46 protein-coding genes and 1 tRNA gene (2 of these 47 cut by a window edge) are annotated in these 57,671 nt (G+C 73.1%); 27 read left to right on the top strand and 20 right to left on the bottom strand.

Annotated elements, in window-relative coordinates; all coding sequences use genetic code 11:
* The 3 genes in view from Aru02nite_RS14465 to Aru02nite_RS14475 are tightly spaced (each overlapping or abutting the next) and all read left to right on the top strand, a layout consistent with a single transcriptional unit that may run on beyond the window.
* Positions 1-3,412: the 3' portion of a glycosylhydrolase-like jelly roll fold domain-containing protein gene (locus Aru02nite_RS14465; protein WP_203658021.1), read on the top strand. The gene continues 503 nt to the left of window position 1, outside the view; 3,412 of the gene's 3,915 nt are visible here — the last part of the coding sequence; its start codon lies off the left edge, out of view; it ends in the stop codon at positions 3,410-3,412.
* A complete protein-coding gene (locus Aru02nite_RS14470; protein WP_203658022.1) occupies positions 3,405-4,772 on the top strand; it encodes an MFS transporter in 1,368 nt (455 codons plus the stop codon). The genes Aru02nite_RS14465 and Aru02nite_RS14470 overlap by 8 nt, the downstream gene beginning before the upstream one ends.
* Complete coding sequence (locus Aru02nite_RS14475) at positions 4,769-8,185, top strand: alpha-L-rhamnosidase (RefSeq protein WP_203658023.1); 3,417 nt, start codon at positions 4,769-4,771, stop codon at positions 8,183-8,185. The genes Aru02nite_RS14470 and Aru02nite_RS14475 overlap by 4 nt, the downstream gene beginning before the upstream one ends.
* Before the next feature lie 29 nt (positions 8,186-8,214).
* Here the strand turns inward: Aru02nite_RS14475 and Aru02nite_RS14480 are convergent, their stop codons facing one another.
* From Aru02nite_RS14480 to Aru02nite_RS14510, 7 genes are all read right to left on the bottom strand, one after another.
* Complete coding sequence (locus Aru02nite_RS14480; protein WP_203658024.1) at positions 8,215-8,682, bottom strand: GNAT family N-acetyltransferase; 468 nt, start codon at positions 8,680-8,682, stop codon at positions 8,215-8,217.
* 29 nt (positions 8,683-8,711) lie between these two features.
* Positions 8,712-11,750, bottom strand: coding sequence for a family 78 glycoside hydrolase catalytic domain (locus Aru02nite_RS14485; RefSeq protein WP_203658025.1), 3,039 nt, complete (start codon positions 11,748-11,750; stop codon positions 8,712-8,714).
* Positions 11,751-11,804: 54 nt separating this feature from the next.
* On the bottom strand, positions 11,805-13,058 hold the full coding sequence (locus tag Aru02nite_RS14490; protein WP_486303905.1) for an NsdA family TPR-like regulatory protein: 1,254 nt from the start codon (positions 13,056-13,058) through the stop codon (positions 11,805-11,807).
* Positions 12,944-13,972, bottom strand: coding sequence for a fatty acid desaturase family protein (locus Aru02nite_RS14495; protein WP_239076683.1), 1,029 nt, complete (start codon positions 13,970-13,972; stop codon positions 12,944-12,946). The genes Aru02nite_RS14490 and Aru02nite_RS14495 overlap by 115 nt, the downstream gene beginning before the upstream one ends.
* Positions 13,973-14,184: 212 nt before the next feature.
* Positions 14,185-15,984 (bottom strand): selenocysteine-specific translation elongation factor, encoded by a 1,800-nt coding sequence (gene selB, locus Aru02nite_RS14500; RefSeq protein WP_203658028.1) that lies wholly within the window; start codon positions 15,982-15,984, stop codon positions 14,185-14,187.
* Positions 15,975-17,276, bottom strand: coding sequence for an L-seryl-tRNA(Sec) selenium transferase (selA, locus tag Aru02nite_RS14505; protein ID WP_239076696.1), 1,302 nt, complete (start codon positions 17,274-17,276; stop codon positions 15,975-15,977). Before selA ends, selB begins: the two co-directional genes overlap by 10 nt.
* A 140-nt stretch (positions 17,277-17,416) precedes the next feature.
* A tRNA-Sec gene (locus tag Aru02nite_RS14510) sits at positions 17,417-17,511 on the bottom strand.
* Positions 17,512-17,600: 89 nt separating this feature from the next.
* On the opposite strand from Aru02nite_RS14510, the gene selD reads away from it, so the two are divergent.
* The 9 genes from selD (at position 17,601) to Aru02nite_RS14555 (ending at position 26,412) form a co-directional block, all read left to right on the top strand.
* Positions 17,601-18,599 carry a selenide, water dikinase SelD gene (gene selD / locus Aru02nite_RS14515; RefSeq protein WP_203658030.1) on the top strand — a complete coding sequence of 333 codons (999 nt, stop codon included), beginning with the start codon at positions 17,601-17,603 and terminating at the stop codon, positions 18,597-18,599.
* A gap of 114 nt (positions 18,600-18,713) precedes the next feature.
* Positions 18,714-19,025 (top strand): hypothetical protein, encoded by a 312-nt coding sequence (locus Aru02nite_RS14520; protein ID WP_203658031.1) that lies wholly within the window; start codon positions 18,714-18,716, stop codon positions 19,023-19,025.
* A 278-nt stretch (positions 19,026-19,303) separates the two neighbouring features.
* Entirely contained in the window at positions 19,304-20,107 is an 804-nt protein-coding gene (locus tag Aru02nite_RS14525) for an IclR family transcriptional regulator (protein WP_203658032.1), read from the top strand.
* Positions 20,108-20,129: 22 nt separating this feature from the next.
* Positions 20,130-21,758 carry an OPT/YSL family transporter gene (locus Aru02nite_RS14530; RefSeq protein ID WP_203658033.1) on the top strand — a complete coding sequence of 543 codons (1,629 nt, stop codon included), beginning with the start codon at positions 20,130-20,132 and terminating at the stop codon, positions 21,756-21,758.
* Positions 21,759-21,765: 7 nt separating this feature from the next.
* A complete protein-coding gene (locus Aru02nite_RS14535) occupies positions 21,766-22,845 on the top strand; it encodes a 2,5-dihydroxypyridine 5,6-dioxygenase NicX family protein (protein ID WP_203658034.1) in 1,080 nt (359 codons plus the stop codon).
* Positions 22,845-24,110 carry an alpha/beta fold hydrolase gene (locus Aru02nite_RS14540; RefSeq protein WP_203658035.1) on the top strand — a complete coding sequence of 422 codons (1,266 nt, stop codon included), beginning with the start codon at positions 22,845-22,847 and terminating at the stop codon, positions 24,108-24,110. Before Aru02nite_RS14535 ends, Aru02nite_RS14540 begins: the two co-directional genes overlap by 1 nt.
* Positions 24,107-24,811 carry an AroM family protein gene (locus Aru02nite_RS14545; RefSeq protein ID WP_203658036.1) on the top strand — a complete coding sequence of 235 codons (705 nt, stop codon included), beginning with the start codon at positions 24,107-24,109 and terminating at the stop codon, positions 24,809-24,811. Before Aru02nite_RS14540 ends, Aru02nite_RS14545 begins: the two co-directional genes overlap by 4 nt.
* Positions 24,808-25,452 carry an aspartate/glutamate racemase family protein gene (locus Aru02nite_RS14550; RefSeq protein WP_203658037.1) on the top strand — a complete coding sequence of 215 codons (645 nt, stop codon included), beginning with the start codon at positions 24,808-24,810 and terminating at the stop codon, positions 25,450-25,452. The genes Aru02nite_RS14545 and Aru02nite_RS14550 overlap by 4 nt, the downstream gene beginning before the upstream one ends.
* A 24-nt stretch (positions 25,453-25,476) precedes the next feature.
* Positions 25,477-26,412 carry a DUF1177 domain-containing protein gene (locus tag Aru02nite_RS14555; RefSeq protein WP_203658038.1) on the top strand — a complete coding sequence of 312 codons (936 nt, stop codon included), beginning with the start codon at positions 25,477-25,479 and terminating at the stop codon, positions 26,410-26,412.
* 152 nt (positions 26,413-26,564) lie between these two features.
* On the opposite strand, the gene pepE is transcribed toward Aru02nite_RS14555, so the two are convergent.
* Positions 26,565-27,293 (bottom strand): dipeptidase PepE, encoded by a 729-nt coding sequence (gene pepE / locus Aru02nite_RS14560; protein ID WP_203658039.1) that lies wholly within the window; start codon positions 27,291-27,293, stop codon positions 26,565-26,567.
* A 1,274-nt stretch (positions 27,294-28,567) separates the two neighbouring features.
* Between pepE and Aru02nite_RS14565 the strand changes: the two genes are divergently transcribed.
* The 11 genes from Aru02nite_RS14565 to Aru02nite_RS14615 all read left to right on the top strand — a co-directional run bounded on the left by Aru02nite_RS14565 (position 28,568) and on the right by Aru02nite_RS14615 (position 41,644).
* Positions 28,568-29,575, top strand: a complete 1,008-nt coding sequence (locus Aru02nite_RS14565) for a LacI family DNA-binding transcriptional regulator (RefSeq protein WP_239076684.1) — start codon at positions 28,568-28,570, stop codon at positions 29,573-29,575.
* Entirely contained in the window at positions 29,572-30,492 is a 921-nt protein-coding gene (locus tag Aru02nite_RS14570; RefSeq protein ID WP_239076685.1) for a carbohydrate ABC transporter permease, read from the top strand. Before Aru02nite_RS14565 ends, Aru02nite_RS14570 begins: the two co-directional genes overlap by 4 nt.
* The gene (locus Aru02nite_RS14575) at positions 30,489-31,331 is read left to right on the top strand and encodes a carbohydrate ABC transporter permease (protein ID WP_239076686.1); all 843 of its coding nucleotides are present in this window, start codon (positions 30,489-30,491) and stop codon (positions 31,329-31,331) included. The genes Aru02nite_RS14570 and Aru02nite_RS14575 overlap by 4 nt, the downstream gene beginning before the upstream one ends.
* A 33-nt stretch (positions 31,332-31,364) precedes the next feature.
* Complete coding sequence (locus Aru02nite_RS14580) at positions 31,365-32,648, top strand: ABC transporter substrate-binding protein (protein ID WP_203658040.1); 1,284 nt, start codon at positions 31,365-31,367, stop codon at positions 32,646-32,648.
* Positions 32,645-34,909 carry an ADP-ribosylglycohydrolase family protein gene (locus tag Aru02nite_RS14585; RefSeq protein WP_203658041.1) on the top strand — a complete coding sequence of 755 codons (2,265 nt, stop codon included), beginning with the start codon at positions 32,645-32,647 and terminating at the stop codon, positions 34,907-34,909. The genes Aru02nite_RS14580 and Aru02nite_RS14585 overlap by 4 nt, the downstream gene beginning before the upstream one ends.
* A complete protein-coding gene (locus Aru02nite_RS14590) occupies positions 34,909-36,060 on the top strand; it encodes an ADP-ribosylglycohydrolase family protein (RefSeq protein ID WP_203658042.1) in 1,152 nt (383 codons plus the stop codon). Before Aru02nite_RS14585 ends, Aru02nite_RS14590 begins: the two co-directional genes overlap by 1 nt.
* Positions 36,057-37,397, top strand: coding sequence for an ADP-ribosylglycohydrolase family protein (locus Aru02nite_RS14595; RefSeq protein WP_239076687.1), 1,341 nt, complete (start codon positions 36,057-36,059; stop codon positions 37,395-37,397). Before Aru02nite_RS14590 ends, Aru02nite_RS14595 begins: the two co-directional genes overlap by 4 nt.
* Positions 37,394-38,293 (top strand): ribokinase, encoded by a 900-nt coding sequence (locus Aru02nite_RS14600; protein ID WP_203658043.1) that lies wholly within the window; start codon positions 37,394-37,396, stop codon positions 38,291-38,293. The genes Aru02nite_RS14595 and Aru02nite_RS14600 overlap by 4 nt, the downstream gene beginning before the upstream one ends.
* Positions 38,290-39,489 (top strand): CaiB/BaiF CoA transferase family protein, encoded by a 1,200-nt coding sequence (locus Aru02nite_RS14605; RefSeq protein WP_203658044.1) that lies wholly within the window; start codon positions 38,290-38,292, stop codon positions 39,487-39,489. Before Aru02nite_RS14600 ends, Aru02nite_RS14605 begins: the two co-directional genes overlap by 4 nt.
* The gene (locus tag Aru02nite_RS14610; RefSeq protein WP_203658045.1) at positions 39,490-40,299 is read left to right on the top strand and encodes an HpcH/HpaI aldolase/citrate lyase family protein; all 810 of its coding nucleotides are present in this window, start codon (positions 39,490-39,492) and stop codon (positions 40,297-40,299) included.
* A gap of 88 nt (positions 40,300-40,387) precedes the next feature.
* On the top strand, positions 40,388-41,644 hold the full coding sequence (locus Aru02nite_RS14615) for a chorismate-binding protein (RefSeq protein ID WP_203658046.1): 1,257 nt from the start codon (positions 40,388-40,390) through the stop codon (positions 41,642-41,644).
* Here Aru02nite_RS14615 and Aru02nite_RS14620 read toward each other — a convergent pair.
* The 9 genes from Aru02nite_RS14620 to Aru02nite_RS14660 form a co-directional block, all read right to left on the bottom strand.
* Positions 41,619-42,806, bottom strand: a complete 1,188-nt coding sequence (locus Aru02nite_RS14620; RefSeq protein WP_203658047.1) for a hypothetical protein — start codon at positions 42,804-42,806, stop codon at positions 41,619-41,621. The two genes, Aru02nite_RS14615 and Aru02nite_RS14620, sit on opposite strands and share 26 nt — an antisense overlap.
* Before the next feature lie 264 nt (positions 42,807-43,070).
* Positions 43,071-43,832, bottom strand: coding sequence for a GAF and ANTAR domain-containing protein (locus Aru02nite_RS14625; RefSeq protein ID WP_239076688.1), 762 nt, complete (start codon positions 43,830-43,832; stop codon positions 43,071-43,073).
* 34 nt (positions 43,833-43,866) lie between these two features.
* Positions 43,867-44,553, bottom strand: a complete 687-nt coding sequence (locus tag Aru02nite_RS14630; RefSeq protein WP_203658048.1) for a GAF and ANTAR domain-containing protein — start codon at positions 44,551-44,553, stop codon at positions 43,867-43,869.
* Positions 44,554-44,931: 378 nt separating this feature from the next.
* On the bottom strand, positions 44,932-45,375 hold the full coding sequence (locus Aru02nite_RS14635; RefSeq protein ID WP_203658049.1) for a DUF5994 family protein: 444 nt from the start codon (positions 45,373-45,375) through the stop codon (positions 44,932-44,934).
* A gap of 146 nt (positions 45,376-45,521) precedes the next feature.
* Positions 45,522-46,286, bottom strand: a complete 765-nt coding sequence (locus tag Aru02nite_RS14640; protein ID WP_308446268.1) for an amino acid ABC transporter ATP-binding protein — start codon at positions 46,284-46,286, stop codon at positions 45,522-45,524.
* Between the two features lie 66 nt (positions 46,287-46,352).
* On the bottom strand, positions 46,353-47,183 hold the full coding sequence (locus Aru02nite_RS14645; RefSeq protein WP_239076689.1) for an amino acid ABC transporter permease: 831 nt from the start codon (positions 47,181-47,183) through the stop codon (positions 46,353-46,355).
* On the bottom strand, positions 47,180-48,004 hold the full coding sequence (locus tag Aru02nite_RS14650; RefSeq protein WP_239076690.1) for an ABC transporter substrate-binding protein: 825 nt from the start codon (positions 48,002-48,004) through the stop codon (positions 47,180-47,182). The genes Aru02nite_RS14645 and Aru02nite_RS14650 overlap by 4 nt, the downstream gene beginning before the upstream one ends.
* Positions 48,005-48,190: 186 nt before the next feature.
* Entirely contained in the window at positions 48,191-49,603 is a 1,413-nt protein-coding gene (locus tag Aru02nite_RS14655) for an amino acid permease (RefSeq protein ID WP_203658052.1), read from the bottom strand.
* Between the two features lie 138 nt (positions 49,604-49,741).
* The gene (locus Aru02nite_RS14660) at positions 49,742-51,202 is read right to left on the bottom strand and encodes an NAD-dependent succinate-semialdehyde dehydrogenase (protein ID WP_203658053.1); all 1,461 of its coding nucleotides are present in this window, start codon (positions 51,200-51,202) and stop codon (positions 49,742-49,744) included.
* Between the two features lie 95 nt (positions 51,203-51,297).
* Here Aru02nite_RS14660 and Aru02nite_RS14665 point away from each other — a divergent pair, with 95 nt between their 5' ends.
* The gene (locus Aru02nite_RS14665) at positions 51,298-52,533 is read left to right on the top strand and encodes an aspartate aminotransferase family protein (protein WP_203658054.1); all 1,236 of its coding nucleotides are present in this window, start codon (positions 51,298-51,300) and stop codon (positions 52,531-52,533) included.
* Between the two features lie 82 nt (positions 52,534-52,615).
* Positions 52,616-53,284: an alpha/beta fold hydrolase gene (locus tag Aru02nite_RS14670; RefSeq protein WP_203658055.1), complete on the top strand. Its 669-nt coding sequence runs from the start codon at positions 52,616-52,618 to the stop codon at positions 53,282-53,284.
* Here the strand turns inward: Aru02nite_RS14670 and Aru02nite_RS14675 are convergent.
* The 3 genes from Aru02nite_RS14675 to Aru02nite_RS14685 are packed head-to-tail and all read right to left on the bottom strand — an operon-like array spanning position 53,265 to position 56,145.
* On the bottom strand, positions 53,265-53,759 hold the full coding sequence (locus Aru02nite_RS14675) for a DUF3830 family protein (protein WP_203658056.1): 495 nt from the start codon (positions 53,757-53,759) through the stop codon (positions 53,265-53,267). The genes Aru02nite_RS14670 and Aru02nite_RS14675 overlap by 20 nt on opposite strands.
* Positions 53,756-55,189, bottom strand: a complete 1,434-nt coding sequence (locus tag Aru02nite_RS14680; protein WP_203658057.1) for an amidase — start codon at positions 55,187-55,189, stop codon at positions 53,756-53,758. Before Aru02nite_RS14680 ends, Aru02nite_RS14675 begins: the two co-directional genes overlap by 4 nt.
* An 11-nt stretch (positions 55,190-55,200) precedes the next feature.
* Positions 55,201-56,145 carry a D-2-hydroxyacid dehydrogenase gene (locus tag Aru02nite_RS14685; RefSeq protein ID WP_203658058.1) on the bottom strand — a complete coding sequence of 315 codons (945 nt, stop codon included), beginning with the start codon at positions 56,143-56,145 and terminating at the stop codon, positions 55,201-55,203.
* Between the two features lie 140 nt (positions 56,146-56,285).
* Here Aru02nite_RS14685 and Aru02nite_RS14690 point away from each other — a divergent pair, with 140 nt between their 5' ends.
* Together Aru02nite_RS14690 and Aru02nite_RS14695 are read left to right on the top strand one after the other, a co-directional pair.
* The gene (locus Aru02nite_RS14690; RefSeq protein WP_203658059.1) at positions 56,286-57,032 is read left to right on the top strand and encodes a maleate cis-trans isomerase family protein; all 747 of its coding nucleotides are present in this window, start codon (positions 56,286-56,288) and stop codon (positions 57,030-57,032) included.
* Positions 57,033-57,073: 41 nt separating this feature from the next.
* On the top strand, positions 57,074-57,671 hold the 5' portion of the coding sequence (locus Aru02nite_RS14695) for a maleate cis-trans isomerase family protein (protein ID WP_203658060.1). The gene runs 122 nt beyond the window's last position; only the first 598 of its 720 coding nucleotides appear in the window; it begins with the start codon at positions 57,074-57,076; its stop codon lies beyond the right edge, outside the window.

The following is a 57,671-nucleotide window of genomic DNA, read 5'->3' on the forward strand; positions in this document are numbered from 1 at the left end:
CGCAACGGAAGCTGACGGCACGCTGGTGCTGGCGTACACGGTGCGGCGGGGGTTCGACTACCACCACCCGGAGGCGTGCGCGGCGCTGCGCGACCGGGTGCACGGCGCGTTCGAGCGGAACGCGGGGGAGTGGCTGGGGTCGGTGCTGGTCGGCTCGTTCCAGGACGAGCTGCCGGCGATGCCGACGTGGAGCGCGCGGTTCGCCGACGAGTTCGCGCGGCGGCGCGGCTATCCGCTGACCGGCGTGGCGCTCGCCGCGCTGTGGTGCGACACCGGCGCCGGCGGCGAACGCGTCCGGTACGACTACCACCGTACCCGCGCCGAACTGGCCGAGGAGGCGTTCTTCCGCCCCCTGTACGAGTGGCACGAGCGGCACGGCATGCGCTGCGGGTACGACCAGCAGCATCCGGCCCGGGTCGGCGAACCGGTCGGCTCGACGGAGCTGTACGCGGACTATCCGGGCGCGGGCCGGTGGTACGCGGTGCCGGGGTGCGACCACATGGGCGACGCGAAGGTCCACAGTGGACTGTCGCACGCGTACGCCCGGTCGGGGGCGTGGTTGGAGGGGTTCCACTCCAGCGGCTGGGGCGGCACGCTGGAGGAGACGCTCGACTGGCTGCTGCCGTGGCTGCGCGCCGGCGTCACCCTGTACGACCCGCACGCCGTCTACTACGCCACCCGCGCCGGCTGGTGGGAGTGGGCGCCGCCGTCGACCTGCTGGCGCCAGCCGTACTGGCCGCAGTACCGGCGGTTCGCGGAGGTGGTGGCGCGGCTGTGCGGGGTGCTGTCGGCCGGCGTGCACGAGTGCGACGTCGCGGTGCTCTACCCGACCGTCTCGGTACAGGCCGGGCTGGCGCTGGACGGGACGCTCGCCGCGGCCGACGACGCGCAGCGGGAGTACCTGGCGCTCAACGGATCCATGTCGTGGCTGCGCGAGACGCCCGGGGTACTGGCCGCCGCCGGCGTCGACTACGACGTCATCGACGACACCGCCGTACGGACCGGTCGGGTCGCGGACGGCGCGCTGCGCGTCGCCGCCGAGGAGTACCGGACGGTGCTGGTGCCGGGATGCGCGTGGCTGTCGGACGACACGGCCGGTGCGCTCGCCGCGCTGTCCGCCGCCGGTGGCGTGGTGCGGTGCGTCGGTCGCGCGCCGACCGGCGCCCTGCCGACCGGCGGCGCCGGCTGGGAGGCGTTCGCCGCCGCGCTGGCGGACGGGACGATCCCGGTGGTCGACGCGGCCGACCTCGACCTGACGCCGCTGGTACAGACCCCCGAACCCGTTCTGGTACGCCGGTTCGGCGGTGACCGGGTCGTCCTGGTCACCGCGCACGACGCCGAAACCGGTACGGCACAACCGATGCACGGCGAGTGGGTGTTCTTCGACGCGCACACGTTCTTCGACTTCGACCGGTACTGGCGGGAGATGGCCGAGCGCGGCTACGACTTCCGGCCGCTGGTGCCGGGCCGGGTGACGACGCTGCGGGTGCCGCGCGACTGGGGCACGTACGCGGAGGTGTGGGATCCGACGACCGGTGCCCGGCACCGGGTGTCGGTGCGCGCCGACGGCACCGTGCACGTGCCGTTGCGGTACGGGCCGGCGGTGTTCGTGGTGTTCCGGGCCGAGCCGGGCGAGACGGACCCCGAACCGGACGACCCGGCCACGGTACTGGCGACGCTGCCCGACGACTGGTCCGCCCGGGTCGAGTGCACCCTGGACAACACGTGGGGCGACCTCGGTCCCGGTACGGCGCCGGTACCGGTGCAGACGTGGCGGTTCGAGCACCGTACCGGGGACGGGTGGGTGCCGGTGGTCGCCACCTTCGGCCGGTACGCCCAGGTCGCCGGACCGTGCGCAACCGCGGACGAGCTGCCGACGGCGGGGTGGCGCGACTGGGAGTACTCGCTGTCCCGCGGCGTCGCGCACGATCCGCTGCACCGGGAAACGTTGGGGCCCAAGGGATACGTACCTGAGGAGTTCGTGCACGTCGACGGCTCGGCGGGCGACTGGGTCGCGGTACGGACCGGGTTCCGGCTCGGCGCCGACGACCTCGCGGACCTGCACCTGGCGGCCGGCGCGCCGGGGCACCGCGAGATCCGGCTCAACGGCACCGTGCTGCCACCCGCCGGCGACGGCTACCTCACCGTGCAGCCGGTCTCCGCCCGATCCGGGTACAACACCCTGGAGGTACGGATCCGGTCCGATGTGGACGGCCCGGTGCGCTGCTGGTGGGCGCTGACCCGGCAGCCGGAGCGGTTGGTACGGCCGGAGTGGCTGACCGGCGCCGGTCCGCTGCGGGTCACCCACCGCTTCCGGCTGGACGGGCCGGCGACCGCGGGCGAGGTGCAGATCGGTACCGAGGGGGCGGCCACGATCCGGCTCAACGGAGCCGATCTGGGCCGGCAGGGCGGGTTCGACCCGTACGCGCAGAACCGTGCCGTCCGGGTCCTGCCGTACGACGTGACGGGGTTGGTGCGGCCCGGGGACAACGAGCTGACCGTGGAGTTCGCGGACACCGGGACGCCCGCCCTGTGGGTCGACGGCGCGGTGGTGACCGCGACCGGCACCGTACCGGTGGTGTCCGGTCCGAAGTGGACGGACGACACCGTACGGCTGCGCCGCGAACAGTGGCTCGACCCGCGCTGGGCCTGCCGTACGCCGCGGCCGCATCCGCTGCCGGGGGCCGCCTGGCTGGATCCCGCGGTCGACGACGGCAGCGTGCTGCCCGTCGTACCGCTGCCGGACGGGACGCCTCCCGGCGTGCAGTGGTTCCGGTACGATCTGCCGCCCGGCGCCACAGCCATGCGGGTACCGGTCGCCGGTGCCGCATCGGTGTGGTGGGACCGCGCCGAGCCACCCGCCACCGGCGACGGAGAAACCGTTGCTACGCAACCGGTTCCGGTACCGCCGGGCGCGCGTAGCTGCCTGCTCGCGGTGACCCCGGCCGACGGGCGACGCGGCGGCGCGGTGTTCACCGGGCCGGTGGAGTACGAGACGGGGACGGGGCGGATCGGGCTCGGTGACTGGTCCGAGCACGGGCTGTCCGGCTTCTCCGGCACCGTCCACTATGCACAGACGATCGACGCGCCGGCCGTACCCGGTCCGGTGTGGCTCGACCTCGGCGCCGTCCGCGGCACCGCCGAGGTACGGATCAACGGCAGGCCGGTGGGCGAGCTGCTCTGGTCGCCGTACCGGATCCGGGTCGACGGGTGCCTCCGGCCCGGACCGAACGACCTGCGGGTGACGGTCCGCAACACCCTCGCGCCGTACCTGGCGGACGCGTCGCCCACCCCCGGGGTCTTCGCCGGCCAGTGCCGATCGGGTCTGTACGGCCCGGTCCGGCTGCTCGGCGGCCCCGGCACCTCCCACGACGCCGGTGACGGCCGGACCCAAGGAGACGCGGATGACTGACCCGCACGTGGCTGCACCCGAGGAGGCCGACGACCGGGCGACCCGGCGCCGGCACTGGAAGTGGACCGCCGTGGCCGGCATGGCCAGCTACATCGACGCCGGCTCGATCGTCGCCGGTTCGGTCGGGCTCGCGCTGTGGAGCAAGAAGTTCGGGCTGACCGACAGTACGGTCGGGTTGCTGGGCGCGTTCAGTTCCAACGCGATCTCGGCCGGCGTGGGCGCGCTGATCGGTGGCTGGATCTGCGACCGGTTCGGCCGCAAGAAGATCTACACCTGGGACCTGCTGCTCTACGCGTTCGGCATCCTGTGGCTGATCTGTTCGGTGAACTCGTGGATGCTGTTCGTCGGCTACATCCTGTGCGGCCTGGCGGTCGGCGCGGACGTGCCGGCGTCGTGGACGCTGATCACGGAGCTGGCACCGGCGAAGAACCGGGGCCGGATGGGTGGACTCGCCCAGGTGCTCTGGAACCTCGGTCCGGTGGTGACGCTGCTGCTGTCACTTGCCTTGGCGCCCTTGGGAATGCTCGGCGTACGACTGGTCTTCGTGCACCTGCTCGTCGTGGCGCTGGTGACGTGGATACTCCGCAAGGGGGTGAGCGAATCCAGCCGCTGGAAGGAGGCCACCGCGACCGAGGCCCGGCGTACCGGGCAGGTGGCGGGCACGACGGCGGCACGGATCGCCGCGCTGTTCACCCGCCGGGGCGCGACCGCACTGCTGTTCTGCATCGGCATGTACGGCGTGTGGAACCTGTTCGCCGGTACCAACGGCTTCTACTTCCCGTACCTGCTGTCCACGTTCGGCGCGCAGAGCCAGGCGGCCAGCGTCGGGTTGCAGTGCGTCAGCTTCCTGCTCACCGTGGTCGGCACGCTCATCGTGTACATGCCGCTCAACGACCGGGTCAACCGCCGCGTCCTGCTCGGCATCAGCGTCGTGCTCCAGTTCCTCGGCATGGGACTGTTCGTGGTACTGCCACTGAACCTGCCGGTGGCGCTGGCGTACGTGATCCTGATCGGGTTCGGGTCGGGCTTCGGGCAGCAGCACTTCTTCCAGCTGTGGTCGGGTGAGCTGTTCCCGACGATCCTGCGGTCCACCGCGCAGGGCTTCACGTTCGCCGTGGTGCGCATCGGGCTCGGCATCTGGAGCTTCTTCGTCCCGCTCATCACCCACCACGCCGGATTCCGTTACCTGGCCCTGATCCTCGTACTGCTCCAGGCGGTCAGCGGCGTGATCGGCGTCGTGTTCGGCCCGCGTACGGCGGGCAAGACGCTGGAGGAGATCGAGGTGTCCCGCGGCTGGCGCAGCGCCGGCCAGTCCGGCCCGGTCACCGCGGAGCAGGTCGCCGAGGGGGGCCGCGCGTGAAGCGACGGACCGCGCTGACCGGGATCGCCGTCGGGTCGGCCGCGCTCGCGGCGGGGATCCCGGTTCCGGCCGCGGCGGCGCCGGGTGACGGCGCGCTGCGCGTGACCGGACTGCGTACCGACGGGCTGACCGACCCGCTCGGCATCGACGACACCGCGCCCCGGCTGTCCTGGTACCTGACCGACGGCGGCACCAGCGAGCGGCAGACCGGCTACCGGATCCGCGCCGCCCGTACGGAAGCGGGACTGTCCACACCGGACCTGTGGGACAGCGGGCGGGTAGCTTCGGCGGAGAATACCCAGATCCCTTACGGTGGGCCGGAACCCGGCTCGCGGGACGAGGTCTGGTGGCAGGTCCGGGCGTACGACGCGGCCGGGCGTGCGACGCCGTGGAGCGCGCCGGCCCGGTTCGAGATGGGGCTGCTCGACCCGGCGGACTGGTCCGCGCGCTGGATCACCCATCCCGACTGGCTGTCCGCGCCGAACACGGTGCCGCTGCCGCTGTTCGCCCGCCAGTTCACCGCCCGTGGCGTACGCCGGGCCCGGCTCTACGTCACCGGTGTCGGCATCTACCACGCGACGCTCAACGGCCACGACGTGACCGACGCCGTCCTGGAGCCGCCGAACACCGACTACGCCCAGCGCGTCGTGTACGCCTGCCACGACGTCACCGACCTGCTCGCCGACGGCGCCAACACCCTCGCGGTACGGCTCGGCAACGGCACGTTCAACGTGCCGGACACGCCGGACCGGTACCGGAAGTACGTGGGGGTGCAGGGGCCGCCGAAACTGTTGGTACAGCTGGAGATCGACGGCGAACGCATCGTCTCGGACGGCGCCTGGCGCACCACGCTCGGCCCGACCACGTTCACCACCTGGTACGGCGGGGAGGACTTCGACGCGCGCCGCGACCGGGTCGGCTGGGACCGGCCGGGTGCGGACCTGTCCGGCTGGACCGCCGCGGTGGTGACCGGCCCGCCGGCCGCCGGTACGACGCTGTCCGGCCGGATGTTCCCGCCGGTGACCCGCCAGTCCACAGTGGACACGGTGGCGATCACCCGCCCGAAGCCCGGCACGTACGTCTTCGACCTCGGCGCGAACGTGGTCGGCTGGGAGGAACTGCACGTCGCCGGCCCCGCCGGTACGACGGTGACGGTGCGGCCGGGCGAGCGGCTGAGCGCCGACGGCCTGGTCGACCAGGGCACGATGATCGCCGGCGGCGCGACCTCGCCGCCCATCATGGACCGCTACACGCTGGCCGGGCGCGGCACCGAGGTGTGGCATCCGCGCTTCTGCTACCACGGGATGCGCTACCTGGAGGTCACCGGACTGCCGTCCGAACCGGACCGGTCCACGGTCCGCGCGCACGTGCTGCACACCGCGAACGCGCCCGCCGGCGACCTCGCCACCTCCAGCGGGCTCGTCGACGGCGTGCACGACCTGGTCGTCGCGTCGGTGCGCGGCAACATGTTCAGCGTGCCGACCGACTGCCCCGACCGGGAGAAGCTCGGCTGGCTGGAGGAGACCCACCTCAACTTCACCACCCTCAGCCGGAACTTCGACATCGCGGCGTACTTCCGCCAGTTCCTGCGTACCGTCGCCGAGGCGCAGGAACCGAGCGGGCTGGTGCCGGACATCGCCCCGCAGTACGCGCACTTCAGCGGCGGCTCGCACGACGAGCCGAACTGGGGGTCGGCGATCGTGCACGCCGCGCTCGCCACCTACCGGGCGTACGGCGACGAGCGGGTGCTCGCCGACAACTGGACCGCGATGACGCGCTATCTGGCGTACCTGACGGGAAAGGCATCGGGGAACCTGCTCGACTACGGGCTCGGCGACTGGGGCGAACTCGGCCAGAACACGCCGATCGGCGTCGCGGCGAGCTACGGGTACCTGCGGACCGCGGCGGGCGTCGCCGAGGTGGCGCGGGTGCTCGGCCACGACCCGGCACCGTACGAGGCGCTCGCCGCGGACGTGCGCGCCGCGTTCAACGGCAGGTACGCGGACCCGGCGAACCACACGTACGCGAACGGGACGCAGGCCGCGGACGCGTTCGCGCTCGACGCCGGGGTCGTCCCGGCCGCTGAGCGGGACGCGGTGCTCGACCACCTGGTCGCCGGGATCCGGCGCTACGGCAACCATCTGACCGTCGGCGAGATCGCTCTGCCTGCCGTCTTCCGGGTACTCGCCGCGGGCGGCCGGGACGACGTGGTGTGGGACGTGCTCGCCGCCACCGGCGACCCGAGCTACGGCTACCAGCTCGTCAAGGGCGCCACCACGCTCACCGAGTACTGGGACGGACCCACCGCGTACGGGTCGCAGAACCACTGGATGATCGGCGCCATCGAGGACTGGTTCACCAGCCGGCTCGTCGGGCTCACCGCCGCGCCCGGCGCGGTCGGCTTCCGCGAGCTGCGGGTGGCACCGGTACCGGTCGGCGACCTGTGGCAGGTCCGCGGCAGCTACCGCACCCCGTACGGCGAGGCGGCCGTGTCGTGGCGGTGGACCGGGCACACCCTGACCCTGTCCGTACGGGTGCCGGTCGGGGTCACCGCGACCGTCGTGCCGCCGCCCGGTACCACCGCGGTGCGCGCCCCGGACGGCGCGCAGCGCGTCGACGGCGGGTACCGGATCGGTTCGGGGGACTGGGATTTCACGGCGACGACCCGGACCGCCGCGCCCCGACCCCGGGACGTCCAGGTACTCGTCAACGCCCCGCGCGCCACGGTCCCGGTACTCGGCGACGAGCCGATCAGCGCCACGTTCGAGGTGCACAACCTCGGCGACCGTACGGTGTCGGTCACGCCGCGCGTCGCCGCGAGCGCCGGCTTCACCGCGCGGGCGTCCGCGTCCCGGCTGACGATCGGTCCACATCGGACGGTGCCGGTGACCGTGTCGCTGACCCGTACCGGTGACAGGGCCGACGGCACCGTGTCGCTCGCCGCGGCCGGTACCACCGGGACGGCGACGCTCGTCGGCACGGAGAACTGGGCGCGGGTTGCGACGATGGAGTCGTCCAGCGACCACAACGGATCGGCCGCGTTCTTCACCAACGACGGCAACACCGACTCCGCGTACTGGCACAACGGGGTCGGCGGGTGGAACGACGGGACGAGCAAGCAGTTCCCGGACACGCTGACCGCGCGGTGGACGCATCCGGTGACGCTGAGCCGGGCCGTCATGTACACCCTGGACAGCGACCGGTATCCGGCGTCGGCGACCGGGCTGCGCGACTACGACGTGCAGGTCGCCGACGGGGCCGGCTGGCGGACCGTGGCGTCGGTGCGCGGCAACACGGCCGGGCGGGTCGAGTCCCGGTTCGATCCGGTGTCGACGACCGCGCTGCGGCTGTCCATCACCGACACCAACGACCACGGGTACAGCCGGGTCGTCGAACTGGAGGCGTACGGCTGACCGACCGACCCCGGCGCGCGCCGCCGGGGTCAGTCCAATCGCAGCACGTATTCCCCGGTCACCTCGCCGCGGCCGTTCGCGAAGCCGGAGTCCTCGCCGACGACGCGGAAACCGTTGCGCTCCAACACCCGCAGCGAGCCCGGGTTGCCCTTGGCGACCCGGGCCGCGATCGGCCGGGTCGACACCTCCGCCAGCAGCAGCCCCAGCGCGGCGGTCGCCACGCCCTTGCCCCACCAGGCGCGGTCCACCCAGTACGTCACCTCGGTGTCGCCGTCCATCTCGAACGTGGCGATGCTGCCGACGACGGTGTCGTCCACCGTGATCGTGCGCTGGAACACGGTCGGGTTCGCCGTGTTCCGCGCCCAGTGCGCGTCGAACGCGGCCCGGTCGTCCGGATCGGCCGCGGTGAACGCGGCCATCCGCACGGCCTCCGGGTCACGCTGGAAGGCGAAGAAGTGGTCGAGGTCGGTCGGCCGGGTCTGCCGCAAGGTCACCATCCGGCCATCGTCACACCGGGGTACGACAATCAGCCGCCGAACGCGTACCGCCCCGACCCGGTCGTGACCACCGTCGTACCGTCCGGGCCGGGTGCGACGGCGAGTACGCCGGGCTCGTCGGACGCGGGGGCGGCGGTACCGGCCGGCAGGTGCACGTCCGCGGTGGTGTTCGGCGGCACCGTCACGTCCAGCCGGAACGGCCCGAGCGACCACGCCACCTCGACCGTGCCGTACCCGGTGTCCAGGGTGGTGGTGGCGCTCGTGACCCCGCCGCCCGGCCGGGGCCGCACGGTGATCCGCCGGTACCCGGGCTCCGCGGGGGCGAGGCCGCCGAGCGTGCGGTACAGGAAGTCCCCGACCGCGCCGTACGCGTAGTGGTTGAAGGAGGTCATGCCGGGATCGGCGAAGCCGCGCGCGTCGCTCCACGAGTCCCAGCGCTCCCAGATCGTCGTCGCGTCCCCGCGCACGATCGGGTACAGCCACGACGGATACTCCTCCTGCCGGAGCAACGCGTACGCCAGATCGGGCCGGCCGCCGTCGGCGAGCGCGTCGAGCAGCCAGGGAGTACCGAGGAATCCGGTGGTGAGGTGGGTGTTGCGGGCCAGCACCTCGGCGGCGAGCCGGGCGACCGCCAGCGGCGCCTCGTCGGCGGTGAGCAGGCCGGCGGTCAGCGCGAGCACGTACCCGGTCTGGGTGCCGCCGGCGACTCGCCCGCCGCCGCCGAGATGCCGGCGCCGGAAGCGGTCCCGGGCCCGGTCGGCGATCGCGTCGAACGCACCGGCACCGTCCACATCGGACACCACGCGCGCCAGCCCGGCCGCGACCCGCGCCGTGTACGCGAGGTACGCGTCGTTCACCACGTCCTTGTCGGTCGGCGTCACCGCGAGCCAGTCGGCGAAGCCGCCGGACGGGTGCCGCGGCGCGTCGTCCCGGTCCAGGTACGCCAGCCACCGGCGCATCGCGGGCAGGCACTCGCGGACCACCCGGTCGTCGCCGTACGCCCGCCACAGCCGGTCCGGCACGATCACGATCGCGTCGCCCCAGCCGGGACTCGCCGCCTGGTCCGGGTCGAGCTGCCCGGTCAGTACGTCCGGCGCCACGTGCGCCACCGCGCCGTCCGCGCGCTGCGCGTCACGTACGTCGGTCAGCCAGGCGCGCAGGAACGCCGACACGTCGTGGTTGAACGCCGCGGTCGCCGCGAACACCTGCGCGTCGCCGGTCCAGCCCAGCCGCTCGTCCCGCTGCGGGCAGTCCGTCGGTACCGACAGGAAGTTGCCGCGCTGGCCCCGGACTATGTTGTCCTGCAAGCGGTTCAGCGTCCCGTCCGAGCAGCGGAACGTGCCCGTCGCCGGCATGTCCGCGTACACCACTAGTGCCGTCACGTCGGCGGCGTCCAGCTCGCCCGGCACGCCCGTGACCTCCGCGTACCGGAAGCCGTGCGTGGTGAACTCCGGCTCCACCGTCTCGCCCGCCTCGTCACCCCGCAGCACGTACTCGTCGGTCGCGCGGGCGGTGCGCAGCGCCTCCGTGTACAGCTCGCCGGTGTGGTCGAGCATCTCCGCGTGCCGCAGCACGATCCGGGTACCGGCCGGGCCACGGGCGCGCAGCCGCACCCAGCCCACCAGGTTCTCGCCGAAGTCCACGATCCAGCGGGCGCCGCCGCGCCGCTCCACCCGCCGTGCCGGCACCTCGCGCTGTACCCGGATCGGCGGTTTGGTGGCCGCCTCGACCGTGCCGCGCGGCCCCGACACCTCCACCGCCGCCGGCCAGTCCGCGCCGAAACCGGGTTTGTCCCACCCGACGGGCTCGGCCCGCGCGTCGATCACCGTGCCGTTCTGCAGATCCGCGTACCGCACCGCGCCCGTCCCCGTACGCCAGGCGGTGTCGGTGCCGATCACCTCGTGCCGGCCGTCGTCGGTCCACACGTGCAGCTCCGCCCGGAACGACCGCGTCCGTCCATAGTGGAACGAGCGGCAGAACCCCACGTTCCCGGCGTACCAGCCGTCGGCGACGACCGCGCCGAGCGCGTTGCCGCCGGACCGCAGCTGCGCGGTCACGTCGTACGTGCGGTAGCCGAGGCGGGTCGCGTAGTCCGTCCAGCCCGGCGCGAGATGCTCGTCGCCGACCTGGGATCCGTTCAGCCGCACCGAGTACACGCCGCCAGCCGTCGCGTACAGCCGGGCGCGGCGGACCCGGCCGGACACCGTGAACTCGCGGCGCAGGTACGGACTCGGCCGGTGGGTCAACGGATCCCGGCCCCACGGCGGTGCGCCGTGCGCACCCAGCGACACCGCGAGCGCGTCCCCGACCCGCCAGGTGTCGTCCGTGCCGACCGTGAGCGGGGCGAGCCCGTCGAGCGCGATGTCCAGCCGCCCCACCAGGTTCCCGGAGCCGGACCGGACCGCGATCGTGTTGCGCCCGGGCCGCAGCGCGGACAGCGCCGACCCGACCGCCGGTACGTCGAGGTCGTTGACCGACACGGTGACCGCCGGGACCGTCCCGTCCGTCGCGGTGCCGTCGCCCGGATCCGGTGGCGCGGCGGTGAAGACCGCGTCGGCGGTGAGCACCCGCCGGCCCGCCGGCAGCTCGAACTCCGTCGTGAACACCGCCGGACCCGGCTCCACCGCGCCGATCCGGTGCAGCGACCGCAACGGCGCCACCGTGTCGAGGTCGGGCGGCGCCGGCTCGTCCCGTTCGACCGCGGAGGTCACCCAGCACGACGCGGCGCCGAAACCGCCCAGCAGACCGGTTTCCCAGCCGCCCGGCTCCGACCACGCCGTCCACTCGCCGTCCGCGCCCCGCACCCGCACCCGCGCCCGGTACGGGGTGGACGGCCGCAACGCCGGCCCCGCGTACGGGATGCCGGTGCTCCGGTCCGACTCCACCGTGCCCGAGTCCCACAGCACGTCGCCGCCCGCCGGGTCCGCCCCCGCCCCGACCACCACCTGGTACGCCGACTGCGCGAGCCCGCGACCGTCCCCGTCCAGCCGCCACGACAGCAGCGGGGCCGGTTCGTCGACCCCGATCGGCTCGACCCGACGATCGACCCGCAACCCGGTCACCCGCACGACCGACCACCCACTTTCCTTTCGTGGCAACGTATGGACCGGTCGGGAACGCTGTCAAGATCGTTCAACCACGTGAACCGGATACCGGCGGGCGAGCGCCACGACCCGGTCGCCCAACGACGACGGCGCGCCCGCGACCGCCAGCCGCGCGGCGTGCCGCAGCACCCGTCCGGTACGCGCGGATCCGGTCGTCGTGCTGCCCAGCAACCGGTCGGCGACCCGGCCGGCGTCCACCCAGTCGCGCAGCGCGAGGCGCGCGACGAGCAACTGCGCCCCCACCACCATCCGGTACTGCGGCGCCCCGTCGGCGTCCAGCCGGGTGGCGCGGTCGAGCGGCGCCGCCGCGGCCGCCACGTCACCGAGATCCAGGTACGCCGCGCCCTCGTGGCCGGCGATCTCCGCCTCGTCGATCCACCACGCCCACGCCGGATCCGCGGCGGCGCCGCCGTCGAGCAGCAACCCGCGTGCCCGGTCGAACTCCGCCCGCGCGGCCCCCGCCTGCCCCGTCGCCGCGTACGCCCGCGCGGACCGTACCCGGAACATCGCCTCGACCCGGGGTGTCAGGTGGCCGCGGCGCAGCGTCGCGTCGACGAGAGTCCGGGTGTGGGTCGCGCGGCCGAGTTGCGTCTCGTGCAGCGTCGTCACCAGCAGCGTGAGCAGTTCGGTGTCCCGGTCGCCGGCTGCCCTGGCCAGTCGCAGCGCCGTACGGTTGAGTCGCGTCGCCTCGGCGTGCCGTTCGGCGTCGACGTGGATCCAACCGGCGACCTGTGCCAGTTCCGCTGCCGCGCAACGGATCCCGCGCACCGTGTCCGCCGCGCGGCGGCTCCGGGCGACGCTGCCCCGGGCGACGCGGTGCCGGACGAGATGGTCCCGGGCGAGCGCGACCGTGCGGGCGGCGAGGTCGGCGACCTGCTCGCCACCGGTACGGCCGTCCAACGCGACGAGGCGGCGCGCGCTCTCCCGCAGCCAGCCCTCCGGATCGTCGCCGGGCGGACCGACGGGCAGCACCGCGGGTACGGGTGGTGACGCGTCGTGTCCACGGTCGGTCATGGCACCTCCGGCGGCTCCGCGTGCGGCATCGACCCTATGCGGCGCCGCCCGGGCCGAGCCGGGGAGGTTCGGCCGCGCCTTTGCTCTGCCTACCAATACGCATCGATGCGTATACGTAAGCAGAGCAGAGGCGCGCGGAACCGCTACCCCCGCCCGTCGGTGCGCAGCGGGGTGCCGACGTCGTGCAGCGCGTGCAAAGCGCGGGCGTACGAGCGGGGCAGCGACTCCTCCTCGTACGGCACGCCCAGCTCGGCGCAGTACGCGCGGACGATCGGTTGGGCGCGGCGCAGCGCCGGCCGGGGCATGGAGGGGAAGAGGTGGTGTTCGATCTGGTAGTTGAGGCCGCCGAGCAGCCAGTCGGTGAGCACCCCGCCGCGTACGTTGCGGGAGGTGAGCACCTGGCGGCGCAGGAAGTCCAGCTTCTGGTCGGGCCCGAGTACGGGCATTCCCTTGTGGTTGGGCGCGAACGACAGTCCCATGTAGACACCGAACAGGCCCTGCTGCACGGCGAGGAAGACGAGCGCCTTGCCGGGCGGGAGTACGACGAACAGGGCGGTGAGGTAGCCGACGACGTGCAGGGCGAGCAGAAGTCCCTCGCGCGCCGGTCGCGGCACCTGCCGGCCGAACGCCGAGCGGAACCCGGACACGTGCAGGTTCAGCGCCTCCAGCGTCAGCAGCGGCAGGAACAGCACGCCCTGCCACCGGGTCACGAACCGCTGGAATCCACTCGTGGTACGCGCCTGGTCGTGCGTCCACCGCACCACTCCGGGCGCCACGTCCGGATCGTGGTCGAGCTGGTTGGGATGGGCGTGGTGCCGGTTGTGCTTGTCGACCCACCAGCCCTGGCCGAGCCCGATGAGCAGGTTGCCGAGGACGAGACCCATCCGCTCGGCGGTACGCCGGGACGCGGTGACCTGCCGGTGCCCCACCTCGTGCCCGGCGAACGCGACCTGGGTGAACGCGATCGCCATCAGCACGGCGATCCCGAGCTGCCACCACGAGTCGCCGACGACCGCGAAGCCGACCCAGACCAGCGCGTACAGGGCGAGGGTGGAGCCGAGCGCGATCGCCTGATACCCGGGGCGTCGGCGCAGCAGCCCGGCCGCCGCGATCCGGCGCGACAGTTCGGCATAGTCACTTCCCGCCCGTACGGCGGTCACCGGTGTGCTCACCGGTCCAGCCTGCCCGCGGTACCCGGTGCGCACAGTGCCGCCCGCACCCGGCTCCGCCCTGGGGCCAGCCCCACCCCATCGGCCGCCCATCAACCAGCCGGCCCACCCTGACCGCCGCGGTCGTCCGGCCTGCCGGCCCGCCCGTCAGTCGACGCCGCACCGTTCGGTCGGTGCCCCAGGCGTCGACGTCGCAAGGTCGGCTGGCGCACCCGTCAGTCCGGTTCCGCCGTGTCGGTCGGTCCGGCGTCAGCCGTGCCCGCGCCGTCGACCTCGCGGCGGGAGTCGGCCAGCCGCCGGGTACGGCCGGTGCGGTCGAGGTGTTCCAGCAGCGGCACCGCCACCCGACGCGTGGTGTGCAGCGCCCGCCGCGCCTCGCTCAGCGTGAACGGTTGCGGCAGCGCCGCCAGCAGCGGTACGGCGGCGGCGTCGGCGCCGGGCCGCAGCACGATGCCGGGCGCGACCTCCAGCAGCGTACCGGCGCGGACGGCGGCGGCGAGCTCGCGCCGGCCGAGGCCGAGTTGGCTCAACCGGGCCGACTCCGGTGCCGCGTACGGGTCGGCGGCGAGGTCGGCGTGCACCGCGGCGACCGCGCGTGCCACCGGTACGGGCAGTGCGGGCGCGACGTCCGCCCGCCGCACCCGACCGTCCCGTACGGTCAGCGGGTCGGTCGCGGCCGCCGCGACGAGGGCCGGGTCCGGCAGGTCGAGGGCGTGCGCCGCAGCGGCCAGCGGCAGGCCGGTCGACAGCGGTTCGGCGGCCCGGTGCGCGTCGACGGCCGCCACCAACCGGGAACGTACCCCGGCCCACCAGGTCGGGTCGGCGAGCCAGTCGCCGGCCACCGGAGTACCGGCGGGGGGTACGCCCATGGCCCGCAGCGTACCGGCGCGGACGAGGCCGCGGCGGCGCAGTTCGCTTGTGGCGTCTGGGATTCCGGTCAGACCGGCGAGTTCGGCCGCGCGGGTGGTGGTGGCGCCGCGCCGGCCGAGCGGCGGCGGCAGTACGTCGAGGACGAGCGCGCCGGCGAGGATCCGGTGCGCGCCCGGATCGCGCAGCAGCAGCCGGTCGCCGACCCGCAGCGGCAGGGCCCGGTCGGTCGTGACGCGCGCGGTGTCGGGGCCGAGCCGGCGCACCGTCGCCGGGACCGCGGCCGCGCCCACGTGTACGGTCACCGCGCGCGGCAGCCGGTCCGCGACCCGCCGCAGCCGTACGTCGGTGACGGTGCCGGACAGCCACACGTCCGGCGTCAGCAGCGCGTGCCCTCGGCCGAGGTCACCGGGCGCGACACCGCGCAGGTTGAGCGCCACCCGCGCGACGCCCGACACCGCGTCCGCTTGCGTACCAAGGGATTCGAGGTTGCGGACGCGGACCCGGGCGGTGCCGGGGGAGACGGCCAGCTCGTCGCCGGTGCGCACCGTACCGCCCGGCAGGGTGCCGGTGACCACCGTGCCCGCGCCCCGCACCGTGAACGCCCGGTCCACCCACAGCCGTACGTCCGCGGCCGGGTCCGGGTCGGGCAGCCGGGCGCACAGCGCGTCGACCGCGTCGGTCAGCTCGGCGATGCCCGCGCCGGTCGCGCCGCTCACCGCGACGGTCGGGATCCCCGCCAGCGACGTACCGGCGAGCCGCTCGGCGGCCTGCGCGGCGGCCGGCGCCGGATCGGCCCGGTCGCACCGGTTCACCACGAGCAGACCGTCCGCGACCTCCAAAGCCGCCAGCGCGTCCAGGTGCTCGGTCGACTGCGGCATCCAGCCCTCGTCCGCTGCCACCACGAACAGCACCGCCGGCACCGGCCCGACCCCCGCCAGCATGTTCGGTACGAACCGCGCATGTCCCGGTACGTCGACGAACGCGGCGACCCGGCCGGACGGCAGCGTCGTCCACGCGTACCCGAGGTCGATGGTGAGGCCGCGGCGCCGCTCCTCGGCCCAGCGGTCCGGCTCCATCCCGGTCAACCGCCGGATCAGCGTCGACTTGCCGTGGTCGACGTGCCCGGCGGTGGCGATCACCCGCACGGTCGTCCCGCCGCCGCGCGGACCGCACCGTACAGCCGGTGGTCGTCGGCCTCGTCGACCGCCGCCACGTCGACGAGGCAGTACCCGTCGGCGACGCGGGCGAGTACCGCCGGGCGGCCGAGGCGCAGCGGTACGGCCAGCCCCGCCGGCAGGCGTACCGCGGCACTCGGCAGCGTGACACCGGGCGCGCCGCCACCGCCGACCGCCGCGTCACTCGGTACCGCGGTGGCCTCGACGCCCGCCGCGCGCAGCCGCGCCGCCAGCCGGTCCGCGCGGCGCCGGCGGTCCGCCGGATCCGCCGCCAACGCCGCCGGTACCGGGGGCAGCGGCCCGCGCAGCGTCGCCTCCAGCGCCGCCAGCGTCAGCTTGTCCACCCGCAGCGCGCGGTACAGCGGGTGCCGGCGCAGCGTGCCGGCCACGTCGGCGCGGCCGAGTACGAGGCCCGCCTGGGGGCCGCCGAGCAGCTTGTCGCCGGACGCCGTCACCAGCGCGGCACCGGCGGCCAGCGCCGAGGTCACGTCCGGCTCGTCCGGGAGTACCGGATGGGGTGTCAGCAGGCCGGAGCCCACGTCCACCACCACCGGTACGCCCAGGCCCGCCAGCTCGCGCACCGACGCCGCGGCCGTGAAGCCGGTGACGGTGAAGTTCGACGGGTGGACCTTCAACACGAAGCCGGTGTCCGGCCCGACCGCCGCCGCATAGTCGGCCGCCACCGTACGGTTCGTGGTGCCGACCTCCCGCAGCCGCGCCCCCGTACTCGCCAGCAGGTCCGGCAGCCGGAACCCGTCGCCGATCTCCACGAGTTCGCCGCGACCGATCACGATCTCCCGGCCCGCGGCCAGCGCCGTCGCCGCGAGTACCAGGGCGGCGGCGTTGTTGTTGACGACCAGCGCCGCCTCCGCCGCCGGTACCCGGTCCAGCAGGGCGGCGAGCGTGCCCGCGCCGCGCTGGCCGCGCCGCCCCGTCGCGAGGTCCAGCTCCACGTCACCGGTACCGGCCGCCGCCGCCACCGACCGGCGCGCCGCCTCCGACAGCGGCGCCCGGCCCAGGTTGGTGTGCAGCAGCACGCCCGTCGCGTTCAGCACCGGCGTACCGGTGTCGGCCCGGTCCGGCAGCCGCGCCAGCACCTCGCCGACGACCGCCTCCGCCGCGACCCGCCCCGCCCGGCAGTCCTGCTGCACCGCCGTCACCACGGACTTCACCAGGCCCCGGCCCAGCCGGTCGGCCGCCGCCGCCACCCGCGCCTCGGCCAACACCGTGTCGGTACGCGGCACCCGACGCCGAACATCCACCACGGCACCGACTCTAGAGCCCACCCCGGGCCCGCGTACGCCGCCTCGTCGATGTGCCGGCGCGGGCGTGCGGTCGCGGCACGGTGCCGCCGGCACGGTTGCGGAAGCACGGCGGTGGAGGTGTGGTGACGGAGGCGCGGTGGCGGAGGCGGACGGGAATCGAACCCGCCAGCCCGAGATGCTCGGGCTCAACGGTGTTGAAGACCGCGCCGGTCACCAGGCCGGATACGCCTCCCTCGCACCGCCCGCATCGTAACCGCGGCGGTGACCGCCGCGCCGGTACGCCGCGGTGGTGTCGCCGCGGTGGCCGCCTAGTCTGGTGAGGTGGCTGGCTACCGGTTGACGCAGTACGCGCACGGCGGTGGATGCGCCTGCAAGATCCCGCCGGGGGAACTGGAGTCGATGGTGGCGGGTCTGGCCGCGGCCGGCCCCGCGCCGGGCGCGCCCGGTGAGCTGCTCGTCGGGCTCGGCGACGGGGACGACGCGGCGGTCGTCCGGCTCGACGCGGCCACCGGCATCGTCGCCACCACCGACTTCTTCACCCCGGTCGTCGACGACGCGTACGACTGGGGCCGCATCGCCGCCACCAACGCCCTGTCCGACGTGTACGCGATGGGTGGCCGGCCGCTGGTCGCGGTGAACCTGCTCGGCTGGCCGCGGGACGTGCTGCCCACCGAACTCGCGACCGAGGTGCTGCGCGGCGGTATGGACGTGGCCCGCGCCGCCGCCTGCCATCTCGCCGGCGGGCACAGCGTCGACGACCCGGAGCCGAAGTACGGGCTGGCGGTGACCGGGCTGGTCGACCCGGACCGGGTGATCCGCAACGACGCCGGCCGCGCCGGGCTGCCGCTGTCGCTGACCAAGCCGCTCGGCATCGGCGTCCTGAACGCGCGGCACAAGCAGACCGGCGAGGTGTTCGAGCCGGCCGTCGCCGCCATGACCGCACTGAACGCGGACGCCGCCACCGCCGCCGTCGCCGCCGGCGTCCGCTGCGGTACCGACGTGACGGGGTTCGGGCTGCTGGGCCACCTGCGCAAGCTGGCCCGCGCGTCGGGCGTCACCGCCGTCGTCGACAGTGCCGCCGTGCCGTACCTGTCGGGCGCGCGGGACGCGCTGCGCTCCGGGTACGTCTCCGGCGGTACCCGGCGGAACCTGGCGTGGGTGGAGCCGGACACCGACTTCGGCGCCGTACCGGAGGAGGAGCGGTTGCTGCTGGCGGACGCGCAGACGTCCGGTGGTCTGCTGCTGGCCGGCGAGATTCCCGGCGCCCCGGTCGTCGGCGAGCTGGTCCCGCGCGGCGAGTACGCCGTCGTGGTGCGCTGACGACGGCATCCGACGCGCGCGGAGACGGACGCGACGCCGTCGGCCGGTTGCCGTGGTACGCCAGCATGTCGGTGTCGATCCCCGACCGGAAGGACCACGATGTCGCGTACTCCGATGCGTGTGCTGGCGCTCGTGGCGGCGGTGCCCCTGCTCGCCGGGCTGGCCGCGTGCACCAAGTCGACCGTGACCTGCGCGGGCGGTACCTGCCATGTCACGGCGACGCTGGACTCGGGCAGCAGGGCCACGGTGGACGTGTTCGGCAGCCACCAGCTGTCGGTCGGTGACCTGTCCGCCAGCGAGGTGACGGTGGGGCTGGAGGGGCACCGCAGCACGATGAAGGCGGGCCAGTCGGACGCGCTGGGCGCGTACACGGTGCACGTCGACTCGATCTCCGGCGACACGGTGAAGCTGACCGTGACCGGCTGATCCGGCCACCGCCCGGGTGGGGGCGGTGCGGGGAAGGGCCCGTGCGGCGAGGTGCCGCGCGGGCCCTTCCGTATCTTCTGGCGCGGGACGTTCCGTTCGCGAGCCTTCGGACGCGCTGGGCGGGTCCGCGGTCACCGTCGTGTTTCCGCTGGTGGTCGCGCGAAATTCAGGTGGCCCGGGCCTTGACCGTGGCGGAAGTGCAGCGCAATACTCGCGGCATCGTCTCAGATAATCCAACACTGTTTCAATTATTGAAACGCTATCGAGGACGGTGCCTGATGCCCGATTCCACCGAGACCGTCGCCGGCGTACACCCCGACGCCGACCGCGGTCCTGCCCGCACGGCCGACCGCGCGCTGCGGGTACTGCTGGCGTTCCGTCAGCGGCCGGAGTGGGGTGTCAGCGACCTGGCCCGCACCCTCGGGCTGGACAAGGCGAACATCCACCGGCTGCTCACCACGCTCGCCGGCCGCGGCTTCGTCCTGGCCGACCCCGACACCCGGCGGTACCGGCTGGGTCCGGCGATCGCCGTGCTCGCCCGTGCCGCCGAACGCGGTGGCGCGCTGGAGGCCGCGGCCCGGCCGTTCCTCAGCGAACTCGCCCACGACCTGGACGAGAGCGCGATACTCAACGTCCCGCACGGCGCCGCGTACCGGTGCACGCTCGCGGTCGACGCCGCCGGCCCGATCCGGTACTCCGCGACGGTGGGGGAGACCATCCCCGCCCACGGTGGTGCCGCCGGTCACGCGATCTTCGCGTTCTACCCGGTCGACCAGGTCCGTGACCTGTTGGCCGGTGCCCTGCCGAAGTTCAACGCCCACACCGTCGTCGACCTCGACGACCTGCTCGCCCGGTACGAGAGGGTCCGCGCCGACGGCGTCGCGATCTCGCACGGCGAGTTCGACCCGAACGTCACGTCCGTCGCGGCGCCGTGCTTCGCCGCCGGCCAGGTGGTCGGCTCGGTCGTCGTGATCGGCCCGCAGGACCGGATGTCCGGCAAGGTCGACACCGCCGTCGACCGGGTACGCGCCGTCGCCGAGCGGCTCAGCCGCGTACTCGACGGCGTACCGACGACCACGTGAGGGCCGCTTCCCAAGGAGAACCATGGCTGTCCAGACTCCCCTCAAGGGTGCCGACCTCAAGGGACCGGATTCGCACCCCCGAGCCTTCGAACCGGTGGTACTGATCCTCACGGTCGTACTGTCGGTGGTGGGCGCGTTCATCGGCCTGCACCTGGTGACGACGCTCGGCATCACCGCCAACACCGCGGTCATCGGCGCGCTCGTCGCGATGCTCGTCGGCCGCATCCCGCTGAACAAGCTGCGCGAGATGCGGTCCATCCACCGGCAGAACCTCGTCCAGTCGGCGGTGTCCGGCGCGACGTTCGCCGCGGCGAACTCGCTGCTCGTACCGATCGCCGTGCCGTTCGTACTCGGGCGGCCGGACCTGGTGTGGCCGATGCTGGTCGGCGCCGGGATCGGCCTGGTGGTGGACACCTGGGTGCTGTTCCGGGTGTTCGACTCGAAGCTGTTCCCGGCGAAGGCGGCGTGGCCGCCCGGCCAGGCCGCGGCCGAGACGATGATCGCCGGCGACGAGGGCGGCCGGAAGGCCGTCGTACTCGGGCTCGGCGGGGTGGTCGGTTTCGTCGGGTCGTTCCTGAAGGTCGGTGGGGCGGCGCTGCCGTTCTCGGCCGCGGGCGTGGCACTGATCGGAAACATCTGGGCGCTCGGCATGTTCGGCGTCGGTCTCGGCGCGCGGCAGTACGGGCAGGAGTGGTTCGGGGTCGACCTCAACGCCATGTACATCCCGCACGGGTTCATGGTCGGTGCCGGGATCGTGGCGCTGATCCAGGCCGTGTTCCTGTTGGTACGCCGGGAGAAGAAGACCGACACCGAGGTGCCGGAGACCGAGCGGCCGACGGTGAACGAGCGGGGGCTGCGGCGCGCGCTCGGCGAGGGGTACGTGCTGTTCACGCTGGGCGCGCTCGTGGTGGCGCTGATCGGCGGCGTACTCGGTCACCTGTCGCCGCTGGAGATGGTCGGCTGGTGCCTGCTGGCCGGGTTCGCCGCGCTGGTGCACGAGCTGATCGTCGGCCTGGCCGCGATGCACTCGGGCTGGTTCCCGGCGTTCGCGGTGACGCTCATCTTCCTCGTACTGGGCCTGGTGATCGGCATCCCGACCATCCCGCTCGCCCTGTTCATCGCGTACGTGGCGGCCACCGGGCCGGCGTTCGCCGACATGGGGTACGACCTGAAGGCCGGCTGGATCGTCCGCCGCGGCGGCACCCCGTACCGGTTGGTGGAGCGGGCCGGGCGCAAGCAGCAGTACATCGCGCAGCTGGTCGGTTTCGGCGTCGCGCTGGTCGTCGTCGCCCTCACCTGGCAGTCGTACTTCCACGGCAACGAGATCCCGCCGGTGTCCAAGGTGTACGCGGACACCGTCGCGCACGGGCTCACCGACACCCACATGCTGACCAACATCCTGCTGTGGGCGATCCCCGGTGCCGCGATCCAGCTGATCGGCGGGCCGAAGCGGCAGATGGGCGTCCTGCTCGCCACCGGGCTGCTGATCCTCACGCCGTACGCGTGCTGGTTCGTGTTCGGTGCGCTGCTGCTGCGGATCGTGTGGACGAAGCTGCGCCCGGACCGCGCCGAGAACGACCTCAACCTCATCGGCTCCGGCCTGATCGCCGGCAGCTCGCTCACCGATGTCAGTCGCGTCGTGAAGGGATGACACGTTCGTGGAGGTAACCAGCCGCATCGAGGCCCGCCCCGAGTACCTGTCGTACGAGGCGGCGCTCGGGGCACGCAAGCTCGTCGAGGAGATCATGCTCGTCAAGCCGGGCGAGGACGTGGTCATCACCGGCGACACCGCCTCGGACGCCCGGGTGATGGAGCTGACCGCGCAGGCCGTCGCCGCGGCCGGCGGCAACCCCACCGTCGTCCGGTACGACACGCGCCCGACGGTGGCGATGGAGCCGCCCGGTCCGGTCGCCGGCGCGGTCGCCCGGTCGCAGGTGTGGATCGAGTACACGCAGTCGTACATCATGCATTCGGAGGCGTTCCGGACGGCGATGGCCGCCGGCACCCGGTACGCGAACCTGACGGGCATGGACGTGCAGATGCTCGTCGACACCGTCGGCAAGGTCGACTTCGCCGGTACCACCGAACTGGGCAAGGCCCTGGTCGCGCTGCTGGAGGCGGCCGACGAGGTGCACATCACGACGCCCGCCGGTACCGACATCCGGGGCCGCAACGGCGACCGGCCGATCAACCTGCGCGGCAAGCCGGCCGAGAAGCCGGGCGAGACGGTGATGCTGGCGGGGCAGATCTCCTGGAACCCCCTGGAGGAGACGCAGCACGGCGTCCTCGTCTTCGACGGCGCCGCGTGGCCACCGAACGAGCTGGGCCTGCTCCGTTCGCCGATCCGGATGACCGTGGAAAGCGGTGTGGTGACGGCGATCGAGGGCGACGGCCCGGACGCGGCGACGTTCCGCCGGTGGATGGCCGCGCAGGCGGACCTGCCGACCGGCGAGAACATGTACCGGATCGCGCACTGGTCGCTCGGCTTCAACCCGGGCGTCACGAAGCCGACCGGCCGCATCGTCGAGGACGAGCGGGTGTTCGGCTGCGTCGAGCTGGGCATCGGTACGAAGGGCGGCTGGATCGGGGGCGCCCCGTGGGTCGCGCCCGCGCACACCGACGGCTCGCTGCTCAACCCCACCATCGAACTCGACGGCGAGCCCATCGAGGTCGAGGGCCGGTACGTGCACCCGACGCTCGTCGAGATCTGCCACCGGCTCGGGATCGCGGGGTACTGATGATCACCGGGACGTACCGCCAGCACGGGATGGTGTTCACCGACCACGTGGTCGAGGTGCCGCTGGACCACGCGCGCCCGGACGGCCCGACGATCGAGGTGTTCGCCCGAGAGGTCGTCGCGGCCGACAAGCGGACCCGCGACCTGCCCTGCCTCCTGTACCTCCAGGGCGGGCCGGGCGGCAAGGCGATCCGGCCGGCGACCCGCAGCGGGTTCGTGGGCCGGGCGCTGGACGAGTACCGGGTGGTGTTGCTGGACCAGCGCGGCACGGGCCGGTCCACGCCGGCGAACCGGCAGACGCTGCCGGCCGACGCGACCGCGCAGGCCGAGTACCTGGCGCACTTCCGGGCGGACGCGATCGTCGCCGACGCCGAGGCGGTCCGCGCGGAGATCGCCGGCGGCGCACCGTGGGACACGCTCGGGCAGAGCTACGGCGGCTTCATCACCCTGACCTACCTGTCCCAGGCCCCCGAGGGAGTACGCCGGGCGTTCGTCACCGGCGGCCTGCCGTCGCTGACCGCGACCGCGGCGGACGTGTACCGGGTGACGTTCGATGCGATGGTGGAGAAGTCCGCGGCGTACTTCGCGCGGCATCCCGGCGACCGCGCGCTGTGCGCCCGGATCGTCGAGCACCTGCACCGGCACGACGTACGGATGCCGACCGGGGAACGGCTGTCGCCGCGGCGGTTCCAGGGCGTCGGGGTGGGACTGGGTCAACGGTCCGGGTTTGACACGCTGCACTGGCTGCTGGAGGAGGCGTTCGTCGGCGGCCAGCTGTCCGACACGTTCGTCGCCGGCGTGCACGACACCGTCAGCCTCGCCACCCGCCCGCTGTACGCGGTGTTCCAGGAACTCATCTACAACCAGGGCGGCGCGTCGGGTTGGGCCGCCGAGGCCGAGTACGCGCGCCGCCCCGAGTTCGCGGTGGACGCGGCCGACTTCGTGTTCACCGGCGAGACGTACCACCCGTTCCACTTCGCCGAGGACCCGGCGCTGGTGCCGCTCGCCGGGGCCACCGACCTGCTGGCCGCGCGTACCGACTGGCCCGCGCTGTACGACCGGGAACGCTTGTCCCGCAACGAGGTCCCGGTGTACGCCGCCGTCTACCACGACGACATGTACGTGCCGCGGGAGTACTCGCTGGAGACGGCGCGGGCGGTGGCGAACGTACGGCCGTGGGTGACCAACGAGTACGAGCACGACGGGCTGCGGGAGAGCACCGCCGTACTGGACCGCCTGCTGGCACTGGCGAAGGAGGACGCGTGACCGCAGAACCGAGCCGCCCGGCCGGGCGACGCCTGGGCGTCGTGACGATCGGCCAGTCGCCGCGGGTGGACATGGTCCCGGAGATGCTGCCGTTGCTGGGCCTGCCGGCCGACGCGGTGGTCGAACGGGGCGCGCTGGACGGCCTGTCCGCCGCCGGCATCGCCGCGCTCGCCCCGCGGACCCGCGGCGGCCACGTCCTGACCACCCGGCTCGCCGACGGGTCCTCGGTCGTCCTCGACCACGACGCCGCGGCGGACCGGGTACAGGGCGCGATCCTCGACGTGGAGTCCACAGTGGACGCCACGCTGGTGGTGTGCACCGGCGAGTTCCCGCCGCTGGAGCACGCGAAGCCGCTGCTGTTCGCCGAACGGCTGCTGCTCGGCGGTACGGCGGCGCTCTGCGAGCACGAGCCGGTCGGCATCGTCTGCCCGCTGCCCGCACAGGTACGGATGAGCCACGACAAGTGGCGTCCGGTGGTCGGCCCGGTCGTCGTCTCCGCCGCCACCCCGTACGCCGAGGGGGCGGAGGAATCCGTTGCGGCGGCGGCGAAGCAGCTCGCCTCGGTCGGCGCCCGCCGGATCGTCCTGGACTGCATGGGCTACACCGCGGCGATGCGGCGCGCGGCGGCCGACGCGTGCGGCGTACCGGTGCTGCTGGCCCGCGGTGTCGTCGCCCGCCTCGCCGGGGAGCTGGTCGCATGAGCGCCGCACACCTCGGCATCGTCCGGGTACTCACCAGCGACGACCGCGAGTTCGTCGGTACGCACGGCCGCGTGATCGCCGCCCGGTACGGGATCGCCACCGAGTCGCGGTGCATTCCCGGGCAGCCGCACGGGATCCACGACGCCGACACCGAGGCGCTCGCCGTACCGAAGATCGTCGAGCTGGCGCGGGACCTGGCCGCCGACGGCGCCGGCTGCGTACTGATCAGCTGCGCCGCCGACCCCGCGCTCGCGGAGACGCGCGCCGCGGTGGACGTACCGGTGGTCGGTGCCGGGTCGGCGGCGGCCGCGGTCGCCAGCGGGCTCGGCGGCCGGATCGGCGTGCTGGGCCTCAACGACGCGGCCCCGCGCCCGATCGCCGACCTGCTCGGCGACCGGCTCGTCGCGTCCGTGCGGCCGGACGGCGTACGCCGCACCACCGACCTGCTCGAACCGGGCGCGGACGAGCGTGCGCTGGCGGCCTGCCGGCGCATGGTCGACGCGGGCGCCGAGGTGATCCTCTTCGCCTGCACCGGACTGACGACCATCGGCCTCGCCGACCGGGTCCGCGCCGAGATCGGCGTACCGGCGGTCGACGCGGTGCTCGCCGCCGGCCTCCTCGCCTCGTACGCGCTGCACTGAACCAACCGGAAGGAAAGCGGAACTGTGAGCTGGCGTCACGTCATCGAGTCCTACGACCTGCTCGACGACCCGTCGGTCGACGGCGAGGCGGTCGCCGCGTACCTGCGGGCGCAGGGCGCGGACAAGCCCGAGGTGGAGACCGTCACGGGCGACAAGGGCAGCACGGACTTCGTGCGGCTGACCATCCCCGGCCGGCGCGGGCGCAGCTCGGGCGGCGACGCGCCGACGCTGTCGATCGTCGGCCGGCTCGGCGGGCTGGGCGCCCGGCCCGAGCAGATCGGTTTCGTCTCCGACGGCGACGGCGCGCTGACCGCGGTCGCGGCCGCCGCCAAGCTCGCCCAGATGCACCAGCGCGGCGACGTACTCGACGGCGACGTCGTGATCGCCACGCACATCTGCCCGGACGCGCCGACCCGGCCGCACGACCCGGTGCCGTTCATGGACTCCCCGGTCGACCTGGACGCGATGAACGTGCACGAGGTCGACGAGTCCGCCGACGCCGTACTGTCCGTGGACACCACCAAGGGCAACCGGATCGTGAACGTCAACGGCTTCGCCATCTCGCCCACCGTCAAGCAGGGCTGGATCCTGCGGACGAGCGAGGACCTGCTCGCCGTGCAGCAGCGCGTCACCGGCAGCCTCCCGACCGTACTGCCGCTCGCCACCCAGGACATCACCCCGTACGGCAACGGCGTGCACCACGTGAACTCGATCCTCCAGCCGGCCGTCGCCACCGCCGCGCCGGTCGTCGGCGTCGCTGTCACCACCGAGGTACCGGTGGCCGGGTCGGCGACCGGCGCGACCAGCCTCACCAGCGTCGAGCAGACCGTACGGTTCTGCATCGAGGTGGCCAAGGACTTCGGCCGCGGCGCCGTCAGCTTCTACGACGAGGGCGACTTCGCGCGCCTGGTCGAACGGTACGGCCCGATGACGGTGCTGCAGACGCAGGGCCGCCACTGACCCCGGTCGTGGTCCGGCGGCCCTGACACGCCGGACCACGGCTCGGCCGCGTGGCAGGCCCGTGCCCCCCACCCTCCGGGGCACGGACCCGCCGTACGAGGAAGGGCCCGTGCCTCCACCCTCCGGGGCGCGGGCCCTTCGTACGTCGAAGGTCAGGCCGGCACGTCGAAGCGCGGCGTACCGGACAGCAAAAACGTGACGTCGTCGCCCGGCACGAACTCGCGGGGTTCCGCGCCGCGGGCGAACAGCCGGGCGCCGGACAGCCCGCCGAGTCGCGCCGACCCGTCGGACACCCGCAGCCAGGCGCCCTCCCGGATGCCCAGCACCGGCACGTCGTTCTGCTCCAGGAACTCCTCGATCCGCTGCTGCCGCGTCTCACCCATGTGCGTACTCGACGGGTCGGGGTCGAGGTAGTGCGGGTTGATCTGGAACGGCACCAGGTCGAGGGCGGTGAACGAGTCGGGCTCCGCGATCGGCATGTCGTTGGTGGTACGCAGGGTCGGGCAGGCCATGTTCGTGCCCGCGCTGGATCCCATGTACCGCAACGCACCGGCCCGTACGCGATCGTGCACGGCGTCCCGGATCCCGGTGTCCCGCAACGTCTTCAGCAGCCGGAACGAGTTTCCGCCGCCGACGAAGACGGCCTCGGCGGCGCGCACCGCGGCGACTGGGTCGGCGGCCGTGTGCACCCCGGTGACGGTGATCCCGGCCGGGCGCAAGGCATCCGCCACGGTCGCCGTGTACGCGTCGTGGTCGCGCAGCGCGTACGGCACGAAAAGCAGATTGGAACGCCCGCCGAGGAAGTCGGTGACCTCGTCGAGCGCGTGCTCCAGGAATCCCCGCCCGTGCGTACGCGAGTTGGACAGCAGCAACAGGTTCATGCCCTCATTCATACCGGTCGGCGGGCCGGTCCGCGCCACCGACCGCCATTCGCGCGAGCCACGCCACCCGGCGTCGGCATCCGCCCCGCGACGCGTACTGTCGGCCGCCCGCCGCGACGCCGACCATCGGCCCGCCCGCCGCGTGCCGACCATCGGCCCGATCGCCGCGAGCGTGTGCCGCTCCGGGGCGCCGATCGCCTGCGTGTCGAGGGTCGGATCCGTTCGTAGCGCGGCGATCCGCTCGCGTTCCGGTTTGAGCGTGCCGATCGGCGTCGGCTTCCACCGGTATCGGCCCGTTGCCCAGCCCCGCCGAACGCCAGCCGGTCGCTCGCCCCGACCGGTCGTACGCCCAGTGTCAGTGTGGTCGTCGCCTCCGCCCAGCCTGGCACCACAACGCTCGCGGGCGTCAGGTCGGTCGTACTGTGTCGAACGCCGTCGGCATCGACGCCGGGAACGCGCCACGCTCCGCACCGGCCGCCGTCGAGGGCGCTGGACCGTCCGTACCGCGGGCGGACGCGGACGGTCCAGCGGCGATCGGCCATCGCGACATCCCTTGTCCCGTAAGAGAACCAGCGGCCGGTTGGGCGATGCTGGACGGTCGGGCGGCGACGATGCGCGACGGCATCCCACGTTCGCCCGACGCGGCGGCATGTCGCTCCCCGGCCACTGCCGCCGTCGTACGCCAGGCGCCGTTCGGCCGGTGGACGTCCCGCCCGTCGGCGTGGTCCCGTGCACCATCCGGCCGACTGCACGTCCGGCTGGCGCGGTCCGGAGGGAGACCGTGCTGGCGCAACGCCGGGTGCCGTGGGCCGGCAGACCGCACACGGTCCGGGGCACCGCCGTGGTCGCGCGATCGTGCTGTACGGCCCGTACGTGTGCATGGGCGCGGTCGGTGTCATCGACGGATTCATGAGGATCCGGCGGTGCAACAGCGCCGGCCTGTCGGCCACGGGCAAGCTGCTCGGGCACGCGTACCGCGGCGCACCGCGAGGTGTGGAGCCCGGCGGCAGGCGTACGCGTGGGATCGCCGGCGTGCATGGGGCGGCGCGGTGACCGGTCGCGGGTGCGTACGCGGTGGGTGACGGTGTGTGTGGAGGTCGAGGAATCGGCGGAAGTGCTTGCGCCGCAGGCGAATCCGGTCCGATCCGGGCGGGGGGTTGACAGCGGCGCGGGGTGGGGGGTTACATGTGCGCACCGCGTAAACGTTTTCAGGCCGGTAACGTCGCGGCAATCTGAAAACGTTTACACAACGACGTGCGCGGAGAGGAGGACCGGTGGGCGAGGACGGGCCGACGATCGTCACGATCGCGGAGCGCGCGGGCGTGTCGATCGCGTCGGTGTCGCGCGTGCTGAACGGGCAGTCCGCGCGGCCGGAGACCACCGAGCGGGTGCTCGCCGCCGCCGACGCCCTCGGGTACGTGCCGAACGCGGTGGCCCGGTCGCTGAAGTCCCGGCGTACCAACCACATCGCGTTCGCGATGGCGGACATCGGCAACCCGGTCTACCTGGCGATGGTGCGCGAGATCCAGCAGGTGCTGCGCGCCGCCGGCTACCGGTTGGTGCTGCACTCGACGGACGCCGACGTCGACGACGAGCTGGAGGTACTCCGCGGCCTCGGCCAGCGGTACGTGGACGGTCTGATCCTCTGCCCGCTGCGCGTGACGTCCGGGCACCTGGCCGAGCTGACGCGGGCACCGGTGCCGGTCGTGGTGATCGGTTCGGTGCCGGACGGGCAGCCGGTCGACAGCGTCCGCGCAGACTCGCGTACCGGGGTGTCGCTCGCCGTGCGCCACCTGTACGAGCAGGGCCGGCGCCGGATCGGTTTCGTCAACGGCCCGGTGGACACGGTGCCCGGCGCGGCGCGCGACGCCGGCTTCCGGGCGGCGCTCGCCGAGGTCGGCCTGGCGTACGAGGAGTCGCGGGTGGAGATCGGCGACTTCTACGTGGAGGGCGGGGCGCGGGCCGCGGATCGGTTGCTGGCGCGGGCCGACGTGGACGCGCTGCTGTGCGCGAACGACCTGATGGCCGTCGGTGCGCTGCGTACGTTGCGGGAGCACGGCCGGGACGTACCGGCGGACGTCGCCGTGGTCGGCATGGACGACACGGACCTGGCGACGACCACCTGGCCGCCGCTGACCAGCGTCGGTCTCGGCTCCGCGGAACGCGGTCGGCGCGCCGCCGAGCTGCTCATCGACCGGATCACCGGCGCGACCGCGCGGGCGGGCAGCCCGCGGCAGATCCTCGTCCGGCCCCGCCTGGCCGTACGGGGGTCGAGCCGGTGACCGCCGCGACCGCCACCCTCGCCGCCAACGCGAAACCGGTGCGCCGCAAGGGTTTCGAGCCCGCCGTACTCGGTCTGGTCGCGCCGGCGCTGCTGCCCGTCCTCGTACTGTCCGTCGCGCCGTTGCTGTACGGCATCTATCTCGGTTTCACGGACGCGCGGGCCGGGCGCAACATGCCGGTGCACGTGACGGGCTTCGCGAACTACGTCGAGCTGTTCGGCGACGCGGACTTCTGGGGTTCGTTCCGGATCGGGCTGGTGTGGGCGGTCGGCGTGACCGTGCTCCAGTTCGCCGCGGCGCTCGGGCTCGCCCTGCTGCTCAACCAGAAGCTGCGCGGCCGGTGGCTGGCCCGCACCCTCACCCTCGTACCGTGGGCGATGCCGCCGGTGGTCGTCGGCCTGATGTGGCGCCTGGTGTACCACCCGCAGGCCGGGATCCTGAACAGTACGTTGAAGGACCTGCACCTCATATCGTCCAATGTGGACTGGCTGAACAGCTTCACGCTGGCCTTGCCCGCGGTCATCGCGGTCGGCGTGTGGGCCGGGATGCCGCAGACCACGATCACGCTGCTGGCCGGGCTCCAGGCCGTGCCGGGCGAGCTGACCGAGGCCGCCACGGTCGACGGAGCCTCGACGTGGCAACGGTTCCGTGCGGTCACCTGGCCGGCGCTGCGACCCGTGGTCACCGCGATCACCGCGCTCGACTTCATCTGGAACATCAACCAGTTCGGCCTGGTGTACGTGCTGACGCAGGGCGGGCCCGGCGGGCAGACCCGGCTCCCCATGCTCTTCGCGTACGAGGAGGCGTTCCGCTACGGCTTCTTCGGGTACGCGGCGTCGCTGGGTGTGGCGATCGTGCTCGTCGTCCTGGTGGTCCTGGCGTTCTACCTGCGGCGCATGCTGAAGGAGGCGGTGTGAGTACCGCTCGGCGCGGCGGGGTGGGCACGCCGCTGAAGTACCTGGCGCTGCTGGGTTACCTGGTGTTCCTGGCGTTTCCGTTGGCGTGGCTGGCATCCACGGCGCTGAAGACGCCGCGGGAGATGGCCTCGCTGGACCCGACGTGGATCCCGCGGCACCCGACGCTGGCCAACTTCGCGGAGGCGTTCCGGGAGCAGAACCTGACGCAGAGCGCCGGCAACAGCCTGCTCGTCGCCCTGACCGCCGCCGTACTCACGGTCCTGCTGGCGCTGCCCGCGGCGTACGCGCTGGTGCGGTTCCGATCGGTGCTGAACAAGCTTGCCCTCGCCTGGGTACTGGTGAGCCAGGTCTTCCCGTTCATCCTGGTGATCATCCCGCTGTTCATGATCCTCAAGCAGCTCGACCTGGTGAACACCCGCGGCGGGCTGATCCTGGTGTACCTGACGTTCAACCTGCCGTTCGCGCTCTGGATGCTCCAGGGGTACGTGCGGGGTGTGCCGAAGGAGTTGGAGGAGGCCGCCTCGGTGGACGGGGCCGGGCGGCTGCGAGTCCTGCGTACCGTGGTGGCACCGCTGCTGGCACCGGGTGTGGTGGCCACGTTCCTGTTCGCGTTCATCTCGTCGTGGAACGAGTTCATGTTCGCGCTGGTGCTGTTGAAGGATCCGGATCTGGCCACGCTGCCGCTGACTCTGGTGCGGTTCACCGGCGCGGACGGTGTCGCCCGGCTCGGCCCGCTCGCCGCGGCCGCGCTGCTGGCCACGATCCCGAGCCTCGCCCTGTTCGCCGTGATCCAGCGCCGGCTGACCGCCGGGCTGCTGGCCGGCGCCGTCAAGGGCTGACCCCCTTTCCGTTCGTAGAGAAGGAAGTCCGTGATGCAGCGTCGTACCCTGCTGGCCGTGGTGCCGGCCGCGCTCGTCGCCGCCGGTACCGCCGGCTGTTCCTCCGGCTCGTCCGACGGCCCGGTGACCTTGCGGTTCCTCAGCCTGGCCTGGCAGAAGGAATCCATCGCGGCCAACAAGAAGCTGGTCGCCGAGTGGAACAAGAAGAACCCCAAGATCCAGGTCAAGTACGTGCAGGGGTCGTGGGACAACGTGCACGACCAGCTCGTCACCGCGTTCGAGGGTGGTGACGCGCCGGACGTGATCCACGACGAGTCGCCGGACATCGCCGGTTTCGCCGCGCAGAACTACCTCCAGGACCTCACCGACCTGCTGCCGTCCGCGCTGAAGAACGACATCTCCGCGCAGTCCTGGGACACCGTCAAGTTCGCCGGCGGCGGCATCTACGGTGTGCCGTTCCTCCAGGAGTCGCAGATCTTCGTGGCGAACCGGAAACTGTTGCAGCAGGCCAAGGTCCGGATCCCGACCGTCGACGCGCCCTGGACGTGGGACGAGTACGCCGAGGTGTGCAGGAAGCTCACGGTCAAGGGCAAGCAGTACGGGGTGGCCTGGCCGTTGAGCGCCCCCGTCAACAAGGTGCTCAACCTGTCCCTCAACTTCGACGGCACCTTCTTCGGTACGTCCGGCGGCAAGACCACGGTGCACGTGGGCGACAACGAGAAGCAGGTACTGCGCCGGATCCACGACCAGCTCTGGGTGGACCACTCCGCCGACCCGGCCACGGTCGGCATGAAGGGCGCCGATCCACTGCCCGCGTTCTTCGCCGGCAAGTACGCGATGGTGCCGGCCGGGGTGTACTTCCGGCAGCAGGTCGTGCAGGGCGCGCCGAAGGGCTTCGACTGGGTGACGATCCCGCCGCTCAAGGGCACCTCGCAGCACCAGGGCGCCACCTCGCAGACGCTGTCGATCCCGGCCGACGGCAAGAACCAGAAGCAGGCCATGCAGTTCATCTCGTTCCTGCTGAACGGGCCCAACCAGGCGACACTGGCGCTCGGCGACTGGCTCGTACCGACGAGCAAGGAGGCGGCGAAGGACCCGCGGCTGACCACCACCAAGGACGACTGGAACGTCGCGACCGCCTCGCAGCAGAACCTCGTCGTCGCGCCGTACCTGAAGGTGGACGGCTTCGACGAGTGGAAGACGAAGGTCGCCACCCCCGCGATGCAGCAGTACTTCAACAACAAGATCTCGCTGGACGCGCTGGCCACCAAGCTCGTCAAGGATGGCAACGAGGTCCTGAAGCGGTACCAGAAGTGACGGACCTGGGTGGGCGGGCGCGGGGGTGCCTGCTGGGGCTCGCGGCCGGGGACGCCCTCGGCCGCCCGGCGGAGAACCTGACGCCGCAGGCGATCGCGGCGCGCTGGGGCGTGCTGCGGGAGCTGGAGCCGCTGCCGGACGGCCGGCCCGCCGGGACCGACGACACCGAGTACAGCGTGTTCGTGTCGCTCCTGCTGGAGCGGCACGGCGCCGCGCTCACCCCGGCCGACGTGTACGCGGCCTGGCGGGCCGACGTGGCGGGCGTGACCGGACCGTTGAAGGGCGCCGGCTTCTCCGAACTCGGTACGGTGCAGGCGATCCGGCGCGGTCTCGTCCCGCCGGCCACCGGCCAGCACCACCACGGCTGGTCGGACGGGCTGGCGATGCGGGCCGCGCCGTACGGGGTGTTCGCCGCCGGCGACCCCGCCGAGGCCGCCCGCCTGTCCGAAGTGGACGGTACGGTCGCGCACTCGGGCGAGGGGATCCTCGGCGGCCGCGCGGTCGCCGCCGGGGTGGCCGCCGCGATGACCGGCGCCCGGCCGACATCCGTCGTCGAGTCCGCGCTCTCCGTCGTACCGGCGGACTCGTGGACGGCGCGGGCGCTGCGGCGTGCGATCGCCGCGGTGGCAACGGATCCCGGCGACCGTCTCGCCGACGTCCTGTACGACGCGGTCGTGCCCCGGCACTACCCGTGGGCCGACCTCGCGCCCGAGGCAGTGGCACTGGCGTACGCGGCGTACCTGGTGGCGGACGGGGATGTGGAAGGCTCCGTCGTCACCGCCGCGAACCTCGGCCGCGACGCGGACACCACCGCGGCCATCGCCGGCGCGCTCGCCGGGGCCGGCGCGGGGGAGTCCGCCGTACCGGCGCGGTGGGCCGAGGCGATCGGCCCCCTGCGCGGCAGTTGCCTGCCGTCCGTGGCGGGCCTCGATGTCCGCGACGTGGCCGACCGCCTCGTCGCCGCCCGTACCCGCTCGATTCCCGCCACCGCCGCACCGGCGCCGGCATCGGCCGCGGCGTCGCCGGCGTCCGGGGCCGGACCGACCCCGACGGTGGCCGTCTGCGCGGATCCCGTCGGTGGCACCGGCCCTGGCGACTCCGGCCCCGGCACGGATACGTCGGCACGGGGGGCCGGTTCCGGTGGTACGGCGGCGTTCGCGCGTTCCGTCGCACCGTCCACATCGGACCACATTGGCGCGGACGGGCGGAGAAGGGACGATGGACCCGTTGGTACGACGGCGTCACGAGCCGTGGCACCGTCCACATCGGACCGGGTGCGCGGGGCGTTCGTGGGGTTGGCGATCGGGGACGCCACGGGGTGGCCGGCTTCGCGGCACCGGTTCGGGTTGCTGGCGCCGTGGACGCGGCGGCTGGCGCGCGAGCTGGACGCGTACGCGGAGGAGCACGCCGTGACGACGTTGCCGGTGCCGTTCGCGCTGAACCAGCCGACGGGTCCGCTGGCGGTGGGGCCGTCGGACGACGCCGAGTGGCTGGCGTACGCGGCGGACACGGTCGGCGTGGACCGGGCGGCGGCGTACCGGAAGCTGGTGGGGCGAACGGATCTGCGGGCGCGCATCTCGGTGCGGACCGCGCTGGACAACCTGGCCGCGGGGCTGGCGCCGCCGGTCAGCGGGCACGACAACCCGCACCACTTCGACGATGCCGCGGCGGTCCGGGCGGTCGCGTTCGGCGCCCGGTACGCCGGGGATCCGGTCGCGGCGGCGACGGCGGCGCAGGCCGATGCCGAGGTGACGAACGCGCTCGACGGGGTGGCCGGGGCGCGGGCGATGGCGGCCGGCGTGGCGGTCGCGCTCACCGGCGACCTGGCCGGACTGCCCGGTGCCGTACTCGCCGAACTGCCGGCGGGGACGGCGATCCGGCGTACCGCGGAGCGTGCGCTGTCCATCGTGGACGGACGTGATCCGTTCGAGGCGGCGGCGGACCTGGCCGAGGCCGTCGCCGACCACGTGTACAGCTACGGCGTGGCCGCCGCGGACACGGTGCCGCTCGCGCTGGCGTTGACCGTCGCGGCCGGCGGTCGATTCGCCGCCGCGCTGGGCGCCGCCGCGACGGTGCCGTCGTACGCGGAGTCGGTGCCGGCGTTGACCGGCGCGCTGTGCGGGGCGTACGCGGGATTCGCGGCGCTGCCGGCGGGTTGGCGGGAGCGTTGCCGCACCCTGGCCGGCTGCTGCCTTCCGGAGTACGCCGGGACGGACCTGGTGGCGGTCGCCGACCGTCTCAGTACCCAAGGAGGAACCTGATGCTCACCGTACTGGCCGACCGGGCCGTCGGCTGCCTGACCGGGGCGGCCGTCGGCGACGCGCTGGGCGGTGCCACCGAGGGGTGGACACCGGCCGCGATCCGGGAACGGTACGGGGACTGGGTGACCGGCATCGTCGGCCCGTTCAACACCGACTGGCGCAACGCCCGCCCGATCGCCCCGTACCACAAGGGCGACGGCCACGTCACCGACGACACCCTGATGACGCACGCGCTGGTCCGGGTGTACCAGCGGGTCCGCGGCCATCTCGACGCGTACGCGGTGGCGGAGCACCTGGTGGCCGAGATGGTCTCCGACCGGCACTGGATCCCCGAACTGGAGCGCGACGACCTGTTGCTGTCGCGGGTGTTCCTGGCCGAGAAGTGGCTGGTGCTCCGGCTCCGGTACGGGCACGTCGACCCGCGCGAGGCGGGCGTCGGCAACATCGTGAACTGCGGTGCCGCCATGTACTCGGCGCCGATCGGCGTGGTGAACGCGGGCGACCCGGACCGGGCGTACGCGGAGGCGATCGACGTCGCGGGCGCGCACCAGTCGTCGTACGGCCGGGAGGCGGCCGGGGTGTTCGCCGCCGCGGTGGCGGAGGCGATGCGGCCGGGCGCGGACCCGGAATCGGTGGTGGCGACGGCGATCCGCGTCGCGCACGACGGTACGCGGGCGGCGATCGAGGCGGTGTGCGCGACGGCGCGTGACGTTCCACAGTGGACGGACGCGGCGGAACCGTTGCGCCGCACCATGTCCGCGTACGACACGGTCGGGGAGGACTACCGGGACCAGGGGCTCGGGGCGCGCCGGCCGAGCCGGCTGCACGCCATCGAGGAACTGCCGATGGCGCTGGCGATGCTGCTGATCGCGCGCGGCGACGTGCGCGACACCGTACTCGGTGGCGTGAACTACGGCCGGGACGCCGACTCGATCGCCAGTATGGGCGGCGCGTTGGCGGGCGCGCTGGGCGGATCCGCGGCGGTACCGCAGGAGTGGGTGAAGGACGTGTCGGCGGCGAGCCGGCTCGACCTGGCGGCGCCGGGGCTGGCGCTGGCCGAGGTCGCCGCGGAGGTGCACGCGCGCGATCTGGCTGCGCGGCGCGACCACGAGGCGGCGTTCGCCGCGCTGTCCGCGGAGGCGGGCGCGTGATCCGGCTGACCTGGGTGCAGCCGGAGGACCTGGTCGGGCACGAGCTGCGGCAGGCGACGGAGGACGGCCGCGATCCGGCCGCGGTCGCGCAGCTCGCCGACCGGTGGTACGCGGCGGGCGGGCATCCGGCGCCACCGCAGGCGGGCGCCTCGCCGGAGCCCGCCGACCCGGCCCTGCGTACGCTCGCGGAACGGTCGTTGGACGAGCTGGCGGCGCTGCCCCGGCCGAGCGACGCCGAGCCGTACGGCTGGGACGAGATCGTGGCGGCGTGCCCGGACTGGCCGGTGGCGACACCGGCGCCGGTGGACGTGGAGCGGCTGCGCGGCGCGTGGCTGGGGCGGGCTGCGGGATGCCTGCTGGGCAAGCCGGTCGAGAAGATCCCGCGCGCCGGGATCCGCGAGATCGCCGAGGCGACGGGGAACTGGCCGCTGCGTACCTGGTTCACCGCGCGCGGGCTGCCGGCCGAGGTCGCCGCCCGCTGGCCGTGGAACCGGCGCAGCGCGCCGACCAGCCTGGCCGAGAACATCGACGGGATGCCCGAGGACGACGACCTCAACTACCCGATGCTCGCCCTGCTGCTGCTCGAACGACACGGCCCCGGCTTCGGTACGGACGACGTGGCGCGGCTGTGGCTGGACGAGCTGCCCGCGGGCCGTACGTTCACCGCCGAGCGCGTCGCGTACCGGAATCTGTTGGGTGGGCTGGAACCGCCGCGGACCGCGACGTACCGGAACCCGTTCCGGGAGTGGATCGGCGCGCAGATCCGCGCCGACCTCTACGGCTGGGTCAGTCCCGGCGATCCCGCCCGCGCCGCGCGCCTGGCGTACGCGGACGCGCGGCTGACGCACGTCGGCAACGGCGTGTACGGCGCGATGTTCGTGGCGGCGGCGTGCGCGGCGGCGGTGACGGGCGCGGGAGTACCGGCGGCGCTGGCAGCGGGGTTGTCGGTGGTGCCGCCGCGATCCCGGCTGGCCGTCGCGGTCCGGCACGGCATCGAGCTGGCCGACCGCGGACCCGACTGGGAGACCGTACTCGACGGGCTGCACGCGTCGTACGGTGCGCTGCACTGGGTGCACGCGGTGAACAACGCCGCGCTGGTGGCCGCGGCGCTGACGTACGGCGGGGGCGACTTCGGCCGGTCGGTGACCGCGGCGGTGGCCGGCGGCTGGGACACCGACTCGGACGCGGCCACGGTCGGCTCGATCGTCGGCGCGACCGCCCCCGTACCTCCACAGTGGACGGACCCGCTGCGGAACCGGATCGCCAGCAGCGTCACCGGATTCGACGGGATCGGCTTCGGCACGTTGGCCGCGCGTACCGCGGAGGTGAGCGGGTGAGCGCCGGTGTGGTGGTGCTGGGCAGCGCGAACATGGACCTGGTGGCGACCGCCGAGCGGCTGCCGGGGCGCGGCGAGACGGTCGCCGGCGGCACGTTCCGCCTCGTACCCGGGGGCAAGGGCGCGAACCAGGCGGTCGCTGCGGCGCGGGCCGGTGGCGCCGTACGGTTCGCCGGTGCGGTCGGCGACGACGACCTCGGCCGGCGGGTGCTCGCCGCGCTCGCCGCGGCCGGCGTGGACACCGCGGCGGTGACGCGCGCGGCCGGACCGACCGGTACCGCGCACATCACCGTGGATGCGGCCGGCGACAACACGATCGTCGTCGTACCGGGGGCGAACGGCACGCTGACGGCGCTGGCACCCGCGCACGCCGCGGCGATCGACGGCGCGGACACCCTGCTGCTCCAGCTCGAACTCCCGCTGTCGTTGGTGTGCGAGGCAGCCGCGTACGCCCGCGCCCGCGGGGTCCGGGTGGTCCTCACGCCGGCGCCGGCCCGCCCGCTGCCGGACGGTCTCCTCGCCGACGTCGACCTGCTCGTACCGAACGAGCACGAGGCGACGATCCTCGCCGGCACCCCCGATCCCGACGCCGCGGTACGCCGGCTCGCGGAGCGGTGCGACGTGGTCCTGACCCTCGGCGCGCGCGGTGCCGTGCACGCCGCCGCCGGCGCGGAACCCGTTGCGGTACCGGCTTTTCCGGTCACCGCGGTGGACACCACGGCGGCCGGCGACACCTTCGTCGGCGTACTTGCCGCCGCGCTCGCCGACGGTACGGCGATGGCCGGTGCGTTGCGCCGGGCGACGGCCGCGGCGGCGCTGTCGGTGCAGCGGCCCGGCGCGTCCGACTCGGCGCCCACCGCGGCCGAGATCGACTCGTTCCTCGGCGGTGCGGGATGAGCGCGGAGGGCGGCGGGCCGCTGGCCGGGCTGCGGGTGGTGGACGCGTCGACGCTGTTCGCCGGGCCGCTGACCGCGATGCACCTGGGCGACATGGGCGCCGACGTGGTCAAGGTCGAGCACCCGCGGCGACCGGACCCCGCACGCGGGCACGGACCGGCGCGCGACGGCCACAACCTCTGGTACAAGACGCTCGGGCGGAACAAGCGCGCGGTGACCGCGGACCTGTCGTCGGACGGCGGGCGGGACGTGTTCCGGCGGCTGGCGGCCACCGCCGACGTGGTGGTGGAGAACTTCCGGCCCGACACCCTCGAACGCTGGGGCCTCGGCTACGACGTGCTCGCCGCCGACAACCCCGGTCTCGTCCTCGCCCGGATCACCGGCTTCGGCCAGCTCGGCCCGTACCGGCGGCGCCCGGGGTTCGGCACACTGGCGGAGGCGATGAGTGGCTTCGCGGCGATGACCGGCGCGCCGGACGGTCCGCCGACCCTGCCGCCGTTCGGCCTCGCGGACGGCATCACCTCGCTGGCCGCTGCGTACGCGGTGACGACGGCACTGCTCGCCCGGCACACCACCGGCCGCGGCCAGGTGGTCGACCTGGCCATCGTGGAGCCGATGCTCGCCATGCTCGGCCCGCAGATCACGCAGTGGGACCAGCTCGGCACCGTACAGCCGCGGACGGGGAACCGGTCGGCGAACAACGCGCCGCGCAACACGTACCGGTGCGCGGACGGGCGGTGGGTGGCGGTGTCGACCAGTTCGCAGAACATCGCCGAACGCGTGATGCGCCTGGTGGGCCGGCCCGACGTGGTCGACGAGCCGTGGTTCGCCACCGGCGCCGGCCGGGTACGCCACGCCGACGAGCTGGACGGCGCGGTCGCCGGGTGGATCGCGGCGCGGAGCCGGGACGAGGTGGTTGCCGCGTTCGAGGCCGCACAGGCGGCGGTGGCGCCGATCTACGACGCGTCCGACATCGCCACCGACCCGCAGTACGCGGCGCTCGGCACGGTCGTCACCGTCGACGACGCCGACCTCGGCCCGGTCGCCATGCAGAACATCCTGTTCCGGCTGTCCGACACGCCCGGCGCGGTGCGGTTCCCCGGCCGCGCGCCGGGCGCCGACACCGACACCGTCCTCGCCGAACTCGGGTACGCCGTCGACGAGGTCGCCGCGCTCCGCGCCGAGGGGGCGGTCTAGGTGCTGACCTTCCTGTACGTGCCGGCGGACCGGCCGGACCGCGTCGGCAAGGCGCTCGCCGGGGACGCCGACGTGGTTCTCGTCGACCTGGAGGACGCCGTCGCCCCCGACCGCAAGCGGTACGCCCGGGAGGAGGCCGCGCGGCTGCTCGCCGACGTCACCGACCGCCCCGTGCAGGTACGCGTGAACGACGTGCGGACCGGCGCCGGGCTCGCCGACCTCGCCATGGTCGCCGGCCTGCCCACCGCCGTCGGCGTACGGCTGCCGAAGGTCGAGGACGCGGGCACCGTCCGGGCCGTCGCCGACCAGGTACCGGGGCGGGCGCTGCACCCGCTGCTGGAGTCCGCGCTCGGCGTCGAGCGGGCGTACGCGATCGCGACGGCGCACGCGGCGGTCGCCTCGCTCGGGCTGGGCGAGGCGGACCTGCGCGCGGACCTCGGCCTGCCGGCGGACGCCGACGCGGGCCTCGCGTACCCGAGGTCGCGGGTGGCGGTGGCGGCGCGGGCGGCGGGCCTGCCCGCGCCGGCCCAGTCGGTGTACCCGCACGTGCGCGATCTCGACGGGCTGGCCGCCTCGTGCCGGGACGGGCGGAATGCGGGATTCCTTGGGCGGGCGGCGATCCACCCCGCGCAGCTGCCGGTCATCGCCGCCGCGTACGCTCCGACGGACGCCGAGCTGGCCGCCGCCCGCGACCTGCTCGCCCGCGAGTCGGCGGGTGCGGCGGCGCTGCCCGACGGGCGGTTCGTCGACGAGGCGATCCTGCGGACGGCGCGCCGCACCGTCGCCCTCGCCGACCGCCGCCGACCCTGACCCCGCGGCCGGACACGGCACCGGGTCTCGCTTCCCGGAGTACGCCATCGCCCACGTCGTACCGCTCGGACCGGCACCGGACCGCCCGGTGCTGCGCCGGCTGCTGGCCGAACACGAGCACGTCGTGGTCCTGCGCGGAGCCTGGCGCGCCGGCCGTACCGTCGTCGCGCTCCGGCCCGTCCGGTACGCCCCGGCCGGCGCCGACCCGTTCCGGCTGCTGCGCGACACCCCCGCGGCCGATCCGGGAGCGGGCGTGTGCGGCGGCTGGTTCGGCACCCTCCGGTACGACCTGGGCGAGCGCCGGCACCGCGCGCCGGTCGGCTGCCGTACCGGCGACCTGGCGTACGTCGACCGGGTGTTGCGGCAGCGCCACGACGGCGAGTGGGAGCTGGCCGGGCTGACCCCGCTGGGCCGCGCCGAGACCGACCGGTACCGGGAGCTGGTGCGCACGGCGGTGGACGGCGCCGCGCCGGGCTGGTCGCTCGGCCCGCTGTCGTTCCGGCCCCGGGCCGACCACCTCGCCGCGGTACGCCGCTGCGTCGAGCTGATCTCCGCCGGTGAACTGTTCCAGGCGAACGTCGCGATCCGGCTGTCCGGCCGCTTCACCGGCGACGCGGCCGAGGCGTACCTGGCGGTGGACGGGCGGCTGACGCCGGCGCGCGGTGCGTTGGTCCGGCTCGGCGGCCCCACGGTGCTGTCCGCCTCACCCGAGCTGTACCTGGACCGCGACGGCGACACGGTGTCCAGCGCGCCGATCAAGGGCACGGCCCCGCGTACGGGTGGGGCGGCGGCGCTGCGCCGGTCGGTGAAGGACCGCGCCGAGAACGTCATGATCGTCGACCTGGTACGCAACGACCTGGGCCGGGTCGCCGAGCGCGGCAGCGTCGTCGTACCGGATCTGCTGGAGGTGGCGGGCTGGGCCGGTACCCGGCACCTCGTTTCCCGGGTCACCGCAACGGTTCCGGCCGCCGTGGACACCGGGACCGTACTGGCGGAGACGTTCCCGCCGGGCTCGGTCACCGGCTGCCCGAAGCTCGCCGCGCTCGACACGATCGACGAGCTGGAACCCGTCTCGCGCGGCGTATACACCGGTGCCGTCGGGTACCTGGCGCCCGGACGCCGGTCGGAGTGGAACGTGGCGATCCGTACCGCGGAGATCGCGGGGGAGCGGCTGGAGGTCGGCGTCGGCGGCGGGATCACGGTCGGGTCCGATCCCGCCGCCGAGTGGGCCGAGTGCTGGACGAAGGCCGCCCCGCTGCTGCACGCGCTGCGCGCCGGCCCGCTCCCGGTGGAGCACGAGGGCCGGCGGGCGGCACGGGTCACGGCCCGTACGTCGCCTGCGTGACGGCGAAGACCGGCCGGTTGTTGAGCGTCTCGCGCAGCGTCCACAGCAGGTCCGGGTTGGTCGCGTCCTCCCAGTAGCTGAGGCTCTCGCCACCGGAGATCCAGGCGAACGTCAGCGGACCCGACGACGGCGTCCAGTAGTACAGCTGCTTCTGACCGGACGAGTTGAACCACCATCGTCCGTTGTGCGACGCCACGCCGTTCAGGTTGTACCAGGGGAGTTGCAGCGCCTCGGTCGCCGTGGTGCTCGCCGCGAACGTCGTCGTGCCGGACGCGAACGGGAAGCGCACCGCGCGCGGCGCCCGGTTCGGGTAGCCGGTGCAGCCCGACGAGCACGTGTACTCGGTCATCACGACCGACGGGATCGCCCGGTCCAGCGAGATCGTCGACCACACCAGGCTCGTACCGGAGGTCGTGTTGGACGTGATCGTGCCGACCTGCGGCAGCACGTAGGCGTAGTTGTGCGCGTAGTACGTGGTGCCGTCGGACTGGCGGCCGATCTGGTCCGCCGTACCGCCGGTGTTGGTCTTGAGGATCTTGCGCATGTCGAAGACGCGCATGCCGTGCCCGGTGTCCGCGACGTACAGGTAGTCGCCGTACCAGGAGATCCCGCCGGCGTGGATCGGGATGTCGGTGAAGTCCGGCGCCGACGCGCTGCCCGTCGGCTCCACCAACAGCACCTTCCGGTACGTGTTCGGCCAGGTGGCGTCCCAGTCGATCATCGTGATCCGGCTGCGGGACTGCGCACCGTCGCACCCGGCCTTCGTGTACCAGCTGACCACGACGAGCTGGTGCCCGTCGTAGTCGCCGCCGACGGCGTCCCGGGTGGTGGTGATGCCCTGCGGGTAGTTGGTGCAGTCGCCGACGTCGCCCGAGTCGTACGTGAAGCCGTCGCTGTAGCCGGCGACGCCCGGGTTGCTGATCGACTGCCGGGTGTGGTTGGCGTTGTCCATCACCTGGCTCACGCTGGCCGTCCCGAGCTTCGAGACCAGCGCGCTGTCGAGCGTGTCGTACTGGTGGTAGTTGGCGGACAGCGTGTACTGCCCGGCCGGCAGCGTCGTGGGGCCGCTGGCGGCGTTGGCGGTGGAGGGGGTACTGAGGGAGGTCGCGCCGAGGACGAGGACACCGGCCGCGGCGAGGAGGACCCGGCTGCGCACTGACATGAGAGGCTCCTGTCGAATGCGGATGGTTGGCGTCACGATACGCCCGATGTCGACAATGTGCAGCCATGTCAGTCTGTTTGAAGCTTTGTGGCACACCTCCGGCACCCGCCACAGCCCGCCGTACGCACGGCGCACGGCGACCGGAACCTGGTGCGGCACAAGGAAAGTACGGCCTGCGGTGGGTGCCGGCGCGTGGCCGTGGCGGGCCCGCCCGAGCGGTCGGGAGCCCGCAGCTCCAACTCACCCGGACCGGGGGGTACGAACTCAGCCGGGTCGGGAGTGCGGGTCGGACGCGCCCGCGTCGTGCGCCAGCGCGCCGAGCGTGGCCAGGTCCGCCTCGTTGCGTACGACGTGGCCGGCCACGTCGCTGAGCCGCTCCCGCCGCGACCGCGCGTACTCCCGCAACACCCGGAACGCCGCGTCCATGTCGAGCGTGAAGCGCTCGGCGAGTACGCCCTTCGCCTGCTCGATCACCACCCGGGTGGTCAGCGCGGTCTGCAACTGCTCGGCCAGCACCCGCCGGCGGCGCAGCGTCCGCTCCTGGAGCAGCCCGATCGTGGCGACGTCGGCGAGCGCCCGCCCCATCCGGCGGTCCTGCTCGCTGAGCAGCCCCGGCCGTACCCGGAACAGGTTCGCCACCCCGATCACCTCGGTACGCAGCCGCATCGGCAGCGCGTGCACGGCGTGCAGGTCCAGCTCTCTCGCCAACCGGCCCACCGCCGGCCAACGACCGTCCATCTTCGCCACGTCCGGCGTGTACACCGGCTCACCGCGGCGGAAGCACAGCACGCTCGGACCGCTGTCCGTCTGTACCTGCAACAGATCCATCAGCCCGGCCTCCTCGCTGGAGGAGGCGAGCACCCGCAGCTGCCCGTACTGGTCGGCGAGCATCAGTGCGGCCGCATCCACGTCGAGCAGCTCCACACACCGGGCGGCCAACCGGTGGAGGAAGTCGATGACGTCGAAGTCGTCGACCAATGTGTCGGCGAACTCCACCAACGCCTCGGCTAGACGATCGTCACGCATGTCCCTCACACTTCCGGCGTCGTACTCGGACACCTCATACCGCGGGATCGTCATCGAAGCGGACGCTCCGGCCGATCACGTCGCGGGCGACATCTTCGACCGTACGACCCGTCGCGTACGCGCGGGCCCGGAGCCGGACGAACGCTTCCTCCGCACTCACGTCGAGCTGCGCCACGATCATCCCGGTCGCCTGGTGCACCTCGGCACGGTACGGGAGAATCCCGCCACCCGCGAGGAGCCGGTCCGCGTCGCCGTCCAACAGAAGCACCATCGCCGCGTCGCACACGAGCAGAGCGCGGAGCGTCTCCTCCTCGGTCAGCGATCCTGGCCGGGTCCGATACGTTTCGAGTACCCCGACCCGGACCGCCCCAACCCGCAGCGGGAACGCGAAAACGGCGCGCGCCCCGACGTCCACCGCCTCGGTGGAGAACACCGGCCAGCGCCGCCGGTACGTGCCCTCCGTGAGGTCCCCGGCGAGCACCGGGCTGCTGGTACCGAAGGCGTCCAGGCTGGGGCCCTCACCCACGTCGTACTGCAGGCGCTCCAGCCGGGCGGACACGTCGTCGCTCGCGCAGATCGGTTCACGGACCGAGGTGCTGGACATCGCGGTCAGTCCGACGCCGGTCATGCCGGGTAGTTCCGACAGGCAGCCGTCGCAGATGCCGTGGGCGGATCGCCGCCCGTCCCGCAGGGTGGACAGGATCCGTGCGAAGTCGGTCATGCCGGCGTGGTGATCGCCCATTCCGCACCGGCAATCGGCCGGCCGGACGTGTCAAGGCCCGACATCCCAACTACCTCCGACTCCGCGGGCGTACGCCCTGGTCCGCGACGATCCGGATCGCGCGATACTGGCGTGTGCCTAGCGATCTTAGCCAGCGCCGCACCGTCTCGGACCAACCTTCCAGACGGGACACGCGACCGTACGTTCCGGGTGGCGCGCCCCGGATCGCCCGTCCTCGGGGGAACGACGTACTGGTGGCTTTTGTCGCCGGGCACCGGCGCTGCGGCGCTGCCCACCAGCAGCCGCATCGCCGGTGCCCGGAGCAGGCCCGCCCACCGGTGGCGCCGAGCCTGCGCCACGGGACCCGGCAGGCGGGTGTCACCGACGCCGTACGGCCGGCGGCCACAGCCGACGCAGTACGCGGCGCTCGGGTTGGTGGTCTGGCTCCTGGTCCCACCGCAGTGCCGCGGCCGCACGGGACTCGGGCGCGTCGAACGGTACGAGAGTGAGGCTCACGCGGCGGCCGGTCATGCAGGTGACCAGTACCCGACGCTCGAACAGCAGGGTGAACCACGTGACGGGGACCGGCCTGCCGCCCAACGCGACGGTGTCCGGATGCTGCGCCCAGTCGTCGACGTTGGCCTGCACCTGGACGACCGGCTCGTACCCGCGGCGGGCGATGGCCTGCGCCAGGGTCGGCAACTCCCGCGCCGGGTCCGGACAGCGGGGCCACCACGCGCCGTCGACGGCAGGTCCGGACCCGTCGTCGTCGAACCAGGAGAACCGGCTCACCCCGTCGTCGGCGGACCGACCATGTGCCATGAACGCCCCCTCGGCCGTACGGCAGCGGTCGATGGACCGCCGGTACGCCGAGGTCTGGGGCGCATCAGTGAGCCTAGTACAGCAGGAGCCGTGAAGGTAACTCCACGCCGTGCGTCCACTCCGGAAAGTGGCCGCACGGCATGTGCTCAGTCGAGTTCCGCGTCGCTGAGGTGCGTCGGATCCAGCACACGGCGCAGGAACGTACGGGTACGTTCCTCCGTCGGGTCACCCAGTACCGCCGCCGGCGCGCCCTGCTCGACGATCACCCCACCGTCCATGAACACGACCCGGTCCGCGACGTCCCGCGCGAACGCCATCTCGTGCGTGACCACCAGCATCGTCATGCCCTCGGTGGCGAGATCACGCATGACGGTCAGCACGTCGCCGACGAGTTCCGGATCGAGGGCGCTGGTCGGCTCGTCGAAGAGCATCAGCTCCGGCCCCATCGACAGCGACCGGGCGATCGCCACCCGCTGCTGCTGCCCACCCGACAGGTGCGCCGGGTACGCCCCGGCCTTGTCGCCCAGGCCGACCCGGTCCAGGTTCTCCCGGGCGATCCGCTCCGCCTCGGCCCGCGTACGGCGCAGCACCCGGCGTTGCGCGATCGTCAGGTTGTCCAGCACCGTCAGGTGCCCGAACAGGTTGAACTGCTGGAACACCATGCCGATTCGACGGCGCAGCGCATCCAGCTCGCAGTCCGGGTCCGTGATCTCGACGCCGAGCGTGTGGATCCGGCCGCGGGTCGGCGACTCCAGCAGGTTGACGCAGCGCAGCAGCGTCGACTTGCCCGAGCCGGACGGCCCGATCACGCAGACCACCTCACCGGACGTCACCGTCAGGTCGATGCCGGTCAGTACCTCCAGCGGACCGAACGACTTGTGCAGGTCCTCGATCACCACCGCGTCACTCACCGGCGTTCCTCCTTCGTCGCAACACCGATGCGGCACGATGCCCATGATTCGCTCGCTGGCGCTCGCTCATCGCGCCCTCGCCGCCCGCAGCTCCATCCGCCGTACGACCTGCGACAGCGGCAACGTGATCACCAGGTACACGAGGGCCGCGACGATCAGCGGCGTGGCGTTGACGCGGGCGTTCAGTACGTCGGAGGAGAACTTGGTGATCTCCACGTTCGCCGCCGTCACGCCCAGCACGTACGCCAGGGAGGTGTCCTTGGTGAGGGTGATGATCTGGTTGGTCATCGGCGGGATGACGATCCGGAACGCCTGCGGGATGACGATGGAGACCATCGCCCGGCCGTACGGCATGCCCAGCGTGCGCGCCGCCTCCAGCTGCCCCTTCGGTACGGCGAGGATGCCGGCGCGGATCGTCTCCGCCATGTACGCCGCGGCCGTCATGCCCAGCCCGAGCGCCATCTGCCCGTACACGCCGCCCGGGATCTCGCGGTCCGGGAACGCGTTCGGGATGCCGTACCCGACGAGGAACAGCACGACCAGCACCGGCAGTCCGCGGAACAGCTCGATGTAGCCGGTGGCCACCCACCGGTACGCGCGAACCTCGGACAGCCGCATCAGCGCCAGTACCGTGCCCAGGACCAGGCCGAACACGAACGCGCCGAGCGTGAACGCCAGCGTGTTCAGCAGCGCCGGCACGAGCACGCCCGGGAACATCGACCGGGCCACGTCGGGCCGGAAGAAGCCCTGCTGGACGGTGTGCCAGTCGGCGGTGAACGCGACGACCGCGAGTACGGCCACGAACACCGCGTACTGCACCAGCCGGATGATGCGGGTGCGCTGCCGCCGGGTCAGCCGGCGCTTCGGCCCGGCGGCAGCGTCGTCCACCGTGGTCACGACGTGGCGCCCGGCTTACCGCCGATCCACTTGGCGTAGATCTTGTCGTACGTGCCGTCCTTGTGTGCCTGCGCGATGACGTCGTTGATCGCCTTGAGCAGCTTCGGGTTGCCGCCCTTCTTCACCGCATAGCCGTACTGCTCGCCGGTCCTGAACTGGGTCGACACCTCGAACTTGCCCGGGTTGTGCTTGACGTACGTCGCCATCACCGGCAGGTCGTCGATCGCGGCGTCCACCTGCTTGGTGGCGAGCGCCTGCTGCAACGCGGCCAGATCCTTGAACGACACGGTCGTGTAGCCGTTCTCCTTGGCGTGCTTGTTGCCGTAGTCCTCGCCGGTGGTCGACGCCTGGGTGCCGAGCTTCTTGCCCTTCAACGCACCCAGCGAGTCGTACTTCTGCCCGGCGCGCACCAGCAGCGCCTGGTCGGCGTCGAAGTACGGCGTGGAGAAGTCCATCACGGCCTGGCGTTCCGGGTTGATGGTCATGCCGGCGGCGGCCACGTCGCACTTGCCGGTGTTGAGGTCCTGCCCGGACTTGATGCCCTCGAACGGGGTGTCCACCACGGCCTGCTTGACGCCCAGCTTCTTCGCCACCAGGTCCATCAGGTCGATGTCGAACCCGACGATCTTCCCCGAGTCGTCCTTGTACTGGAACGGCTCGTACGGCAGGTGTGTGCAGACGGTGAGCTTCCCGGAGGCGACGAGCTTCGCCCCGGAGGCAGTCGCCCCGCCCTTCTCCGACTTGGCGCATCCCGTTGCCGCCACGGCGATTCCCGCCGCGACAAGTACGGCCAGCACCGACCGTCGCACGCTGTGTCGCATCATGTCTCCCGTTCCCGGAACCCTCCGCTGAGGTTCACGTCGAGTGATCCTGCACGGTGAGTGGCCGGCGGCGCAATACGCGCAGAGCCGTTCCCGCCGCTGGGAAGCGCGGCTGACCAGCGCCCGGCGAACGGTTCGTCACGGGCGGGTCACGGCACTCGCGTGACCCGCCCGTACGACGGACGGTCAGCCGACCCCGGTCGCCAGCTTCGACTTGCGGTACCCGTACAGCGCGTAGATGACGCAGCCGAGCACGAACCACACGCCGAACCGGATCCACGTCGCCGGGTGCAACTGCGTGATCAGCCAGATGCTGAACACCACGCCGAGCGCCGGTACCACCGGCATGCCCGGCACCCGGAACGTGCGCGGCGCCTCCGGGTTGCGGTAGCGCATGACGATGATCGCGACGCAGACGACGACGAACGCCAGCAGGATGCCGATGTTCGTCAGCTCGGCCGCCGTCCCGATCGGCACGAGGCCCGCGACCAGCGCCGACACCACGCCGATGATCCAGGTCGGCCGGTGCGGCACGTGGTTCTTCACGTGGGTCTTCGCGAACCAGCCCGGCAGCAGGCCGTCCCGGCTGATCGCGTACCAGATGCGGGACGCGCCGAGCATGAACGAGAACAGCACCGTCAGGATGCCGACGACCGCGCCGATCGCGATGACCGTGCCGAAGCCGGACAGCCCGACCGACGCGAACGCCGAGGAGAACGCCGACGTCACGTTGATGTGCAGGTACGACTGCATGCCGGTGAGGACGGTGCAGGCCAACAGGTACAGCACCATCGCGATGGCCAGCGACAGCACGATCGCCTTCGGCAGGTTGCGCCGGGCGTCCTTGGACTCCTCGGCCGCCGTGGACATCGCGTCGTACCCGAACACCGCGAAGAACACCGTCGCCGCGCCGGTCAGCGCCCCGCCGAAGCCGAACGGGAAGTACGGGTGGAAGTTGGCGCCGTGGATGTAGAAGACGCCGACCACGATCACCGCGAGTACGATCGCGAGCTTGACGAACACCAGCACCGTCTCGACCCGGGCGCTGGCCTTGATGCCCCGGTTCAACAGGAACGCGATGAGCAGGCACAGCAGCGCCGCGAACACGTCGACCTTGTGCCCGTGCCCGGTGCCCGGCGCGCCGAGCATCCAGGCCGGCAGGTCGAGCCCGATCTGGTTGAGCAGGAACTGGAAGTAGCCCGAGATGCCGATCGCGACCACCGCGATGATCGCCGTGTACTCCAGCAGCAGGTCCCAGCCGATGAGCCAGCCTGCGAACTCGCCCAGCACCGCGTACCCGTAGGTGTAGGCGGATCCGGCGACGGGCACCATGCCGGCGAACTCGGCGTAGCTGAGCGCCGCGGCGGCCGAGGCGATCCCGGCGATGATGAACGACAGCGACACGGCGGGGCCGGCGGTGTCGTGCGCGACCTCGCCGGCGAGCGTGAAGATCCCGGCGCCGATGATCGCGCCGAGGCCGATGGCGGTGAGCTGCCACAGCCCGAGGCTGCGGCGTAGGCCGGTGGAGTCCGACTCCTCGTCCGGCCCGATGGGCTTCCGGCGGAACATCCCGCGGGACTGAGCGGTCTGTGTCGACATGACGTGGCAGGCTACCCGAGATCCGGGGATATGGACCGCCTTGTGGATCCCGGGTGCCTTTGGTATCGGATGTCGGGCGACGCCCCTGATCGGGGACGGCCCGCGGTGTCCGTTCTGGGGTCACCGCGGGCCGGTGGGTCAGGGGGCGGGAAGCGCCACGTACCGGGTCTCCAGGAACTCCTCGATGCCGACGCGACCGCCCTCGCGGCCCAGCCCGGACTGCTTGACCCCGCCGAACGGCGCGGCCGGGTTCGACACCAGCCCCTGATTGAGGCCGATCATCCCGGTGTCGAGTCGCTCGCTCAGCCGTACCCCGCGGCCCAGGTCCGTCGTGTACACGTACGACACGAGGCCGTGCTCGGTGTCGTTGGCCAGGCGTACCGCCTCGTCCTCGGTGTCGAAGGCGACGATCGGGGCGACCGGGCCGAAGATCTCGGTGCGCAGGATCTCCGCGTCCGCCGGTACGTCCGCCAGCACGGTCGGCGGGTAGAAGTGCCCCGGCCCGCCCGGCGCGGTACCACCGGTGACGACGCGGGCGCCGCGCCGTACGGCGTCGTCGACCAGGCGGGTCACCTTGGCCACCGCGTCCGCGTCGATCAGCGGGCCGAGCGTGACGCCGTCGTCGGTACCGCGGCCGGGCCGCAGCGCCGCCATCCGCGCCGTGAACCGCTCGGTGAAGTCGGCCAGCACGCCGCGCTGCACGTACAGCCGGTTGGCGGCGGTGCACGCCTCGCCGCCGTTGCGGGTCTTCGCGAGCATCGCGCCGTCGACCGCCGCGTCCAGGTCCGCGTCGTCGAACACCAGGAACGGCGCGTTGCCGCCCAACTCCAGCGACGTCCGTACGACGTGTTGGGCGGCCTGGCCCAGCAGGTGCCGGCCCACCTCGGTGGAGCCGGTGAACGACAGCTTCCGCACCCGTCCGTCGGCCAGCAGCGGCCCGACGACACCGCCCGGGTCGCTGGTCGTCACCACGTTGAGTACGCCGTCCGGCAGGCCCGCGTCGGCCAGGATCTGCGCCAGCGCGAGCGAACACAGCGGCGTCTGCTCGGCCGGCTTGAGCACCATCGTGCAGCCGGCCGCCACCGCGGGGCCGATCTTGCGGGTGCCCATCGCCATCGGGAAGTTCCACGGCGTCACCAGGACGGCCGGACCCACCGGGACCTTGAGTACGAGCATCCGGGCGGCACCGTTGGGCGCGCTGGCGTACCCGCCGTCGATGCGCACGGCCTCCTCGGCGAACCAGCGGAAGAACTCCGCCGCGTACGCGATCTCGCCGGCCGCCTCCGCCAGCGGCTTGCCCATTTCGAGGGTCATCAGCAGCGCCAGCTCGTCCGTCCGGTCCACGAGCATCTGGTACGCCCGGCGCAGGATCTCGCCGCGCTCCCGTGGCGCCGTACGGGCCCAGCCGTCCTGGGCGGCCGCGGCGGCGTCGAGCGCGGCCATCCCGTCCTCGGGCGTCGCGTCGGCCACCGCGCACAGCTCCGCGCCGGTGGCCGGATCGGTCACCGGGAACGTCCGGCCACCGCTGGCGTCACGCCAGCGGCCCCCGACGAACAGCCCCTTCGGTACGGCGGCGACGACCTTCTCTTCGTCCGGCATGTGCCCACCCCTGTCGAACCGGTTGCTGAATCGGCGTCTCCGGACCATGCTAGGGGCAGATTGTCGACAATCCAACAATCCGGAACGAGGTTGCCATGGCCGCACTGTCTCCGCTGCTCGCCCAGGCCACCGGCGTACTCGTCGACCACGGCGCCGGCACCACGCTGTACGCCGAGGACGGTCGGCGGTACCTGGACTTCACCGCCGGTATCGGCGTGACCAGTACGGGGCACTGCCACCCACGAATCGTCGAGGCCGCCCGGGAGCAGGTCGGCAAGCTGATCCACGGGCAGTACACGACGGTCATGCACCGTCCGCTGCTCACGCTCACCGAACGGCTCGGCGCGGTCCTGCCCGACGGCATCGACTCGCTGTTCTACGTGAACTCCGGGTCCGAGGCGATCGAGGCGGCGCTCCGGCTCACCCGCCAGGCCACCGGCCGGCCCAACGTGATCGTCTTCCACGGCGGCTTCCACGGGCGTACGGTCGCGGCGGCGTCCATGACCACCTCCGGTACCCGGTTCTCCGCCGGGTTCTCGCCGCTGATGGGCGGCGTGCACGTCGCGCCGTTCCCGTACGCGTACCGGTACGGCTGGGACGAGGCGGCGGCGACCGAGTTCTGCCTGCGCGAGCTGGACTACCTGCTCGCCACGCTGAGCGCGCCGTCCGACACCGCCGCGTTCTTCGTCGAGCCGGTCCTCGGCGAGGGCGGGTACGTGCCGGCCAACGCGGCGTTCCTTGCCGGGCTGCGGGAGCGCGCCGACCGGCACGGGATCCTGCTCGTGGTCGACGAGGTGCAGACCGGATTCGGCCGTACGGGGCGGTTCTGGGGGCACGACCACTTCGGCGTGACCCCCGACGTACTGGTCACCGCCAAGGGCCTCGCGTCCGGTTTCCCGCTGTCGGCGATGGCCGCGTCGGCCGAGCTGATGGCGCGCGCCTGGCCGGGCTCCCAGGGCGGCACGTACGGCGGCAACGCGGTCGCCTGCGCCGCGGCCCTCGCCACCCTCGACGTGATCGCCGACGAGGGCCTCGTCGACAACTCCGCCGTACTGGGGGAGCGGCTGCTCGACGGCGCCCGCGCGGTCGCCAAGGGGTACGAGCAGATCGGGGACGTGCGCGGGCTCGGGCTGATGGTCGGCACCGAGTTCACCGACGCGGAGACCGCGCGCCGGGCGCAGGCCGCCGCCATCGAACGCGGCATGCTGCTGCTCACCTGCGGTGCGCACGGCCAGGTCGTACGGATGATCCCGCCGCTGGTGGTGACGGCCGAGGAGGTCGACGAGGCGCTGGAGATCTGGTCCGCCTCCGTCGCCGCCGCGACCGCCTGACGCGCCACGACGCCGGCCCGTCCGTACCGCGGGCCGGCGTCGCGGTGCCCCGTACGGCCGGCGGTGTGGTGCACTGTCGGCCGTGACGTACGTGCTGATTCCCGGTGCCGGTGGCTCGTCCTGGCACTGGCACCGGCTGGCCGCCGAGCTGCGGTCCCGCGGTGCCGAGGTGCTGACCCCGGACCTGCCGGCCGCCGACCGTGCCGCCGGCTTCCCCGAGTACGCCGAGGTCGTCGCCGCGGCCGTGGGTGACCGTGCCGACGCGGTACTCGTGGCGCACTCGCTCGGCGCCTTCACCGCGCCGCTGGTGTGCGAGCGGATTCCGGTGCGGCTGCTGGTACTCGTGGCCCCGATGGTGCCGCGGCCGGGGGAGTCCGCCGGCGAATGGTGGGCGGCGACCGGGCATCCGGGCGCGCCCCTCGACCCCGACGTACGGCAGGCGACGAACTTCCACGACCTGCCGGACGACGAGGCCGCCGAGGCGAACGCGCGCTGGGGACCGCAGTCCGGCGCGCCGTTCCGCGCCGCGTACCCGCTGCGGGCCTGGCCGGCGGTGCCGACCCGCGTGCTGCTGTACCGCGACGACCGGCTGTTCCCGTCGGACTTCCAGCGCCGCGTGACGAAGGACCGCCTGGGCGTCGGTTGCGACGAGACGCCCGGCGGCCACTTCGCCCATCTGAGCCACCCGGTCGCGGTCGCCGACCGGCTCGTGGCGTACGCCAGCGCGGCGGCTACAGGCGGCGGAACGTGAGGCTCTCGCCCTCCACACCGCGCAACCACATGTCCTGCGCGGCGTCCGCCATGCCGTCGAGGCCCTCCTCGATGGTGGCGAACACGTTGCCCGGCACGTACCCCCGGTCGCCGTTGATGAGCAGGTTGTTCCGGCCGTAGAACAGGGCCAGGTCGACGACCTGCTCGCCGCTGTGCGCCGCGCTGCCCTCGTCGTACCCGTAGGCGACGGCGCCGATCTCCCACGGCTCGAACGCGAAGAAGCACACGTCGCCCGGGATCGGCGTGATGGTGGGGTTCTCGGTGCCCGGATCCGAGCCGAGCGCCGGCATCAACGCGTAGATCTCGTTCCGCGCGTACTTCGCGTGGTACGCGGATCCGCTGCGGGGCAACGCATCCCACACCGCCGCGCAGGTACGGGGGGCGAGGTCGTCCAGCAACCGCGCCCGGCAGGACGCGCCGCGCTTGTCCAGGGCGATCTCGACGTACCGGCTCATCGACGCTCCTTCGGTGGTACTGCAACGGAAAGGTCCGGCGCCTGCCACGCGGGCAGGACGGCTTCGGCGGTCCGGGCGACCGCGAGGACCAGGTCGTCGGAGTGACGCGGGCCGACGATCTGCAACCCGACCGGCCGCCCGTCGGCGGTCAGCCCCGCCGGTACGGTCGCGGCCGGCTGCTGGGTCAGGTTGAACGGGTACGTGAACGGCGTCCAGCTCGGCCACGCCGGTACGCCGGAGGCCGTGGAGCCGGGCGGCACGTCGTGCCCGGCCTCGAACGCGGCGATCGGCATCGTCGGCGTGAGCAGGATGTCGTAGCTCTCGTGGAACTGTCCCATGTGGACACCCAGCGCGGTGCGCCGGTCCATCGCGGTCAGGTAGTCGGCGGCGGTGAACGTCGCGCCGCGCTCCCACACCGCGCGCAGCCCCGGGTCGATCCGCTCCGCCGAGCCGGGCGGGAAGTGGTCGAGCCACTGCGCCGCGCCCGCGCACCACAGTACGTCGAACGCGTCGGCCGGGTCGGCGAAGCCCGGGTCCGCCAGTTCGACCCGCAGCCCGGCGTCGGCGAGCGCCTCGACCGCGCCGCGCACGATCATCGCCACCTCGCCGTCGACCTCCGCGTACCCGAGGGTCGGGCTGTACGCGGCGACCAGGCCCTGCACCGGCCGCCGCACCGCCTCCCGGTACGAGCCGACGAGCTGGGGGAGCGCGTTGGGGTCGCGGAAGTCGCGCAGTGCCAACACATCCAGCAGCAGCGCCAGGTCGTCGACCGAGGTGGCCATCGGCCCCGCGTGCGCCAGCGAGCCGAACGGGCTCGACGGGTACAGCGGGATCCTGCCGTACGTGGGCTTGAAGCCGGCGATCCCGCAGAACGAGGCGGGGATGCGCACCGAGCCGCCCCCGTCGGTACCGACGGACAGGGCGCCCATGCCGGCCGCGACGGCCGCCGCGCTGCCGCCGGACGAGCCGCCCGCGGTGAGGTCCGTGTTCCACGGGTTGCGGGTGATGCCGGTCAGCGGCGAGTCGGTGACACCCTTCCAGCCCAGTTCGGGCGTGGTGGTCTTGCCGATCAGGACGGCGCCGTGCTCGCGCAGCCGGGCGGTGACCGGGGCGTCGGTGTCCCAGGGCTGCGCCGGGTCGATGCAGCGGGAGCCGCGCAGCGTCGGCCATCCCGCGGTCAGGAACATGTCCTTGATCGACACCGGGATGCCGTCGAGCAGCCCGATCGGGTTGCCCTGCCGCCAGCGCTGCTCGGACTCGGCCGCCGCGGCCGTGGTGGCCTCGACGTCCAGGTGGCAGAACGCGTTCAGCGCCCCGTCGTACTGCTCGATCCGGCGCAAGGCTCGGTCGGTGGCCTCGACCGGTGACCACTCACCGGTCGAGTAGCCGGCGACCAGTTCGGTCGCGGTGGGCAAGGTGGTCGTCTCCATGTGTGCGCTCCTCAGCCGGTCGGCACGTACCCGAGTCGGAGGTCCACGACGTTACGCAGTGGTTGGTCGGCCAGCCAGCGGTCGAGGTTGTCGGCGAACAGCGCGGCGAGGTCGTCGCGCCAGCCGAGGGTGTCGCCGGACATGTGTGGCGACACCACCAGTCCCGGCACCGTCCACAGTGGAGAGTCTGGAGGCAGCGGTTCGGTGTCGAAGACGTCCAGTGCGGCACCGGCGATCCGGCCGGCGGTGAGCGCGGCGACCAGGTCGGCGGTGACCACCAGCGGGCCGCGCCCGATGTTGACCAGTCGCGCGCCGGGACGCATCGCGGCCAGCGCCGCGGCGTCGATCATGCCGGTGGTCTGTTCGGTCAGCGGCGCGGCCAGGACGACGTAGTCGGCGTCGCCGAGCAGGCCGGGCAGCGCCGGAAAGCCGTGCACAGTACCGAAGTCCGCGTCGCTCGCCCGCTCGGTACGCCCCACGCCGGTCACCCGCAACCCGACCGCCGTGAGCATCCGCGCGATGGCGCGGCCGATCGGCCCCGTCCCCACCACCAGCGCGCTGCGCCCCGCGACCGACTCCGTCTCCCGGTACGCCCAGCGCCGTTCGCGCTGCGCCGCGAGGGTGTCGGGCATACCCTTGGCCATGGCCAGCACCAGGCCCGTGACGTACTCCGCGATCGGGGTGTCGAACACGCCGCGTGAGTTCGTGACGGTCACGCCGCCCTCGCGCAGCGCGGGGCACAACACCGTGTCGACACCGGCCGCGGCGACGTGCACCCAGCGTGGGTGCGGGCCGTCGACGGGCCAGGCCGCGGGCACGGCGCGGCTGCGGAAATCCCACACCAGCAACGCATCCGCGTCCTTGAGCGCCGCCGGCAGCTCGTCCTCGGTGACGAGGACGAAGCGTGCGCGGCCGTCGAACGCGGCCAGACCGGAGGGCCGGTCATCGGCATACAAGACGGCCACTGTGGGGTGAGCCGGGCCACTTTCGGTCACCATGTTGACACCGTAGGAACGAATCGTATGATTGTCAACAATCCGAGGGGTACCCCGGAGCCCGTGGTGTGCGGGTGGCATCCGCCCGCAAAGGTGTGAACATGCTGGGGGTCGCCTTGGATCTGACGTTCGACGGACCCCTCGCGCAGCGGGGCATCGGCGTGATCGCGCCGTTCGACCTGGCCCTGGAGCGCGAGTTGTGGCGCTGGGTGCCCGCGGAGGTGTCCCTGCACCTGGCCCGCACGCCGTACGAACCGGTCCCGGTCAGCCTGCGGATGGCCGAGCTGGTCAGCGACTGCCGGCACCTGACCGCCGCCACCCGCGACGTACTGCACGTCGAACCCGAGGTCATCGCGTACCTGTGCACGTCGGGGAGCTTCGTCGGCGGGATCGCCGCGGAGAAGGAGCTGGTGTCGGCGATCGTCGCGGCCGGCGCGCCCGACGCGGTCACCACCTCCGGCGCCCTCGCCGAGGTACTGAGCGCGCTCGCGCTGCGCCGCATCTCCGTGGTCACGCCGTACGACGCGGACCTGACGGGCCGGCTGCACGAGTTCCTCGGTGAACTGGGCGTCGACACCGTCGCCAGCGAACACCTCGGTCTCGGCGCGGGCATCTGGAAGGTCAGCTACCGCACCATCGCCGAGCACATGCTGCTCGCCGACCGGCCCGACGCCGAGGCGGTCTTCGTGAGCTGCACCAACCTGCCGACGTACGACCTGATCGATCCGTTGGAGGAGGCGCTGGGCAAGCCGGTGCTGACCGCCAACCAACTGACCATGTGGGCGTGCCTGCGCCGGATGGGGCTGCCGGTGGTCGGCCCCGGGCGGTGGCTCACCGACATCGGCTAGGCTGTGTGCGATTGTCGACAATCTGTCCGGAGGTGGCCAGCGTGACGACGGTCGGAATCCTGTACCCGGGGCACGCCGCGGAGGACGACTACCCCACCGCGGAGAAGCTGCTCGGCCCCGACGTGTCGCTCCCCGTCGTGCACACGTACGGCGAGGACCTGCACGCCGTCGACGCGCTGCTCGACCTGGGCCGGTCCGACCGGCTCGCCGTAGGTGCGGCGAGCCTGTCGAAGTACCACCCGGACGCGGTGCTGTGGGCCTGCACGTCCGGCAGCTTCGTGTTCGGCTGGGAGGGCGCGACCGCGCAGGCCGAGGGCCTCGCCGCGGCCGCCGGCGTACCGGCGACGAGCACGTCGTTCGCGTTCGTGCGCGCCGCCCAGGCCCTCGGCGTACGGCGGGTCGCGGTCGCGGCGAGCTACCCGGCCGAGGTGGCGACGCACTTCGCGGAGTTCCTGGGCCGCGGCGGGCTGTCGGTGACCGGGCTGTCCTCGCAGGGCATCGTGACCGCCGCCGAGGTCGGCCAGCTCGACCCGGCCGACGTGGTCGAGCTGGCGTGCGCGCACGACACCCCGGACGCCGAGGCGGTGCTCGTACCGGACACCGCGATGCGTACGGTCGCGTTGGTGGACGAGATCGAGG

Source organism: Actinocatenispora rupis, assembly GCF_016861975.1.
GTDB classification, from domain to species: Bacteria; Actinomycetota; Actinomycetes; order Mycobacteriales; family Micromonosporaceae; genus Actinocatenispora; species Actinocatenispora rupis.

Coding starts and splice junctions, on each gene's coding strand:
- Aru02nite_RS14530 (WP_203658033.1), top strand. CDS start 20,130: ATGGCTGTCCAGACTCCCCTCAAGGGTGCCGACCTCAAGGGACCGGAT.
- Aru02nite_RS14540 (WP_203658035.1), top strand. CDS start 22,845: ATGATCACCGGGACGTACCGCCAGCACGGGATGGTGTTCACCGACCAC.
- Aru02nite_RS14650 (WP_239076690.1), bottom strand. CDS start 48,004: ATGCGACACAGCGTGCGACGGTCGGTGCTGGCCGTACTTGTCGCGGCG.
- Aru02nite_RS14660 (WP_203658053.1), bottom strand. CDS start 51,202: ATGCCGGACGAAGAGAAGGTCGTCGCCGCCGTACCGAAGGGGCTGTTC.
- Aru02nite_RS14520 (WP_203658031.1), top strand. CDS start 18,714: ATGCGTGTGCTGGCGCTCGTGGCGGCGGTGCCCCTGCTCGCCGGGCTG.
- Aru02nite_RS14525 (WP_203658032.1), top strand. CDS start 19,304: ATGCCCGATTCCACCGAGACCGTCGCCGGCGTACACCCCGACGCCGAC.
- Aru02nite_RS14665 (WP_203658054.1), top strand. CDS start 51,298: ATGGCCGCACTGTCTCCGCTGCTCGCCCAGGCCACCGGCGTACTCGTC.
- Aru02nite_RS14635 (WP_203658049.1), bottom strand. CDS start 45,375: ATGGCACATGGTCGGTCCGCCGACGACGGGGTGAGCCGGTTCTCCTGG.
- Aru02nite_RS14480 (WP_203658024.1), bottom strand. CDS start 8,682: ATGGTGACCTTGCGGCAGACCCGGCCGACCGACCTCGACCACTTCTTC.
- Aru02nite_RS14625 (WP_239076688.1), bottom strand. CDS start 43,832: ATGCGTGACGATCGTCTAGCCGAGGCGTTGGTGGAGTTCGCCGACACA.
- pepE (WP_203658039.1), bottom strand. CDS start 27,293: ATGAACCTGTTGCTGCTGTCCAACTCGCGTACGCACGGGCGGGGATTC.
- Aru02nite_RS14605 (WP_203658044.1), top strand. CDS start 38,290: ATGAGCGCGGAGGGCGGCGGGCCGCTGGCCGGGCTGCGGGTGGTGGAC.
- Aru02nite_RS14655 (WP_203658052.1), bottom strand. CDS start 49,603: ATGTCGACACAGACCGCTCAGTCCCGCGGGATGTTCCGCCGGAAGCCC.
- Aru02nite_RS14470 (WP_203658022.1), top strand. CDS start 3,405: ATGACTGACCCGCACGTGGCTGCACCCGAGGAGGCCGACGACCGGGCG.
- Aru02nite_RS14630 (WP_203658048.1), bottom strand. CDS start 44,553: ATGACCGACTTCGCACGGATCCTGTCCACCCTGCGGGACGGGCGGCGA.
- Aru02nite_RS14590 (WP_203658042.1), top strand. CDS start 34,909: ATGCTCACCGTACTGGCCGACCGGGCCGTCGGCTGCCTGACCGGGGCG.
- Aru02nite_RS14620 (WP_203658047.1), bottom strand. CDS start 42,806: ATGTCAGTGCGCAGCCGGGTCCTCCTCGCCGCGGCCGGTGTCCTCGTC.
- Aru02nite_RS14580 (WP_203658040.1), top strand. CDS start 31,365: ATGCAGCGTCGTACCCTGCTGGCCGTGGTGCCGGCCGCGCTCGTCGCC.
- Aru02nite_RS14675 (WP_203658056.1), bottom strand. CDS start 53,759: ATGAGCCGGTACGTCGAGATCGCCCTGGACAAGCGCGGCGCGTCCTGC.
- Aru02nite_RS14550 (WP_203658037.1), top strand. CDS start 24,808: ATGAGCGCCGCACACCTCGGCATCGTCCGGGTACTCACCAGCGACGAC.
- Aru02nite_RS14690 (WP_203658059.1), top strand. CDS start 56,286: ATGCTGGGGGTCGCCTTGGATCTGACGTTCGACGGACCCCTCGCGCAG.
- Aru02nite_RS14680 (WP_203658057.1), bottom strand. CDS start 55,189: ATGGAGACGACCACCTTGCCCACCGCGACCGAACTGGTCGCCGGCTAC.